Origin of the sequence: Synechococcus sp. H55.8 (assembly GCF_047462375.1) — a bacterium.
Lineage (GTDB): Bacteria > Cyanobacteriota > Cyanobacteriia > Thermostichales > Thermostichaceae > Thermostichus.
The window spans coordinates 1-55,495 of the sequence record NZ_JANSJC010000012.1 but is presented as its reverse complement, the minus strand read 5'-3'; the positions used below and the strand labels follow the sequence as shown (position 1 = coordinate 55,495).

Genomic DNA, 55,495 nt, shown 5'->3' with positions numbered 1-55,495 from the left:
CGAAAACGGCATGGCTGCCGGGCCAGAGACGGGTTATGCCGTTCTCTTCGTTGACATCCACCAGCGGAATGAGAAGATTGAGGGCATAGCAGGGGATGATGGCATCCAGAATTGCGTCGCCGAAGAGGTGGGAGAGATCCCGGTGAACCTGTTGGTCGGCGGATCCCGGCAGAGAAACTACCACCCCCAGACCGCTCAGGATCAGGCTTGATCCCAAGATTCGCTGCAAAATAGGCAGGACTAAGGGGTGGGCATAGAGCAGGGGATCGTTGAAGGGCCCCTCCAGGCGCACCGTCACCATCACTCGTCGATTGCCCACCAACAGGGCGTCGGTGTGGTTCTCGTGGGTGCAGTAGCGGCTGTAGGTGGCCAGAAAGCTGCTGTGCAGCTTGTCGATGAGCGCCGTGGGGAAGATCTCCGGCAGCACCAGGTAGCCCTCGGTGGAAAACAGGTGAAACGCCTGCTCTACGGTCTCCGGATCCGGCTGCTGTCCTGTATGGCTAAAGCGCACCTGGGCTAACACGAACCTTTACCCCTTTTGCAGACTGGCCACTGCCATCAGCATGCCCCGCGCCTTGTTCAAACATTCTTGATATTCCCGCTCTGGATCCGAGTCGGCCACGATGCCCGCCCCGGCTTGGACGCTCACCTGGCCCCGTTGAACCAGCAGGGTGCGGATGGTGATGGCGGTGTTCAGTTGGCCGGAGAAGTCATAGTAGCCGTAGGCACCGGCGTAGGGGCCGCGGCGGCACCCTTCCAGCTCGTGGATAATCTGCATGGCGCGAATTTTGGGGGCGCCGGTAACGGTGCCGGCAGGAAAGGTGGCCCGCAGCAGATCCCAGGCGCTGTAGCGGGGATCCAACTGCCCTACCACGTTGCTGACGATGTGCATCACGTGGCTGTAGCGCTCAATCTGCATCAGGTCGTCCACCTGCACGGATCCCAGGCGGCAGACCCTTCCCAGGTCGTTGCGGGCCAAGTCCACCAGCATGACGTGCTCCGCCCGCTCCTTGGGATCCGCCAAGAGCTCTTGCTCCAACTGGCGGTCTTCGGCGGGGGTAGTGCCGCGGGGGCGGGTGCCGGCGATGGGACGCACGGTGGCGATGCGCTCTTCCCCCACCCGGCTGAGCTTGACCATCACCTCTGGGCTGGAGCCAATCAGGCACAGATCCCCAAACTGCAAAAATGCCATGTAGGGGGAGGGGTTAATCAGCCGCAGGGAGCGGTAGAGGCGAAAGGGATCCCCGTCAAAGCGGCTGGTCAAGCGCTGCGAGAGCACCACCTGAAAGATCTCGCCGGCGCGGATGTAGGCTTTGGCCTGCTCCACCGCCTGGCAGTAGGCGGCGCGGCTGAGGGTGCTGGGGGGAATGGCATCGGGCAGGTGGGGCTTCCAGTCGAGGCTGAGGTGGGATAGCGACAGGGGAGCGCTGAGCTGTTGCAGCAGCGTTTCCACCCGCTGGCAAGCTTGGGCGTAGGCCTGCTCCGCCGGCTGCTGGCGCGTGTCGGCAAAGGCCACCACCCAGATCTTGCGCTTCACCTGGTCGAAGATCAGGATGCTGTCCACCTGCATTAGGATGGCGTCGGGCGGATCCCCTGGCTGCGGGGGATGGATGGGTACCTTGGGCTCAATCCAGCGAATCAGCTCATAGCCCCAGTAGCCGAACAGCCCGCCAATGCTGCTGGGCAACTCCGGCAGGTGCACCGGCTCATAGGGCTGCAGGCAGCGGGCCAAAATGGCAAAGGGATCCCCGTGGTGCTGCTCTCGATGCCCGTCGCGGTGGATTTGCAAGGCCTGATCCCCGCGCACCTCTAGCACCCACAGGGGATCGCAGCCGAGGAAGCTGTAGCGGGCCACCTGCTCCCCTCCCTCCACCGATTCCAACAAAAAGTTGTAGGGCCGCCCGGCGCAGACCCGGTACCAGGCAGAGACAGGCGTTTCCAAGTCCGCCACCCATTCCTGGTACACCGGGATGAAATTGCCCTGTTGGCTGAGGGCGAGAAACTCCTTCAGGGAAGGGAAGATCATGGCCTGCACTTCCTGCGGTTTGCCTCTCGACTTTACCCTAAGGCGGGCAACCATTAAGCTGAGGGGGGCTTTTCTCTCGGGAACCTTGGCCATGCATACCCCATCGCAGATCCTTCGCGAGCGCCTGCGCTTCCACGGCCACAAGTACACTTTTGTCAGCCAGCGCTTGCGCTTTCCCAACGGCACAGAAGGGGAGCGGGAGTACCTCATCCACCCCGGCGGCGTTGTGGCCGTGCCGGTGACTGCCGAAGGCAAGTTCGTCTGCATTCGCCAGTATCGCTTTGCCGTCGCCGCCTACCTTTACGAATTTCCTGCCGGCACCGTCGAGCCGGGAGAACATCCGGATGAAACCATTCGCCGCGAGCTGGAAGAAGAAACCGGCCTGCGCGCCCACCGCTGGGATCCCCTCGGCCAATTTTATCTGTGCCCCGGCTATTCCAGCGAGATCATGTACGCCTACCTGGCGCGGGATCTGGAAGTGCTGGATGCTCCACCGGCCAAGGACGAGGATGAAGACATCGCCGTCGTGGAGTTTTCGCCTGCTGAACTAACGGAAATGGCCCGTTTTGGCCTGGACTTTGATAGCAAATCTATCGCCTGCTTTTGGCGGGCCCAATTGTTTTTGGCGGCAGAAAAGGGGGCTATTCCAAGTGGCAACCAGACATGAGTGGCAAACTCTGGCCATTGCAATTGCCGGTGAACCTTTGCCTTGCCTAGCTTCCCTCCCTCAGAGCGAGAGTTAGGGATCGATCCAGCGAGCCGTTCCATTTGATAATGACTACGACTTTTTTGTACAGCTTTTTCTAGCGTTATCTACGGCAGCCAGTATAGATCAATCTCTTGCGTCAGTCGCCCCTGACCATCAAGGTGGGCGCGACGTTGAATTGAACATCAGAGGGATCCCTTATCCCGGCTATTTTGTTAACTGGAGAAGCCTTGGAGTCTCCTAGAATTTTAGGGTCGAGGGGTGAGGAAATATGCGGAAGCTGTTGTATTCCTATGGTCGCATAGCCTGGGGAGTGGCCTTGGTTGTCACCCTACCAACTGCCGTTGGTTCTGCCCATTCCCAGCCTATGCTTCCGCTTTTGCCGGCTGTTTCTGAGGGGGGCAGCGCGCGCGAAGGAGTTGTTGCCCTATTTCGTCAATCCATCTGGTGGGACTTCATCCGTGGCAATCGTGGCGAAAACCTGCGCCTGTTTGCGGCCAGCCTCACCGCTTCCGATCGTCAGGATGTAGTGGCCGTGTTTGAAATCCAGCGGCAGCCGACAGTGGAGCCGGTGGTGCGGGTTCTCAGCTTTGGACATCAGGGAGGATACGATTTTCGCCTGCTCCACACGGCTGAGCCGATCCCAGGGCGGTTGGTGGAAGCTCACCTGCGCACCGACATCACCCCCAGCACCCAGCCCAAGTTGGTGCTGCTCACCGAGCGAGGGGGCATCAGCCTGCTGCGGTCTGTCTTGGTCTTGGAACACCGGCTAGAGGGGTTTGTGCCGTTGCTAAGCGTAACAGACTTAAGCAATGCTAGCCTGCGGGTCAGCCCCCAAGGGATCCTGGTCATCTCCAGCGTGCCGGGATCCAACCGCGACTCGCGCGCCACCCTCTACCAGTGGGAAGGAGATGGCTTTGTCCGCCGCGATCTGTAGCATCCCAAGTTTTTCGATTGGCGACAAGGCATAGGCCGCTGGGATTCGTTCCCAATTGCTGCGAAGCAGTCCCCTGCAACTCCCCTCTCCCACTGGGAGAGGGGTCGGGGGTGAGGGGAGATCCCACTGGGAGAGGGGTCGGGGGTGAGGGAAACGTCTCCAGCCTATTGAGGATGACTGGAGAATTGTTGAGCCTGCCAGCAGGCGCCTAGGCTGGGCGCTTGGCCCACCTGCCAAAGCCACAGGCTCTCTGCTCCCAGGGGATGCAGGCTCCAGGGATCCAGGCCAGACCCAAACCACCCGTAGGGATCGACAGGAGCGGGCTGGCCGGAGTTGGTTTGATCAAGGCGGCGCACCTCAAAATGGAGATGGGGCCCGCTGGCGCAGCCGCTGTCGCCCGACAGGCCGATTACGTCCCCTGCCGCCACTCTCTGTCCCTCCTGCACCCGGATTTGGCTGAGGTGGGCGTAGAGGGTTTCCAAGCCGCCTGGCTCGTGCAGAATGCGCACCCGCAACCCCCTGACCGGGCGGCCCAAGCCAGGACACAAAAACTGCGGCTCTTGACGCGCCAAGGTGACCCGTCCTGAAGCGGCGGCCAAGATCGGCGTACCCACCGGCATGGCCCAGTCGTAGCCGGCGTGGCCATCGCTTTTGCCGCAGGGGTGCAGCGGGCCAGGGAGCCAAACTTGGCCTTGCCCACTGACAAACCGTCCGTTGCCATCTTCCTCCCCCAGGGGCATATCGTGGTCGAAAAGGTTGGTGACGGGAAATTCGCCGACAAAGGGCTTGTGCAAGAACGGCCACTGGGGCAGCGGCGCATCCCCATCGGCAGAGCGATGGCTCTCCAGCGCCAGCCGATAGTTTTCCAGCTCCTGACGCTGAGCCGGATCCTGCGACTGCCGATACAAGAGATCCACCAGGCGCAGGGCCTGAGACCAGTCCCGGCGCTCCACAGCCCGGGCCAACTGGGCGTACACCCCCACCAGGGATCCCTGCCACCGAGGTAGGGGCAGGCCCTGGGCAAAGACAGAGGGGATGTTTACGAATTGATACAATAGACAGCAAAATATCAGCAGTGTCACCGTTAGCAGCAGTGACACCTCTGTCCAGGGAGCCATCCCAAGTAGGCCGGCCCGCAAGCAAGCGGGTTCGTTCTTGGAGTTGGGCTTTCTTCCCAGGCCACCCGCTTTTCTCCTCAGCCGTTGTAGGAGCGGTAGAGAGGCAGAGCGGCTTTGCTTAACCACTCTCCTGGAGTTTCTCATGCGTTGGTTCTCGTCCTCTGGTGTTCTCGTCAGTCCGTCTTTGCAGCTTTCTGTTTGGCGAAGTGTTCTGCCTCTGTCCGGCTCAATTTGGCGGCGGCTGGAAGCTTTGGCGCTGGGTTTGCACATTCTGTCTTTGCTCTTCGGGTTGGCAGGGTTGCTTTGGGTTGTACCCCATCCTGAGTGGGTGGCCAGTTTGCCCCCCGTTGGCATTCAAGCCTTCTCCTGGAGCATGGGCAATGGCGGCGTTGCCTACATGGTGTTCGGGGCGCTGGCGGCGGCTTTGATGGGATCCCGACTGTTGGGAGTGCGGCGCCTGTTGATGTTTTTGATCCCGGCGGTGGGCATCTCCCTGGCCAGCGAGCTGTTGGGCACCAGTACAGGGATCCCCTTTGGCGACTACGGCTACCTCAGTGGGCTGGGCTACAAGATTGCCGGGCTGGTTCCCTTCACGATCCCTTTGTCTTGGTTTTACGTGGGGCTGTCCTCTTACCTGTTGGCGCGGGTGGCGCTGCAAGCGGGTCGCCACTGGCTGATCCACTGCGAGGCCATCCTGTTGGGGGCGCTGCTGCTCACCGCTTGGGACTTCGTGCTGGATCCGGCCATGACCCGCGGCTTGATCCCCTTTTGGACGTGGTTTCAGCCGGGGCCTTTTTTCGGCATGCCGTTGCAAAACTTCGGCGGTTGGATGCTGACCGGGGCCGCCTTTATGACCGTAGCCAACCTCCTCTGGGGGAAAGATCAGCCTGTGTTGAACCGCCGCCAGTTGTTGGGGCCGCTGGTGCTTTATGTAGCCAATTTTGCTTTTGCCCTGCTGATGAGCCTGGGATCCGGCATTTTCGCGCCAGCGGGGCTAGGCCTGTTGCTGGGCTTGGGGCCGGCTTTGGGGTTGTGGTGGAGCGCTCCGCCTGCACCCTCCCATCCCGAAGCGGTTGAAGGAGAGGCAGCTCGAACCTGGCAGGCGCTGGAGGATCCTGGCTGGGCGGGGGTGAAATAGCTGCCTGGCGTAGTTATGAGGGAGCAACAGTGCCCTGTAGCCCTTTCGGTGCTCACCCCTCTTGCTGGCCCATATCTGCCTGGACGAATGGGGGGATCCTTCGGGGCCACCCAAAATGGAGCCCAAGTCGCGGCAGCGGTGGGGTAGTTTGTTAACTTAACTGCTGCCGCCGTGGCCAGACTTTTTTTCTGGATGAGGCGAAGTGGAAGCCGGTTCCGTTTCCTTTGATTTGTCCTGTAGCAAGCCGATCAGCAAGCAGGCCACCCCAAGGTTGATGGCCACATCCGCCACGTTAAACACCGGAAAGCGGATCCAAACCAGATTAAAAAAATCCACCACGTAGCCGTTGAGAAAGCGGTCGATGCCGTTCCCTACCGCTCCTGCCCAGACCAGACCGTAGCCCGCCTGTTCCCAACGGCCCAGGCTGCCGCCGCGAATCGCCAGCAGCGCCAGCGCCACCGCTACCCCCAACGAGACCCACTTGAGGAACTCTGCCGAATCGGCAAACAGGCTCCAGGCGGCGCCGGTATTTTCCACATAGGTGAGGTGAAACACCCCCGGCCACAGCTCGATTTCCGGCCCCGGCAGCAGCCGCTCCACCGCCCAGCGCTTGGTCGCCTGATCCAGGATCACGCCCAGGATCCCGGCCAGCCAAAAGCCCGTGTTTTTCATGCCCTTTTGCTTCACCACGTCCACTGGCAATAGCGCTCAGAGGAGCACTTTTCCCATCCTGACATTCTCTCTCCCGCCTGTGGGTGACAAACCGCAGGGGCAAGGCTTGGGGGTTCATCTGGCTGGAGAGCTTAATCAAGAAAAACGCCCGGCTGGCTGAGCCGGACGGGGATCCCACAGTCCAGAGAAGAGGACAAGGGCAGCTACCGACCCTGTTGCTCCAGGGATCGGCGCAACTCACTGGCCATCTGCAGAAACTCTTGCGGATTGCCCGCCTTGCCGTAGGAGGAGCGATCTTCAACCTTTTTGCCACTGCCTTGGCGGGTGCGGGTGTTGAGCAAAGAGCTGGCCATTTCCATGAACTTGGCAGGGTTTCCTTCGCTGCTGCCCCGCATCACAGAGGTTCGTCCGGCACGAGTCACTGCCATAGCTACCTTGATTCTCAGAAACGAAATGCTTGTTCATATCTTCCCACAAGGGATCCCAAACCCGCCAGGCCCAGCGCTCTATTAAGCTAGGAGAATTGTTGGAGATAGCCGTGAATTCTCAGGCTTTGCATCACCAATTCGATACATTCAGAGATGCTTTGCTCGGCGGTTTTGCACACCACCTCTGGACATTCCGGCGGCTCGTAGGGATCGTCGATGCCGGTAAAATGCTGGATGAGACCTGCCCGCGCTTTGCGATAGAGGCCCTTGACATCCCGACGTTCGCATACCTCTAGGGGGGCATCCACAAAGACTTCGATGAAGTTGCCGATCTGCCGCCGCACCTCCTGCCGGGTGGCCCGATAAGGGGAAATGGCCGACACCAGCACGATCACCCCGTGGCGGGTCAGCATCTCTGCCACAAAGCCGATGCGGCGAACGTTCTCATCCCGATCTTCTTTGCTGAAGCCGAGCCCTTTGGTCAGGTGTTGCCGCACCAGGTCTGCATCGAGCACTTCCACCGCCAGCCCCAGAGCCTGCAACTGCTGGGCCACACCGCAGCTCAGGGTGGTTTTGCCCGCGCCGCTGAGCCCCGTAAACCAGACTGTTACCCCCCGCCGCCCCATGGGTGTGGATCCCGTCTCCTTAGAGCTTCGTCAGAATAGCATCCTCAGAGCAGAGTGATACACTCGAATCACTGTCCATTCTCTCTCTGTCTTGCCGCCGGCCATGTCACCGCTGAGCTCTTCTCTCGTCGATACCCCCTCGCAATCCGCGACCACTGCCGAGCTGTTCGAGCAGCATGTGATGTCCACCTACGCTCGCTATCCTCTGACCTTGGTGCGGGGGGAAGGCTGCCGGGTTTGGGATGAAGAGGGGCGGGAGTACCTGGATTTTGTGGCCGGCATTGCCACCTGCACGTTGGGCCATGCCCACCCCGCTTGGATCCAGGCGCTGACGCAGCAGGCGCAACAGTTGCACCATGTTTCCAACCTCTACTACAACCAGCCGCAGGCGCAACTGGCCCAATGGCTGACCCAGCACTCCTGTGCCGATAAGGTGTTTTTTTGCAACTCGGGGGCAGAGGCCAATGAAGGCGCCATCAAGCTGGCCCGCAAGTACGCCCATACGGTGCGCGGGATCCAGGATCCGGTGATCCTCACCGCCCAGGCCAGCTTTCATGGACGCACCCTGGCCACCATTACCGCCACCGGCCAGCCGAAATACCAAAAAGACTTTGCCCCTCTGGTGCCCGGCTTCGATTACGTTCCCTACAACGATCTCGAGGGTACGGCGGTGGTGTTGGAGCGCTGGGGCGAGCGGGTGTGTGCCGTGCTGCTGGAGCCGCTGCAGGGGGAGGGGGGGGTTGTCCCAGGAGATCCCGCCTACTTCCAGTGGCTGCGCCGGGTCTGCAGCGAGCGGGGCATCCTGCTGATGTTGGATGAGGTGCAGGTGGGCATGGGGCGCAGCGGCAGGCTCTGGGGCTACTGCAACTTGGGAGTGGAGCCGGATGTGTTCACCTTGGCCAAGGGTCTCGCCGGTGGGATCCCGATTGGCGCCCTCTTGGCCAAAGAGTTTTGCGCCGTGTTTCAGCCAGGGGATCACGCCAGCACCTTTGGCGGCAATCCCTTGGCCTGTGCAGTGGGCCTGGCGGTTTGCCACACCCTGATGGCCGAAAGCCTGGTTTGGAATGCCCAGCAGGCAGGAGCCTATCTGCGCCAGGGGCTGTCTCGCCTGGCAAGGCAGTTTCCGCAGCTTGTTCAAGAGGTGCGCGGCTGGGGCCTGATCCAGGGTTTGGTGGTGCGCATCCCGGCGGCTGAGGTGGTCAGGGCGGCCCTGGAGCAGGGGCTACTGCTGGTGCCGGCGGGATCTCAGGTGGTGCGCTTTGTGCCCCCCTTGATCGTCACGCCAAAGGAGATTGACGAGGCGCTGGCGCGGCTGGAATCGGCTCTGCAGAGCTTAGCCGTTGGCGATGGCGGGACAGAGTCCTGGCAAGCTTAGCCCTGGTAGAGCTGTTGCAAAAACGCCTGCAGCCGCTGGCGGGCCTCATGGGGCAAGGGATCCCTGGCCTGCTCTAGCAGGGGCAGTACCTCCTCGGCGTAGGCCGGGACAAAACCGTCAGCCGGCCAGAGCAAATCCGAAGTGGATTGCAGGTTTAAAACTTGGGATCCCTGCTCGAGCAACAGGGGCCGCACCCACAGCAGCGCCGGGGATCCCGCCTCAAGATTGTGGAGAGAAACCTGAATCAGCTCCACGTAGAGGGTGGCTTGCGGCCCCGGCAAAGCTAGAAGGCGGCGGGGTGAGGTGGGGGCACTCCCTACTTCCGTCCCAGCAGGCAGAGGACGTCCTCTAAGGGGGGGCTCCTCACCAGAGCCACATTGAGCAGGCAGACAGGGCCACAGGGTCATGGAACGGCTGGCTTCCGCTTAGGAACGATCGAGACAAACTACACCTGATCTTAAGAGACGCCTTCTCAGGTTCTGCGAGGGGATCCCGTCGGAAGCAGAGATTGCCCAAGGTGCTAGTCTTGCAGGCAAGGCTCCTCGAAATTCCTTGCAACCGGATCCCGCCATGATGCACACCTTTATCCCACCCCACCGCTTTTTCCCCTACCTGACCTGGACGGAGATCCAGGCCATGCCCGACAAAGAGAATGTGGTGATCATCCAGCCCGTAGCCTCGATCGAGCAACACGGGCCCCACCTGCCCCTGGTGGTGGATGCCTGCATCGGCACCGCAATCATCGGGCGGGCCATGGAAAAACTAGAGCCGGGGATCCCGGCCTATGTCCTGCCCACCCAGTGCTACGGCAAAGCCAACGAGCACTGGCATTTTCCGGGCACCATCACCCTCTCGGCGCAAACCCTGATGGCGGTGCTGACCGAAGTGGCCGAAAGCATTTACCGGGCCGGGTTTCGCAAGCTGGTGTTCCTCAACTCCCACGGCGGCCAGCCCGAAGTGCTGCAGATTGTGGCCCGCGACCTGCACCAGAAGCACGAAGACTTCCTCCTTTTCCCCATCTCCGTCTGGCGCGTTCCCCACCAAGGCCAGGAGCTGATGACCCCGAAAGAACGGGAACTGGGCATCCATGCCGGCGACGGCGAGACCAGCATGCTGATGTACCTGTTGCCCGAGACAGTACGAACTGACCGCTTGGTCTGCGAGTACCCTCAGGATCTGCCGGAAGACAGCCTGATTAGCCTGGAAGGGCGGATCTCTTTTGCCTGGACAACTCGCGACCTCAGCCAGAGCGGCGTCCTGGGGGATGCCACCGCCGCCACGCCGGAAAAAGGCAAACTTTTGGTGGAGTCCATGGCCGATGGCTGGGTGCGGCTGATCCGGGATCTGTACAAGTTCCAGCAGCCCCAGGCTTGGCGCAAAGACCCGCTGCCAAGGTAGGGATCCCGGCAGATGTCTTTACCTTCTGAGGCTTCTGGCCAACCCTAGCCTGCTTCTCAGGAGCGGAAGCAGCGACTTCGCCAGGACGGGTGATAGGCTTGAGGGGAAGTTCCCCTACCCTGTGAGGGGAGAGCAATGGTTCTTGCCTCAAAGCCAGCCACCCCTCCCATCCTCGAGCGGCACGACGCCACTTGGCAGGACTACCTGACCATTGGCAACCATCCCACCCTGGACTGGCAGAAGATTTCTTTTTACCAGGGCTGGTTGTGGGTCAACATGGGCAAAGAAGGGCCAGAGCACGCCTCCGTCAGCGATTTCATCACCATCATTTTTGGGTTTTGGGCCTTTCTCCACCCGGATGTGCCCCTGCAGTCCTACGGTCGCTGTCTGATTGAGTACCCAGAAACCCACGCCTGTGCCCCCGACCTGGTGCTCTACAAAGGGGAGAACATCCCCAGGTACCAAGCTGGCGAGCCGCGGCGGATTGATTTGCGTTTCCAAAGACCCCCTGACCTGGTGGGCGAAATTGCCGACACTACCCTCAGCCTTGACCTGGACGAGCAGAAGCAGCTCTACGCCAGCCTGGGCATTCCTGAGTACTGGGTCATCGATGTCAAAGGGCGGCGCGTTTTTGCCTTTGGGCTGGCCGAGGACAGGCGCTATCGGGCCATTGCCCAGTCAGAGGTGCTGGCGGGCCTGCCGATGGCGCTTCTCGAGCAAGCCCTAGAACGGTTGGCCAACGAGACCAACACCGCTGCCGCCAACTGGCTCCTGCAACAGCTCCAACGCCAGGCTTGAGGCCACCGCTGATCAAGATTTCAGGAGAGGTCAGTCTTCTGATTCTTCTATCTTGGGATCCAAGCTCTTGGCGGTAAGGCGCAGGGCCTCTGCCTGATCCATCACTCGTGGAGCTTGTGCTGCCGTCTCAACGCCCTGGCGATAGCTCTCCCACAGAGGCATTTCCGGGTAGGTCTGCTGCAGTTCCTCAATCCGATCCAAAAGGGCCGCCAGCCAGCCGGCTGTGCCCCAGGTGAGCAAAAACTGGAAGGGGTTCCAGAGGTTGAGCTGCCGCCCCAACTCATTTAAGCTCTCGTTGCGGATGGGCGGATCGAAGATGTTGGCCACCGTCATCAACTGTCGTGCCAGCAGGGGTCGAAGGGCTTTCTCGGCAGCCTCCACCACGGCAGGGATGGCGGCCTGGATCCGGTCGGGGTCGGGAATATTCCGCGCCTGGGGCAAGGCTTGCAGCACCAACTCCAGCCGCCGCCCTGCCTCTGCTGATTCCAAGGCCGATTCCAGGGTGGTGCCCACACTGAGAAACACTTCTCCCGTCAGCAGCCGCACTGCATCGATGACCAGGTGATACAGGGGGGGGATCACGAGCTTAATCCACTCGCTCTGGAAAAACTCCCGCAGCCGCCGGGCCGCATAGTCCCCCACCTGGGTGGTCTGGATCCCCACTTGGGTGAGATTGAGGTACCAGTCGGGGGGGGATCCCTTGGGATCCAGCCAACGGCGCAGGGTTTGCCATTCTTCTTGCGTGAGAGCGGTGCGTCCCTGTTTCAAACCGGTTCGCCGCAGCTTGCCCTCGGCATTCAAGAGCCTGCGCAGCTCCGGTGTGCCCAACAAGGACAAAGCACCTGCCGAACCCACACTGCCAATCTCGATGGCAATCAAGGTGACTAACAAGGCGGCTGAGGCTGTCACCTGGATCTGGCCAGTTTTGTCCATCACAAGAGGCAGGCGGCTGTTGCCATAGGCACGGGCACTCATCGCCTCCAGAGCAGAGCGTTGCTCAGAGCTCAGCACCCAGGAATCGGTTTCCGCCGGCTCCTGCAGGCCGTGATACAACAGGCTGGCCACCCAGGCTCGATCGGCAGCCCGCCCCAAAGAGCCAATGACCACCTCCCATTGGCAGGGGTTAAGCAAGGGCAGGAGGGCTTGCAGCTCTTGCCGGATGGGCTCTGGAGAAGTTGCACTTCTTGCCCTGTCCAGAGCTGCCTGCAGCCGATCCCGCGCCTCTCGGCACAGCCCGCCCCACTCCAGTTGCAGGCGGGCCAGGGTTTGTTGCACCGTTTCTTCGGAGCGCCGGGGCAGATCCTGCCAGCCCGCCTCCAGTTGCCGCCACAGCTCCTCCCAGTTCAGGCCCTCAGCAGCGCCATTGACGGGATCCGCAGCAGTGCTGGGCGAGGCATTGTGGGGCTCGGAAGCGGAAGAAGGATCCAGGGGCTCAGACATGGACAGAGGTGGCCTCAAGGGGATTACCGGCATTATAGCTAGGGGTAGAAGGCCAGCCGCGGTAAACCCAACGTTTCCGGCCATCCCATCATCAAGTTGAGACACTGCACTGCCTGCCCGGCTTGCCCCTTCATCAGGTTGTCGATGACCGACAGGACGATAACCCGGTTGGTGCGGGTGTCCACCTCCAGCCCAATCAGGCAGGTGTTGGTGCCGGAGACCCATTTGGTTTGCGGGTAAACCCCCCGCGGCAGCACCCTCACCCAGGGGGATTGGCGATAAAAAGCATTGTAGATAGTGAGCAAGTCTTCCCCCACAAAGCCGGGATCCCGCAGGTTGGCGTACAACGTAACGTGGATGCCCCGCACCATGGGCACCAGGTGGGGCGTAAATTGCACAGTGATGGGCGTGTGGGTCAGGTCGGCACAGCCCTGCTCGATCTCGGGCGTATGCCGGTGTTGGGCCACGCCATAGGCCGCCAGCGAGCCGTCCACCTCGGCAAACAGGGATCCCACCTTGGGGGTGCGACCTGCCCCCGAAACGCCGGACTTGGCGTCGAAAATGAGGCTGTCCAGCTCCACCAACCCCTGCCGCAGCAGCGGGGCCACTGCCAGCAACGAGGCGGTGGGATAGCAGCCGGGACAGCCCACCAGTTGGGCTTGGGCAATCGCCTCGCGATACAGCTCTGGCAGCCCATAGACCGCCTGCTCATTGGCTTGGCGATAGGCAGGGCTGGGCCAGTTGGGATCCGTCTGCCCCAGGCGGTACCACGATTGGTAGGTGGCCAGGTTGCGGAAGCGGTAGTCTGCCGAGAGATCTAGAACTTTGCAGCCTTTGGCCAGCAAAGGCGGGGCCAGGTCCGCCGCCAGCCCATTGGGCAAAGACAAAAACACCACCTGGCTGCTGGCGGCAATGCGATCCACCTCTACCGGCTGCACGGTCAGATCCACCACCTGGGCCAACTGGGGATAGAGATCCCCATAGCGCTTGCCGGCACTGTCCTGGCCGGCCAAGTAGGTAAGCTGCACGCCGGGATGCTCGCTCAGCAGCCGCACCAATTGCACTCCTCCATACCCGGAAGCCCCGACAATGGCGACGCGGACGGGATCGACGGGTGGGAAGGAGCGGGGCGCCATATTGGCCATGGGGAGCTGCCTGTGCAGGAGAAGTTACATGATGGCTTGCCTTAAGTTCTATCGCATTTTTCCGCCGCATTTGCCCCTGCATCTTGTTCATCCGCACGGGTATTGCCCAGCAACCCAGTGGGATTTGTTATGCTGGGCTCACCGGAGCTGCTTCGGCCTTGGCAGCGGCTTCTATCTTTCTTTGTGTCTGTCTGGGTAGCTTCATCATCTTCGGTCTATGCACTATGAGCGATTGATCAACATTGTTCTGCGAGCCTACGGCCAAAGCAGCCGCCATGGTCTGGATCAAGAAACCCTGACCCTCTACTCCGAAGGCCCCTACACCCTCTACAAGCTCACCTCCCATTTCGACCGCCGCTCCATTTTTGTCTTGGCCCAGAATCAGCGGGATATGTTTGTTTCCGGCGATGCATTTCACAACAAGCTGATCCCGGGGGAATGGCAGGCGTGGCTACACCAGAAAGCGTTGAGCATTGCTCCCGATACAGCAAAAGCGGGCTAGTCGGAGACGAGCCCACATCCAGCCTGTCGAGATCCGGCCAAGAGCTGTAGGGACTACCTGTTGTTGGCCAAAACCCCTGGTTGAACCTGTCGGGGCACCACCGAGAGCCGATCCAGCTCAGCACAATAGGCCAGATCCCTGTCGTTTTCCGGCCCAAGCCCCAACAGCCGCTGCCCGTGGCTAGAGCGCCGCAACAGACCCAGGAGATCCTCCTGCCAAGTTTGGTAGAGAGCTAGGGCGGCCACCGCTTCGTCGTTGCCCAACTGCTCCAACGAGCAGCCCAAGCGATGCAAAATCGCCCCGGCACAGGCGGTGTCTTCCAACGAAAAGGCCCCTTCCCAGCCGGATCCCACCAGCCACACTTCGGCAAAAGCTCCTTGTCTGAGAAATTCCACCACCGCTCCCAAGTTCACCAGGGCCGCCGTGATCACCACCGGGATCCCTTCTAGGCGCTGCAGGCTGCGCGTGCCGTTGGTGGTGCTCAGGAAGATGCGCTTGTCTTGCACGCGGTCGGGGGTGTAGTCGAGGGGGGAATTGCCCAGATCGAACCCTGCCACTGCTTTGCCCCCCCGTTCCCCCGCCAAAAGCCGCTTGCAAGCCGGCCAGTTTTGGCTTGCCTCCTGGAGCTGTTGCAAGTGAGCAAACACCTGTACCGCCTCTGCCCCTGCTGCCAGCGCTGTGGCAATGGTGGTGGTGGCCCGCAGCACATCGATGGCCACCGCGCACTCTGGGATCCCGGATAGAGGCACCTGTTCGGGCGTGTAGAAGTGGGAAAAGCGCATGGGAAAAGGGTGAGGAGCGAAAACGTTAAAACTCACGCCGGGCAAACACCAACACCGCCAGAATTAGCAGCAAAAGGGTGTAAACCAAGCCGTAAAGTGCATCTACGAGAAGTTCTGCCGGAGGGGGAACTTGGCCGTAAACGGCAGCGTCTCTCAGGTTGAGGCGCTCCAGATCCGGCAACACCCAGTAGATCATCTCGAACACTTTGCCCAACCCGCCATCTTCCACCAACTTGCTCAATTGCAACAGAGCACGGCTGGCATGGCCCATCAGGAACAGGGCAATGGTGTAGAGCGTAGCCAAAATTGAAGAGGTAAAAACCCCGAATAGCAGGGCGGCGGCGACAATCAGCGCCAGCTCCAAGAAAGTAAAGGCCGCCGCCCAGGAAACGGCCAAAAGGGGAATCGGAGCCTGCACCACCAGCAAACTCAGCAGAAAAACGGCCGTCATCAGCAGCACCAGCACCGACAGCAGAGCCGACAGGCCCAGATGCTTGCCGACAATGAACTCTGCCCGGCTCATGGGTTTGGCAATCAGCACATAGACAGTGCGCTTTTCGATCTCTTTATTCACCAGCCCTGTGCCAACGAAAATGGCCACGATCAGCCCAAAGAAGTGAATGGCCGCCAACCCCAAGTCGGCAATAATCTTGTTGTGGGCTTGGTTAGCCACCTGCGGGATCAAAACAATGGCTCCCAGCATGGCCACCGCAAATACCATCACCAGGTAGAGAATCCGATCCCGAATCGTTTCTCGGAAAACGTTGTGGGCAATGGCCACCACGCGCGTCGCATCCATGTCTGCACCCAAAGCCGTGACGATCCGACTGATACACTGGTAACAGATCCAGCTCCCATTTTATGCAGTTCCAGGCCCAGATCCAGATTCACCTGCGCCCCTCTGTGCTCGATCCTGCCGGGGCCGCCGTCCAGTCCAGCCTACATCAGTTGGGGCACACCCAGGTGCGGCAGGTGCGTATCGGCAAGCACATCCAACTGCAGCTAGAGGCTCCCGACGCCGAAACTGCCCGACGCCAGGTGGGCGAGCTGTGCGACCAACTGCTGGCCAACCCGGTGATCGAGACCTATCAAATCCAAGTGGATCCCATCGAGGGTTAATTTGCGGGGTTCGCATGATTGGGGGTTGATCGAGCTTTCGCGGTGGGAAGACCCCCACTGTAGAGCCAGCAGGGTATATCGACAAAGACAGTTTGGCAAGGCGATTGGGGAAGCCTAGGTTTAAGGGCTGGGCAAAGGCAAGCTTTTCACTACAAAACCGCAATTCAGTTACTCGAAAAATCCGACATAATTGGCTTTGAAAGTTTGAATATGAAAGGTTTGGCTAGGACTGGGATGGCAAAATCTATCCTAGATAGGGGCAATTTCTGTCTATTGTCGCCCACAAAAAAATAGCGGTGAATGCAAACGGCACCACCCAAAATTGCTCCAATTGCGGCACTCCCGTATCTAAGACGATTGCAGGCCGAGGGCATTGACTGTCGTCCTGTTTTCGGGAGTCGTTGCGTTTCAAACCCGATTAAGACGCTCCCCAGGCGCTTTGCGCCGCTGACGCGACCCCCCTAGCCTTTCTTCTTCTTTTTGGGAGAGGGGAGTTTTTTTATAGACAGGCTTTTAGCTTTTTCAGCACCGCTCGATCCAGTACCAACAGGGCTGAGTGCAGGCCACCTGAGTAGCCCCAGAGAAAGCCCACCGGCAGGTGACCTTTTGGTGCTTCCAGGTTGGTCTTGAGCTCCCCATACCCCAACCAGCGGCCCTGCACCCGCCAGCCGACTCTTTCTCCCATGCACGCTTCGCGGGGCAACGCCAAGAAGGAGCCCGATCTGATCCCGCCTCCCGCCTCGGGATCGCACTCCTGCCAGAGCTGCTTCTGGACGGTGAAGCCGAAGCGCCCATGGCTGGCCTGCATCCACAGTTGGTCGATCAGCCGCAACAGCGGGCAGGGGAAAGCCTGAACATCCTTGGGATCGAAAAAGCCCACCTGGGATCGCCCGCCCAGCTTTAACATCAGGGCCGTCGTCCAGCGATCCGCTTCCCCCCACCGCCCGGCCCGCAGCCGATCCCACAGCCCTTGTAGGGCGGGAGCCGCTTCTCCCACCCAGTCTGGCCAGGGGAGAGTAGCGGGCAGGGATCCCTCCCAGCTCCCTTGCCTTTCTGGACAGATCTCAAAAGGAACCAGGGATCCGGATGCCCCCTCTTTTTTCTTTATCGTGGCAGGGGTGGGGGGCGCCACTATTTGCTCCAGCTCTTCTGCTGAGTGCTGGGCCAGGAGCTGTTCCAGCTCATCTTGAGGTTGCCGGGCTAGAAGCTGCTCTAGTTCCTGCAGATCCTGGGTGCGAAGGGCCGGCTCAAAGGCAACCGGCTGCTTCTTCTCTTCTGGAGAGACCGCTGCCGGCAACAGGGCCAGCCACTCGGACATGGTTTGCGGGCGCTCTTCGGGGTGGAGAGCCATCCCTTTGAGGATGGCGGCCTCTACAATCTCGGGAATGCTGGGGTTGAGGCTGCGGGGGGTATCCAACTGGCGGCCTGTGGCCCGCACCGGCGCACACAGGGGCACCATTCCTGTCAGCAGGGTGTAGAGGGTCGCTGCCAAGGCGTAGACATCGGTGAAGGCGCCGCGGCGGCGTAGGCTGTCGTATTGTTCCAGAGGGGCGTAGCCATCGGTGCCGTAGGAGGTGTGGCGCTGGATCAGACCTTGGGCGTAGGCCCGCGCCAGCCCAAAGTCGATCAACACCGCTTGCCCAGATCCCTCCCGCACCAGGATGTTGGCCGGCTTCACGTCTCGATGCAGAATCCCCTGTTCGTGCAGGGCCATGAGGGCGGATCCCACCTCCCGCGTCAGGCGCAGGGCTTCCGGCAGGGGCAGCGGCCCCTTTTGCCGCAAAAGCTGGTGCAGAGTCTGGCCACGGATGTACTCCATCACAATGCACCAGCAATCCTGCTCCCAGATCACCTCTTCCACCTTCACCACATGGGGGTGGCGGCAACGGGCCAGTTGCAGCGCCTCGTTCATGAAGTTTTGCTGGAAGCGGGGATAATCGGGATCCTCGCGGATGCTGTCGTTTAAGACCTTGATAACCACATAGTCAGCACGGACGCTATCCCAGGCGCGGTAGGTGATGCCAAAGCCCCCTTCCCCCAAAATGGCCTCGATGCGGTAGCGCCCCCCCTGCAATTCTTCGCCAACTGCCCAAGCCATACGCGATCTCGCTCCCCGCCTCTAGGGCTATTCTGTCACGGGGATCAGTAAATAGACGGCACATAGAACTGCTCGTTGCGGGGCGGCCGCCGATAGAGCTCTCCTGGCGGGCGCGGCGGCAGCTCTATCGCCTCAGGGATTAAGTCTTCGTAGGGGATCTTGCTGAGAATGTGGTGAATGCAGTTGAGACGGGCCCGCCGCTTGTCGTCGGCCTCCACTGTGAACCAGGGGGCCTCGGGAATGTTGGTGTGGGCTAACATCGCGTCCTTGGCTTTGGAATACTCGACCCAGCGGTTGCGGGACTCCAGATCGATGGGGCTGAGTTTCCAGCGTTTGAGCGGATCCTTCACCCGTTTTTGGAAGCGGCGCTCCTGTTCTGCGTCGCTCACGGAAAACCAGTACTTCAAAAGGATAATGCCGGAGCGCACCAGCATGCGCTCAAATTCGGGACAGGAGCGCATGAATTCCTGATACTCTTCCTCGGTGCAAAAGCCCATCACTCGCTCGACTCCGGCCCGGTTGTACCAACTGCGATCGAAGATAACGATCTCGCCGGCAGCGGGGAGATGGGCCACGTAGCGCTGAAAATACCATTGGGTGCGCTCTCGGTCTGAGGGCACCCCCAGGGCAACCACCCGGCAGCCGCGGGGATTGAGGGGTTGGGTCAGGGTCGTGATCATGCCCCCCTTGCCGGCAGCATCGCGCCCCTCAAAGATGATCACCACCTTTAGGCCCTGGTGCTTTACCCAGTACTGCAGCTTCACCAGCTCCACCTTGAGCGGGAACAAGGCTCGCTCGTAATCTTTGCGGGAGAGTTTGGGGCGCTCAGGGGCAGGTTTCGAGATCCCGCCGATTTTGAGCCATTTCTTCTTTTTGCCCTTAACGTTCGGCTTCACCTCAGAGAGAGGGGTTTCAGAGGAAAGGTGGGGTTCGGGGATCACAAAACAGCTCCAAAACTGGACTGACCAGGGGGTTGGTCGGGGCCAGGATCCCAGCCTACCTGCTCAAGAGCCCACCGGCAGCACCCCCGTCTTCACCTGGAAGGTGCGCGCCTGGCCATTGCGGATGACCCGCAGCGTCAGCGTCTTGCCCACCCCCGCCGCTTCCACCAACTGCTGCACCTGCTCGGCATTGCGGATGGCTTGCCCATCGATCTCGGTGATAACATCCCCCTCTTGCAAGCCAATTTGCTCAGCCGGGGAGCCGGGAATTACCTGCCCGATCAACACCCCCTCTTGCACCGTCAGCGGGGTGGGGCGGGCCGGGTCACGGTTGAGGCGGGCCACCAAATCGGGGCTGAGGGTAATCATGCGAATGCCCAAGAAGGCATGCTCCACCCGGCCATTGCGGATGAGTTGCTCGGCAATTTCCATGGCGCGGTTGATGGGGATGGAAAAGCCGACGCTCTGGGCCCGCTGGAAAATGGCCGTATTCACCCCAATGACGCGACCTTCCGCATCCAGCAGCGGGCCGCCCGAGTTGCCGGGATTGATGGCCGCATCCGTTTGCAGGAACGTCACCCGCTTGTTGGTGGCCCCAATCTGCCCGGAGGAACGCCCGACGGCGCTGATGATCCCTGCCGTTACGGTGTTGTCCAGGCCCAGCGGGTTGCCGATGGCGATGGCCCAATCCCCCGGCCGTACCTGGTCGGAGTTGCCCAAGGTAACCGTGGGCAGATTTTCGCCCTCGATCTGGATCACGGCGATGTCGGTCACCGGATCTGAGCCTTTGACCTCCCCTTCAAAGGTGCGTCCATCCAGCAGATGAACCCTAACCCGCTCGCTGCCTTCTACCACGTGGGCGTTGGTGAGGATGAGGCCGTTGGCATCGATGATGAATCCGGATCCGGTGCCTTCCTGCTGAAACTCCTGCGGCAGTTGCGGGATTTGTCCCCCAAAGAAGCGACGGAACAGGGGCTGGTTAAACAGCTCGGGATCGATGGGGCTGGCTACGGTGCGGGTGGCATCGATGCGCACCACCGCCGGGCCGACCTTTTGGGCAACAGCGGCAATGAAATTGGAAGGCCGCACGGCATCGGCGGGAGAGGCAGACTCAGGCAGAAGGGATCCCACCCCCCCGCCGGCCCGCTGCGACCAAGTGGCAAGGGGAGTTTGCTGCAGCCATGCTTGCCCCGCTCGAGACGACAGCCAGACTCCACCGGCAACGCCGCCGCCGAACAAAGCCATCGCCAGAAGTGTTTGCCGTAGAATCCGCGCCATGATCCCTCCCAAAGCTAAGCCGTATTGCCGAGAAAACAAATGCGAAGATGGAGAAAGCTTGAGCCAAATCCACCAACTGAGGCCAGCTCAGTCCAGCTTCACATCTATAATATTCCACCCACCCTCACTCATTTCTTTGGATTGGTAAGGGCTTTGCGCTTAACTTAGCAAATCTGGCGGGCAACGGCAGTGCTCAAACGCCCAATGACGATCGGCAATTCGAGCAAGCTCCCCTCTTTGTTGCCCCAGGGGCGGGATCCGTGGCAGCGCCACCGCGCCTGGATGCAGTTGGCCCTGCGAGAAGCCGAGCGGGCAGGAGAAGCTGGGGAGGTGCCGGTGGCAGCTCTGGTGGTGGGGCCGGGGGAAGAGTTGTTGGCCCTGAGCGGCAACCGGCGGGAACGGGATCGGGATCCCACCGCCCATGCGGAGATTTTGGCCCTACGGCAGGCGGGGCAGCGCCTGGGCGACTGGCAGTTGCAGGGCTGTCGGCTATATGTCACCCTCGAGCCCTGCCCCATGTGTGCGGGGGCGATCAGCCAAGCGCGGTTGGCCCAGGTGATTTACGGCGCCGACGATCCCAAGGCCGGAGCGCTGCGCAGCGTGCTCAATGTGCCTGCTTCTGCCGCCAGCTTTCATTGCCCAGAGGTCATCGGCGGGGTTTGCGAGGCCGAGTGTCGTCGCTTGTTGCAGCAGTGGTTTTGCCGCCGGCGGGGGATCCCCCTGGCAACCTAATGGGGAACTTGGGCGACAAAAAGGTCGGCTTGAAGTCGTGCATCCGCGAGAGGTTTTTGATACTGTCATATCGGCTAAGGCCTCCGGCCCGCTAACGCGAGCGGCTGGCCGGGATCCCCTAGGACAGGCAGCGGCTTGAGTTTCGGGTGAGTTTTGAGATCTGCCTTCTCAGGCCTTGCTTTGTAGATTTTCTGGTGGATCCCTTCCTCGCCCATCGGTGGGCAGGGGATCCGCTGCTCATAGGTGGTCTCTACCCAGAGGAGTGACGTGTGAGTGTAGCCCTCTTTTCCTCTCCGGTTGTGTCTCCGCTGCCCTCGGCTTGGCTTAGGGGGATCGGCCTTCTGGTCTGGGCCTGGCTCTGTTTGGCCTTCCCGGTGCAGGCGCGGGTGCTGCTGCGGGTGGGGATTGCCGTCAACAAGCCGCAGGTCAGGCTTGGCAGCTCTGCCCCGGCCCGCCTGTTGAACGCCCAGGGACAGCCACTGGCCGAAGTTCCGGCCATGCAGCCGCTGCAGGCCAGCCGGATAGGCTCGGCGGTCAGTTTGGCCGGCCAACAGGGAGAACGCCTTTACCTACAGCCCACTACCCCCGATGGGTTGGTGTTCATCGACCAGAACTGGTACCGCGGCTGGGTGGAGCTGATCCCCGGCGAGAGTGGGGTGATCGCCATCAACCAAGTTGGCTTGGAAGACTACGTTTCCAGCGTGGTGGGCAGCGAGATGGGACATCGTTTTCCCATGGAGGCCCTCAAAGCCCAAGCGGTGGCCTCCCGCACCTACGCCCTCTACCACCGCAGTCGTCGCTCCCAGCAGCCTTTTGACTTGGGAAATGGCGTCGATTGGCAGGTCTACAAAGGGGTGGCCGCCGAATCCAACCGCACCCAAGCGGCAGCCCGCGAAACCGCCGGACAGGTGCTTATCCACCAGGGGCAGTTGATCAATGCCGTTTTCCACTCCTCCGGGGGCGGGCACACGGATGATGCAGGGAATGTCTGGTTAGAATCGCGGCCCTACTTGCAGGGGGTGCCCGATTTCGATCACCACTCGCCGGTGTTTAGCTGGACGGCTACCATTCCCGCCCAGCAGCTCCAGCAGTTGGCCGGCGGGATCGGGGCCATCCGTTCCATCGAGATCCTGCGCAGCTCCCCCTGGGGACGGGCCATCACCCTGCGCCTGGTGGGATCCCAAGGCAGCAAAGACGTCAGCGGCAGCGAATTCCGGCGGGCCCTGGGGTTGCGCAGCACGATGATCGCCATCAGCCCCCGCGGGGAGACGGCCACTACAGCCAGCCTGACCCCTATTGCAGCAGCCTCACCGGCTTTCTTCGAGATCCAGGGGCGCGGCTACGGGCACGGGGTGGGCATGAGCCAGTGGGGAGCTGCCGCCCTGGCCAGCCAAAACTACTCCTACCAACAGATCCTCAGCCACTACTACCGCAACACCCGCCTGGCCGTGGTGGAAGGACGCTAGGGCTCAACTTCGGGAAAAAACCCACAAAATAACCGATTGGTAGCAAAAGTAGCTGTAGTTTTTAAGAGTTTGTGGGTAGCAACATTTTGATCGCTCTGGAGAAGTTTCCTGAGAGTTCGTTGGGGTTCTGCAGATCTTGTTAACTCTGATGCCGCACCCTCTCTTGAGTGTGGCGGAATCGAAACCTGGTCTGCTGGTGGTCGCTGTTTTTGAGGGCTCCACGCCACTGTGGCAAGATCGAGGAAAGCTCCGCAAAAGCTGAGTTGCGTCTCCTGAAGATTTTGTAGAAATCTTGAATTCTCTTCTGCGGATCCTCAGGATCGGCTCAATAATAATTGAGATACGTTTACCGGGATCGACCTCTACCTCTTCTTTTTCGAGCCCATAACTTTAACCTCAGGTATCTGCCCTATGTCCATTGCCACCTTAGCCCCCGCTTTTCCTGAACGTTGCCCGGCGCTGCCGCAGGCGCTTACCCCTTTGTGCGAGATCGCCCGCAACTACTGGTGGACTTGGAACCCCGATCATCTCACCATTTTCCGGGAAATGGATCCTGCCCTGTGGGAAAAAACCTCTCACAACCCGGTGCGCATGCTGGAGGAGGTTTCCTACTTGCGCCTGGCGGCCTTGGCTACTGACGTCAACTACCTCAACACGTTGAACCGGATGGTGCAGTCCTATCGGCAGTACATGGCGGCTGAGGATACCTGGGCCAAGCGCACCATGAAAACCTACGACTGGCAGCGCCCCATCGCCTATTTCTGCGCTGAGTATGGCCTACACGAGTCTTTGCCCACCTACTCTGGGGGCTTGGGTATGTTGGCCGCCGATCACCTCAAGTCGGCCTCCGATTTGGGAGTGCCCCTGGTGGCCATTGGATTGCTCTACCGTCAGGGCTATTTCCAGCAGCGCCTGGACACCAGTGGCTGGCAGGGGGAGCTTTATGAAGACTCCGAGTTTGAGTCTTTGCCGCTGACCTTGGTGCGTCAGCCGGATGGCAGCCCTCTGTTGGTGGAAGTGGCGATGCGGCAGCGGCTGGTGAAGGCGCGCGCCTGGCGGGCGGACGTGGGCCGGGTGCCTCTCTTGCTGCTGGACACCGACCTGGAGGAGAACGATCCCATCGACCGCTGGATTACCGCCCATCTCTACGGGGGCAGCACCGACACGCGCATTGCCCAAGAGTGTATCCTCGGCATCGGGGGGGTGCGTCTGCTGCGCCAGTTGGGCCTGGATCCCATGGTCTATCACATGAATGAGGGGCATGCCGCCTTCTTGACCTTGGAGCTGCTGCGGGAAGAGGTGGCGCGGGGCACGCCTTTTGAGGCGGCGGAGGCCAAGGTGCGGGAAAAATGTGTCTTTACCACCCACACACCGGTGCCGGCTGGCCACGATGCTTTCAGCCCCAACGAGATGGATGCGTTCTTTGCTTCCTTCTGGCCACAACTGGGCCTGACGCGGGAGCAATTTTTGGCTTTGGGAGCTCGTCGCAGCGGGGATCCCTGGGAGCCCTTCAACATGACGGTGCTGGCTTTGCGCTACGCGCGGGCGGCCAATGGGGTAAGCAAGCTGCACGGACGGGTTTCTCGCGAGATGTGGCATGTGCTCTACCCCGAGCGGTCGGTGGATGAGGTGCCCATCAGCTCTATTACCAATGGGGTGCACGCCCGCACCTGGGTTTCCCCCCTCTTCTGGAACCTCTACGATCAGTACTTGGGCCCCGACTGGCCGGAGCGGGTGTCGGATCCGGAACTGTGGGCCAAGGTGGAAGAAATTCCCGATGAGGAGCTGTGGCGGCGCAAGGAAGCCCTGCGGGAGCGGTTGGTGTCTTTTACCCGCCACCGGGTGTTGCGGGCGCGGCGCAACCGCGGCGAAAGCAATGAGCGCATCCAGGCGGTCAACCAGTTGTTGGATCCCAAGATCCTGACGATTGGGTTTGCCCGCCGCTTCAGCACTTACAAGCGAGGAGATTTGATCCTGCGCGATCTGGAGCGAGTGACCCGCATCTTCACCAATAAAGAGTATCCTGTGCAGATTATCTTTGCCGGCAAGGCCCATCCGCGGGACGAGGGGGGCAAGCGCCTGATCCAACGGGTGGTGGAATGGTCCAATCGCCCTGAGGTGGCCAACCGGGTCGCCTTCATTGAAAATTACGATGCCTATGTCGGTCGCAACTTGGTGCAGGGGGTAGATGTGTGGCTGAACAACCCGCGACGCCCTCTGGAAGCCTCTGGCACCTCAGGGCAAAAGGTGGGCTTCAGCGGGGGGTTGAATCTGTCGGTGTTGGACGGCTGGTGGCCGGAGGGTTACAACGGCCGCAATGGCTGGGCCATCGGCCAAGAAATCGAAGGCTTGGATCCCGCTGCCCAAGACGATTTGGACGCCAACTCTCTCTACGATTTGTTGGAGTATGAGGTGATCCCCATGTTCTATGAGCGGGACGAGCAAGGGATCCCGCGCCGCTGGATTGCCCGCATGAAGGAGGCGATCCGCACCCTCAACCCGGTTTTCAACACCGACCGCATGGTGGCCGAGTACGTGTTGAAAATCTACGAGCCTCAGCCCCTGGAAGCAGAGGTGAGCCGGACTTTGTCAGGTTCGGCTGTGGTCGGCTAGGATCCCCCGGCCCCTCTCCCAGAGGGAGAGCCCTCACCCCCAGCCCCTCTCCCAGAGGGAGAGGGGAGATGGCTATCATCAGGCAAAAATCGAGATCCCTGCCCTCCTCAAGGGAAAAGGCAGGGATCCCAGGTCTAGGCACAGGAGAGGGGCCTAGGCGTTGGCGTTGAGGGTTACCGGGAAGGTCAGCGGCTCCGGCTCCTCCTCAGGCGGCAGCATCACCACCTCAGAGCTGTCGATGATCGCCTGCAGCTCTTCCCCATCGATGGTCTCGGCTTCCACCAAGCGGCGGGCGATGCGCTCCAAGAGGGCACGGTTTTCCCGAATCAGGTAGGTGGCCCGCTGGTAGGCCTCATTCACCAGCCGCCGCACCTCCTCGTCGATGAGGGCTGCCGTCTCCTCAGAGAAGTCCCGTTCTGCGGCGATCTCCCGGCCCAGGAAGATGTTGGCATATTGGCGACCCAGGGCCACATTCCCCAGGCGATCGCTCATGCCAAAGCGGGTGACCATGTTGCGGGCAATGCGGGCCACCTGTTGCAGGTCGCTGGCCGCCCCTGTGGTGATCTCCGACTCCCCGTAGATCACCTCTTCGGCCACCCGTCCGCCCAGGGCAACGGTCATCATGTTTTTCAGGTGGGCACGGGTGGTTAGCCCCATGTCATCATCGCTGGGCAGGAACCAGGTGAGGCCACCCGCCTGGCCGCGGGGGATGATCGTCACTTTTTGGATCGGGTCGTAGTTGGGCAAAAGGGATCCCACCAAGGCGTGGCCCGCCTCGTGGTAGGCCACCAGCTCCTTGCGCCGCTCGCTCATGAGGCGATCCTTCTTCTCCGGGCCGGCCAACACCCGATCCACGGCGTCGTTGATCTCGTCCATCGAGATCTCGGTGAGGTTGCGGCGGGCCGCCAAAATGGCCGCTTCGTTGAGCAGGTTGGCCAAATCCGCACCGGTAAACCCAGGGGTGCGGCGGGCCAATTTCTCTAGATCCACATCGGCGGCCAGGGTTTTGCCGCGGGCATGCACCTTGAGGATCTCCAGACGGCCCTGAAAATCAGGGCGATCCACCGTCACTTGGCGGTCAAAGCGACCGGGCCGCAGCAGCGCCGCATCCAACACATCGGGACGGTTGGTGGCGGCAATAACGATGATGCCGGAGTTGCCCTCAAAGCCGTCCATTTCGGTCAGCAACTGGTTCAGGGTTTGCTCCCGCTCGTCGTTGCCACCCCCCAGGCCAGCTCCCCGCTGCCGACCCACGGCATCGATTTCATCGATGAAGACAATGCAGGGGGCATTTTGCTTGGCCTGCTCGAACAGATCCCGCACACGGGAGGCACCGACCCCGACAAACATCTCCACAAACTCAGAGCCAGAAATGGAGAAGAAGGGCACACCCGCCTCACCGGCCACAGCGCGGGCCAACAGGGTTTTACCCGTGCCGGGCGGGCCCACCAGCAACACCCCACGCGGGATCTTGGCTCCCAAAGCCGTAAAGCGCTCTGAATTTTTCAGGAAATCCACCACCTCCGCCAGCTCCAGCTTGGCCTGCTCGATACCGGCCACATCGTTGAAAGTAATTTGAGTTTTCGGCTCCATTTGCACCCGCGCCCTCGATTTGCCGAAGTTGAGGGCCTGGCTGCCAGGGCCATTTTGAGCGCGCCGCAGCAGGAAAAAAAGCCCCAGCAACAGCAAAACAGGCAGGAAGAAGGTGCTGAGAATGCGCCCGAGGAGCCCTTCCTCCTGAACCGGGCGCACCGCCAGCTCCACCCCGTTGGCAACCAGGGTGTTTTCAAACTCTGGAGTAAGGGGGGGCAGATTTACCTGCACTTGGGTGGCGCGGTTGTTGATTTCTGCCTCGGCAATGGCCACTTGGCGACCATCCGGGGCCGTCTCCACCAAAACCTTGCTGACCTCGCCCCGTTCCACGCGGCTGATCAAGTCGGAGTAGCTGATCTCCAGGCGCTCAGCCGGGCGGGTGCCGAAGAAGGTGGTGGCCAAGGAGATCAAGACGATGGCCAGCAGCGCATACAACCCCGCGCTTCTCCATTTTTTGTTTTTACCTTTCTGACTCACGGAAGTGTTTCCTCCCAAAGGGTGTTTTTGAATCGAACTCGCAGATGGCCACTCGTAGGTAACAATCTGGGGTCGAGTAGGTTCTTGCAACAACAGACTGTTAATTAATATTAACCTGACTGAGAGGGTTGCCGAGGATCCCGGCAATCCTGCTCTTCTGGCGAGGAGTTTAGGGATAGGATCAAAAGACCCAGGCTGTGCCGTCAGCCAAGGGGGGTGTTTTTTTCTCATTCTCACCCATTCCAGCTTGCCCAAGGAGCCCCATGCTGACTCAACTGCGCCAACTGAGCATCGCTGCCGATGGGCGCTATCTCAGGGATGAGGAGCTGCAATTCATGGAAACCTACCTGGCTTCCTTTGACCTACGCCTGAGCGCCTATCGCAAGATTCAAGCGGCAGAAGCCCAGATCATCCGGGATGTGGAGATGAAAATGCGCGCGCTGGATCCCTACTTGCTCATGCGGGGGGTGGAAGACTTTAGTAACAAGTGGAAAGCTGACACCGTTCGGGTGCTGCGCCTTTCCGCCTTGGCCATGCTCTTGGACGATGAGCAACGCTACAAAGAGCGGTTTCTCTACTGGTTTCAGACCTTGATGCGGGCCTTCCGCACCCAACGCAGTTGCGAGGCAACCTACCGCTTCCTGCAAGAGGTGATGGCCAATTACCTCACCCCCGCGGAAGCCGACTTGATCAGGCCGATTCTGGAAACCAACCGCACGCTGCTGAGCCTCAACTAGGCAGCCGTCCCGGCAGACTCTGCTGAGTTGGCCGGCTCAACCAACTCTAGCTCATCGGCCTGCAGATGAGCCCGGAACTTGTTGCCAAACTGCACCTGAAAGGGAAAATTGGCGCTGATCGGACGGCCATTCCAATCCTGAATCACGGCCTTCAGCTCCCCTTCCATGCCTTTGAGGTCAAAAGGTTGATTGCGATATTCCGGGTGGTGATAGACGATCACGCTGGTACGCACCCGCACTCGATCTCCAACTTTCATGTCTTTTCCTCCCCAAAAAGTGGCCCACCAGAGAAACTGACTGAGAACACTCTAGCTCAATCTCTAAGCAAGTCTTCAAGATATGAAGAAGTATGTGGAAACTACCACAGGAGTTTTTGTTTTCTTTGAGTGGAGCGAGCATCTTTCCGCAAGCTCCAGCCACGAGCCTAGCCGAAGGAAGCCCCACTTTAAGCGAAGGGATCCCCCCTTGTACTCCAGCCGATCCAAGAGCACGGTCATTGCCTGGACCGCTTCCCAACTCCCCTCTCAGAGGTCGGAGGGCTGGAAGGGATCGCCTCAGCGGCACGGATCGATCTCAGGCAATCTGGCAGCCGCTCAAACAAAATCCGTCAAATCTGTCTTCAATCAAACCAATTAAAGCTTAAGCCGATGACGCGAGGATGCTTGAAAAAAACAGAGTAACAAGATGATGATTGTCCCTTTTTAGACAAAGGCAAAATCTCGATAAGGTGTAAGGGTCGCAACCTAGGATTGAAAATTACCGTTAATAGCAAGCTAAGAGCTTAACTCGTTCCTGAAGTCTCTGTCCATAAACAAATAGCAAGTCTAAATATAGATGTAAAGATTTATGTCAAGACCCAAAACTTCTTTACTCGACGTGGTACTCTTAATTGTGAGATTAAAGTTAGGTTAAGACCATCAGCTACCTAGAGTCAAAACTATCTCTAAGTATTTTGTCTGGTTCTGGCTAAAGGCTCCTGGCCGCGATACTATTTACAACTTTTTTTGACTGTAACTTTAAGGTTCAGTTGTCCTCCGACATGGCGCAAGATTTGCCCTCTCCATCGGGATCCCTGGAACAGTTGTTTGGCCGGATGCCGCCCTTGGTCGGGCTTGACAGCTCCCTTGCCGAGCTTCTCTCCCTGCTGGCGCAAAAGAATGGCTCCTGGCCCTACGCCTTGGTGGTGGACGCAGGCCGAGTGGTGGGCATTTTGACACCTGTGGACGTGTTGCGGTGGGTGGCCAGCGACCGCTCTTGGCAGGGATCCACCCTGGCTGAGGTGATGACCACCCCGGTCGTGACCTTGGCCGTCGGCAACTACCGCGATCCCCTGGCATTGTTGGAGCTGATGCGGGCCCACGGGATCCGCCACTTGCCGGTGGTGGACGAAGCGGGATCCCTGTTGGGGGTGGTGAACCAAGATGAGCTGTGCTGGCGGCTAACCTTAGGCCCGCCGCCTTCAGCATCAGTCTGGAGGGAGCCGTCAACGGAGAAACTGGATCTACCAGATCTACAAACCACCCTGAATTTGCGCGTTGCCATCGAACGCGCCATTCCTCTGGGCATTGCCGCCGTCGATCCACAAGGCAGACAGATCTACGTCAACGAGACCTTTGCCACGATGGTGGGCTGGCCCAAGGAGGAGCTCATCGGGAAGGATCCCCCTTTTGTCTATTGGCCCCCGGAAGAGATGGGCAAGATTACCGCCGCCTTTGCCCAGGGGCGGCCACCGCAGGGATGGGAGCTGACCTTCAGGCGCCGCAGCGGGGAACGGTTTCCGGTGCGGATTTTGGAGGCTCCCTGGCTAGATGCCCAGGGAAAGGTAATCGGCATGATCGTCAGCGTACAGGATTTGACCCCGGAAAAAGAGTTGCAAAACCAACAGCAACAACTTCAGCACTCTCTGGAATATCAGCAAGATCTGTTTCAAAGTCTCTTCGAGCAAGCCCCGGTGGGCATGGCGGTCACGGATGCGGCGGGGCACTTGCTAAAGGTGAACCAGAGCTTTTGCCAGCTCACCGGCTACACCGAGGCCGAGCTCTTGAGCATGAATTACGCCGACATAACGCATCCTGAGGATCTGCGGCAGGAGGCAATCTATGTCGAAGAAATACGAGCGGGCCGCCGCCGCGGCTACCGGATGGAAAAACGCTACATCCACAAAAGTGGCGAGATCCGGTGGGTGGATCTCTCGTCTTTTGCGGCGGAGACTCCCGAGAAACAGATTTACGGTGTCGCCTCAATTGTCGATATCAGCGAGCGCAAGCAGGCCCAGGAGCAGGTTCAATTGCAGCTCCACCAAGCCCGGCTGCTCAGCCACATCGTCCAAGGGATCCGGCAATCGTTGCAGGTGGAGTCCATCCTCAGTTTTGCTGTAGAGGAAGTTCGCCGTTTGTTGGATGTGGAGCGGGTGGTGATCTACCGCTTTTTCCCCGATTGGGTGGGCGAGATCGCCATGCAATCGGTTAGCCGGCCAGAGTTGAGCCTGCTGGGCCTGGTTATCGAAGATCATTGTTTCGTAACCCAGTGGCACCAAGCCTATCAGCAGGGCCGCATTTCCGCCATTGAAGATATCGACACTGCCCCCATCCAGCCCTGCCACCGGGAGCTGCTGGCCAGCTTAGGGGTGCGGGCCAACTTGGTGGTGCCCATCTTGCAGTCGGCTGGCCCTGAAGGCACAGACGGCGGGCTGGCCCGCCTCTGGGGGCTGTTGATTGCCCACCAGTGCAGCGCCCCCAAAAAATGGGATCCCTGGATGCCGGATTTTTTGCGACAAATTGCCGATCAACTGGGGCTGGCGCTGCAACAGGCGGAGCTGTTTGAGCAACTGCAAGCTGCCAATGCCGAGCTGCGCTACCAGGTGGAGGTGCGCAATGCCGAGCTGGCCCAGCGGGTAAGGTACGAGCAAATGCTGCGGCTCATTGGCGACAAGGTGCGCTCCAGCCTGGACGAACAGGAGATCTTGGCCACCGTGGTGCGGGAGCTGACCCAGGCTTTCCAACTGGGCGCCTGCGGTGTGGCCCTCATCCATCCGGAAACCCAGACCTACACGCTGGTCTACGAAGCGGCGGGATCCCTGCCCCCTATAGGCCAAGTTACCCTGCCCTTGGATCCCGTTCTTTTGCGCCAGCTTCGCCAAGGCCAGACCCTCTACTTCAGCACGGATCACCCGCTGCGGGGGCGCTGCACCTTCCTCGCCTGCCCCCTGTTTGTGGAAACGGGCTCGTTGCTGGGCTTTCTCAAGTTGATCCGCTTGCCCCAGGAAGGGTTTATTGAAGCCGAGATCCACTTTGCCGAGCAGGTGGCCACCCAGTGCAGCATCGCCATTCGCCAGGCCCGCCTCTACCAAGAAATCCAGGCCCAGCTCCGGCAACTGCAGCGGCTCAACGAGCTCAAAGAAGAGTTTCTCAGCATGGTCTCCCACGAGCTGCGCACGCCTCTGACCAACATGAAAATGGCTTTGAAAATGTTGGAGGTGCGCGGTCTTTCCGAGGCGCAGATCCCCTATTTCCACATCCTCAAACAGGAGTGGCAAAAAGAGCTGGACTTGGTCAACGACCTGCTGGATCTGCAGCGGCTAGAGGCCGGCAGCCGCAGTCTGGAGATTGCCCGCTTCGAGGTGCGAGAGTGGCTGGAAAAGCTGGTGCCGCCCTTTGCTCTGCGCTTTCAGGAGCGCCGGCTCACTTTTGTCTCCCGCATTCCCTCTGAACCCATCCTGTTCAGCACCGATGTGGGGCTGCTCACCCGCATCCTCAGCGAGTTGCTGGCCAATGCTGCCAAATACACCCCTGCTGGCCAGCAGGTTTACCTGGAAGTGGCGGGCGATTCTTCGGGTCTCCATTTGCAGGTAATCAACACCGGCGTCGAGATCCCAGCGGAGCACCTGCCCCGCATTTTCGAGAAGTTCCACCGCATTCCGCAACTGGACTACGCCCACCAGGGGGGCACCGGCTTGGGCCTGCCGCTGGTGAAAAAGGCGGTGGAGCTGCTGCAAGGGATCCTGCGGGTGGAAAGCGGCGAGAACCGCACCCTGTTTGCAGTCAGCCTGCCAGATTTGGGCAGTTCTGCTCTCACCCCCAGCCCCTCTCCCTGAGGGACTCCCTCACCCCCAGCCCTTCTCCCTGAGGGACTCCCTCACCCCCAGCCCCTCTCCCTGAGGAACACCCTCACCCCCAGCCCCTCTCCCTGAGGGAGAGGGGAGCTAGATAACCCTGGGCAGTGTTGTTGGTCAAACAGACGCCACTTGGGTAGGCTAGCCGTTGGCTAAGGACTCCGTCCCGCTGACGCGAGCGGCGGGATTGAGTTCTTTTGCCGGAGAAGGGGGAGAGGAGAGCAGTTGCTGCTCCACCAGGTGGGCAAACTCCCGCTCGAAGGTCACCAGGGCGCGGTTGGTTTTGCCCCCCAGGTAAAGCCCTGCTTCCGTCTCCAGAGCCCAAACTTGGCTGTAGCTGAAATAGCTCATCACCACCCCCAGCATCAGCAGCCCAAAGCCAAGATAGACAAGAGGGATCCCTGGATCCGATTTCATTTGCAGGCCGGTGGCGCCGATAACCTCATCTAGGTGCAGGGTAAGGGGGTTGGGAAAGCGCTGCGGAGCCACTTCGTCGAGGGCCAGGCTCATGCCCTGGCGCAGGGATCCTACCCACTGGCCCTGGGTGTCGTAGAGCAGGGCCGTCCCCTGCAAATCTGGCAACAACAGCGTCAAGCCCTCGCTTAGATCCGGTCGGGTGGGCACAAAAGCGCCCCAGAGCTTGCTGCCCGCCTGGGTGGGCACCGGCACCACTGGAATTTGGAAGGGGGGGCTGTTGTTGAGGCGGATGCGGATGCTGTCGATGCCCCAGTCGGCTTGGTAGAGGGTCACGCCGCGGTAGGAGAGGGGATGGTTGACAGAGATGGTCTGGCGCTTGACCTCCTGTCCCCCATCCAGAATCGAGAGATCTGAGTAAAACTGCTTTACCCGTCCGTCGGGAGCATAGTCGATCCAGAAGCGGTTAACCCGAATTTGCCAGGTGGGCAGATGAGCCAGATCCCCTGCCCCGGTTACATGTTCAATGGCGGCAACCCCACCGCTGGGGATCAGCTCCTGGGCCTTAAAGCCCCCGATGCTGCCCCAGATGGCCCCCAACAGGATCAGCAGCAGGCTGACGTGCACCAAGATGGGGCCGAACCGTCCGATTAGCCCCTTGCGGGCGTAGAGCCGGGATCCCTCCTCAAACACCGCATAACCCCGTTGTCGCAGCCGCTGCGGCAGCCCCTCTAGGGAGTGTTGGGGCAGATAGATCCAAAAGGGCAGCCGCCGGAAGGAAGAAGGACGGGTGAGGTAGCTCCAGCGACGGGCCACCTTGAGCATCGGCCACTGGCGCGTGAAAGAACAGGCGGCCAGGCTGCTGCCAAAGAGGATCAACAGGGCCAGAAACCAAGGGGTGCGATAGACGTGATCCAACCCCAGCTTGAGGATCAGCCGCCAGGTGAGAAAGCCAAACAGGGCCGGATGCTCAGGATAGTGAGCCTGGTAGAAGGCCACCGTTTCCTCTTGCTCGATCACCGTGCCCAGGGCGCTCAAAAGGGCAATCGCCAAGAGAAGGCCGATGGCTAGGCGCAGATCCGCCAGCAGCGGCAGCAGCTCATGGCGACAATACCGCCGCAACAGCGGAAGAGGGTGGATAACCATGGGAAGTTGTTAGCTCAAGACTTGAATGCCCCTCTCAACGGGAGGGCAGCCCCATCTTAGCCTGTAGCGGCAGGGATCCCTTAGGCCCAAGCGGAGAGGATCGTCACGGTACCAAAGCCCACCAACACCACGCCACTGGCATAGGTGAACCAGCCCGACCAGCGCCGCAGGGCCAGCAGTTGCTTGAGCGAGCCGGCAAACACCCCTGCCAACAGCAGCGGCAAGACCAGCCCCAGCGCATAGGCCAGCAGCAACCCGCCCCCCACCCAGGGCTGCCCCGTGGTGGAAACCCAAGCCAGCAAAGCCACCAAAACCGGCGTGCTGCAGGGAGAGGCCACCAGGCCAAAGGTGGATCCCAGCAACACTGCCCGGCCTAACCTGGGCCATTCGCCGGGGATCTCCAACCGGTTGAACCAAGCGGGAAAGCGCAGGGGAATCACCTCCAGCAGGTTGAGCCCCATCAAAATAGCAACTCCCCCCACCACAGTAGGCCAAAAGGATCCCGTCTGTCCGTAAACGCGGCCCAGCAAAGCTGCCCCTAAACCCAGCAGGGTCAGGGTAAAAGCCACCCCAGCCGCAAAACCCAAAGATTGGGCCCAGATGTGCCGACGCACTTTTCCGGCCCCTTCATCAGGGTTGGGGGTGTAGCCGCCGATATAGCCGATGGTTACCGGCAGCATCGATAGCGTGCAGGGGGAAAGACTGGTGAGCAAGCCGGCCAGGCCCACCGCCAGCAGGCTGACGGGAGAGAGGTGCTGCAGTTGACTCTGGACAAGCTGGGTTGCCCATTGTTCCAGGTGGTAGAGCCAAAGCTGGGCCGTACTCGACATAAGCTCAATCCGTCCAACACAAGCCCAAAGTAGCACGAACGTCCCCAACCCCACCGGAGCTGCGCCCGCTACCCTTCCTCATTGCCCAGGTCTTGAGGAACTCTGCGGGGCTGGTTAACCGGGAACTGCTGCCATTCCTGCTGAGTTCGTTGCAGCACCAGCAGCAATTCGTCCCACCTTTCACCCTCGATCAACCGTTCTATCTGTCCCAACTGCGCTCGGTAGCTGCACAGGGTAGTCAGCAGCGCCTGCCGATTGTGGCGGGCCATCTCCAAACCCAATTGCGGGATCCCTCCGCCAACACGGCTGGTATCGCGGAATCCGCTGCTGGCTAGGGTGCGAGCCAAATGCAGAATGGCGGGATCCGCCTCTTGGCTGACGGCTGCGATCAAACCGGCGCTGACCATCACCGGCAAGTGGCTGATCCAGGCCACCGCTTGGTCATGTCGCGCGGGATCGGTGCAAACGGCTTCTGCATCAACAGCAGCCACCAGTTTTTTCATGGCAGCAAGAGCTTGCGGTTGGGTCTTGGCGATGGGAGTGAGCACGTAAGGCCGCCCCCGAAACAAGCCGGCTTCTGCCGCTTGGATCCCTTGTAGGCTTTTGCCGGCCATGGGGTGCCCTCCCACGAACAAAGGCCACAGTTCGGTTGCCGGAGCAACAATGGGCTGCTTAACCGAGCCGACATCGCTCACCACGGTCTCTGCCGATAGATAAGGCACCAAGGCGGCTAGGGTGGCCAACACCTGATCCAAAGGGGTGCAGATCAGCACCACTTGAGGGTCAAAGCGGGCCAACTGGGCCAACTCGGTTCCACAGCCTTGAACAGCGCCCCGTTGCAGAGCCTGTTGGCAGGTGGCCGGGGTGCGGCTCATCCCCCACACGGGATATCCCTTTTCGGTTAGCTTGAGGGCCAGGGATCCGCCGATCAACCCCAACCCGACAATGGCAATGCGCATGGTATGGCCACTTCAAACCAGATCAAGACACTCCCCAAGTGTTCCTCACTCCCACCCTCACCCCCAACCCCTCTCCCGGAGGGATATCCCTCACCCCCAGCCCCTCTCCCAGAGGGAGAGGGGAGTTAGGGCGGCACCTTCGCGACAGCGTTGCGTCGCAATAACGACGTAACAAACCGTTGCATTGCTATTTGAAATAACCATATCTCGATAGGCTGGCGATCCCCAGTCACGCTAAGTCAACAGGTGCTTTGGTGGCGCCCTTCCTCCTCCTGAAGAACCAACACCTCAGAAGCAAAGGCTCTGGCTGCCCTGTGGAAAAGCATACAGCCTCGGTATGCAGCCGCTAAGATGGAGGGATGAGCTGGGTAGCCCCCACAACTCACCCGGATCTTTCACTTCAGGAGGGGACCGTGCTTCATCGTAGGATCTATCAACTCAGCCGCGAAGGCAAGGATGTGTGGATCTACCTGCGCGATCAGGGACGCTGGCTGGAACGAGCCAAGATCCTCGATATCGAAGGGGATACCATCCTGGTTCGCTACGAAACGGAAGACGAGGAGGAGATCTGCTCTTGGGAGGAGATGATTCGTCTGGAAAGCATTGGGGCTGTTGCCCAGCGCCTTTCCACCATTCCCAAGGGAATGCTTAGCACGTCGGATTTGCTCATCTCGGAAGATTGTCCCCCTGCTGAATTGCTGCATTCGCCACTGTTGCCCGCGGAAGGGGAAGATCATCCCAGCGGCGAGCGCCTCGTCGAGGACTACTACCTGGATCGGGAGACTCCTGCCGAGCTGCCGGTGCGCTCAACTGGGGAAGATCTCAAACGGGTGGATCGTGCCCGGCAGGATGTCGAGGGGCAGCGGGAGAGCAACCACGACTAGAGTGGTTCTCTAGAGTTCAGCTTGTAGAGCTGTGGGGAGGAGGGATCCCATTGGGCAGGGGCGGATGGTCAATGGGCCGTAGAACTCCTCTTGGCACAGCTCTACCTGGGAGCGGGCAGCCATCAGCAGCAATGACCAGAAGACTTGGATGGGGTGAATGGCACCGCTGCTGCCGTTTTGGCAAAAGTGCTGCTGGAGAGCCGCAAAGCTGACCTGGGTCAGGCCCTGCTGCCAAAGTTGAGCCAGCAGCGACTCCAGCTCGGCGGTGGTTTCCAAAAGATTCTCCGGGTGGGCTAGCTGGGTGATGGCTGACAGCGCTTGCTGGCGAGAAACCCGTTGGGATAGGGGCTTTGGGGCAGCTTCGGGCCGGTGCTCCAGCAGGGTTTCCAGCTCTTGCAGGTGGACGATGAGTTCTTTGAGGGTGACAGGCCGGCTACGTTGAAGACGCGGCACCGCCCTGGGTTGCAACACGCCATCCAAGTCCGCCAAAGACCAGCTTGGCAAGGGATCCGCTTCCACATCCGCCGGACTGGGCTCACCCTCGTCTACTTCCGGTTCTGCCAAAGCCATCGCCTTGAGATAGACCAACATGGCAGCATGGAGCAGGGCTTGTCCCGACTCAGACAGGTCATGGCTGCTGCTGGTGGAGGCTATGCGGCTCAGAAAGCGGTCGATAACCTCGATAACCTGGACATCCCAGGGGTCGATCTCGCCGCGTTCTGCCAGATCGATGAGCAGGGCAATTGCCTCTTCGGTCGGTGAGTAGGCCATAGCACCCTACAGCTCCCTGCTCCTTACTGTAGCCCTCAGGCCGGATCCCGGCTATCTCTGACATCTCCGCATCTCTATGGCCGTCCGGCTTTTCGGCTCAACGGCTGACCCTTGGCTCTGGGGTACAAGCCCCGTCCGCCGCAGGCCTTGGTAAGGGGCGGGGCACTCGATCATCCCAGAATCCTCCTGCCTATCGCTATGCGGAAGCAAGCCAGCAGGTCGGGGAGTTGTCAAGCGATCATCGCATAATATAGAATCCTGCTCTAGTCGGATAGCTGCTAAAGTAGTACCTACGGGCGGTTAGCACAGTGGTAGCGCACTTCCTTCACACGGAAGGGGTCACAAGTTCGAATCTTGTACCGCCCATCTCTTCAGTTGCTCTGAAAAGCCAGGGGGTTCATCCCTCTGGATTGGGGCGCGGCCAAGCTCTCCGCTGCCGGACCGGTGGAGAAGAGGAAGCAGGATAGCGTAATGAAAGGGTTGAGGCCATGCAAGGACTCCGTTCCGCCGACGCGAGCAGAAGCATCCGCTCCATACTCCTGGGCTTGTGGATACTGATCCTGCTCGTCTTCCTCGTCCAAAACTGGGGATCCACAGCAGCGGTCGTTGTGGCCGGTCAAGCCGGCGCTGCGATTCCTTTGTCGCTGACGCTGTTGACTGCCTATGGGGTAGGAGTGGGCTTGGGGTTTCTGTATGTGGGCGCTTGGCGGCTGCATGACCGGGTGTTCCAGCGACAGGCAATCCGCAAGTTAAACCAGCTCATCGAGCGAGTGCGCTTCTTGGAAGCGCAGATCATCCCCCCTGACCACTATTTGCCTCAGGATCTGCCGGAGGAGGAGCCGGATCCCCAGGCAGGCCGCTATTCCTATTCCAATATCCCGCCGGAACGCATTCGCGAACCCGGTGAACCTGAGGAGGAAGGCGACGCGGCCACAGCCCCCAACTGGCGGATCGTCCGACGGCCCTATCCTGTCGAGGAGGAAGAGGAATGGGACTCCTAAACTGGTGGCGATCTTCTGCGGCTCCCTTGTCTGAGTCCGACCCTCGACCGGAACCCCAGGGACAGAATAACTATCTGCTGATCGTTCTCGACAGTTGCCGCTTCGACAGCCTGCTGGCTGCCAACCCCAAGCATCTGCTCAAGTTGGGATCCCTGGAAAAGCGCTGGAGCTACGCTTCCTGGACGGCTCCCGCCCATTACAATCTGCTCATGGGCCTGCTGCCCCACACCAGCCCCACCCAGGTCTTTGCTTCCGAACACTACAAGCAGGATTACTTGCGCTACAACGAGCGCCTCGGCACCCGCCAACCGATTGAGTTCAAGCATCTGCTGCCCCACCTCTATTTGCCGACGCTACTGAAGCACCAACTGGGCTATACCACCCACGCCATGGTCTCCCTGCCGGTGCTCAACCCCAGCACCCTGCTCAATCGCGACTTCGATTCCTACCGCCTCATGCCCCAGCACAACGATATGGCGGCCATGGTGGAGCAGTTGCGCTTTGAGCCGGATCGCCCCAGCTTTTACTTGTTAAATGTGGGCGAAACCCACTATCCCTACGCGTTGCCGGATGAGGATCCCGGCCTGTGGCCCCGCATCTCTGGGGTCAATGGCGTGTTAAAGCGCCTGGATGAAGGGGAAGAGACCGGGATCCCCTTTTTCAGCGCTGCCCAGTTGGAGGAGCTGCGCCAACGGCAGATCGAGGCGGTGCGCTACCTGGACGGGGTCTTTGAGCAACTGTTTGACCTAGTTCCCAAAAACACTTACATCACGGTTACCGCCGACCACGGCGAATTGTTCGGGGAAGGGGGCTATTTCGGCCATGGCCCCATCCACCACGAAAAGGTGCTAGAGGTGCCTTTTATTGAGGGAAAAATTCGCTAGGACAACACCCAGCCCCTCTCCCAGAGGCCCAAGCGCTCCGCGCCGCTCACGCGACCACCCCCGGCCCCTCTCCCAGAGACCCAAGCGCTCCGCGCCGCTCACGCGACCACCCCCGGCCCCTCTCCCAGAGGGAGAGGGGAGATGGGGATCGGGGCTAGGTTGCTGCCTGGAAGAGTCGTCTGCGAGAAAGGGGCTAGACCTGCTAGGTCTCTGGCTTGGGCAAGGCGGGATCCCGGCGAGTTTCCCTAAGGCTTTCGCCAAGAGAGGTCAGCTTGCCACCCTCTTCGGCGGCCAAGTCAGCAGAACGGGCGATCTCGTAGAGGCTTTTGACCACGCTAGAGAGGGGAATGGCGATGATCACGCCCAGGATACCCCCCAGTTGCGCCCCCACCAACAGGGCGATCAAGATCCACACCGGGTTGAGGCCAATCAGCTCCCCCATCAGGCGAGGGGCGATGACCCGATCCTTAACCTGCTGCACAATTAGGGAGACCAGCACCACCTTGAGGCTGAGCCAGATATCCTGAAAGGCCAGCAGCACCGCTGCCGCGCCGATGCCGATAAAGCCTCCCACCAGCGGGATCACCTCCAGCAGGCCGATCAACAGGCCAAACAAAAGCCCGAAGGGCACGCGCAAAAAACCAAAAATTGGCACCAGCATCAGGGCCATGATGAACCCCAACACCAACTGGCTGATGAGAAAGTTCTGGAAACTCAGAGCCAGGGCTTCGCCGATGCGCGGCCCCCAGGGCTTGGGAAAGAGGCTGAGCAACCCCTGCCAAAACTGGCCGCCGTAGAGCAGCATGTAGAGGGCCAACACCAGTACCAACACCAAATCGATCACCTGGTTAAAGGTGCCCAGGAGGATGTCCAGGGATTGGCCGGCAATTTTTTCGGCGCTGGCCTGCAGGCGGTTGAGGAGGGTGTTCACCAGCTCTGTCTGGCCGAGGTTGATGTTGCGCTCTGCCGCCCACAGGCTGATTTGATCCAGCCAGCTTTGTAAGGTATCCACCCACTCCGGGATCCGCGCCCCCAACTGCACCACCTGCTTGGCCAGGATGGGCACGATGGCGATCCCTACCAAGGCCAGCAGCACCACCGACAGGGCAAAAACCAGGGTGACCGCCAAACCCCGACTGACCCGATAGCGCCGCAGCACCTGTACCGGATAGTTGAGCAAAAAGGCCAGCACCGCCGCCGTCAGGATGGTGGTGAGCAGATGGCCAAACAGCCGGCCCACCTGTAGGGCCAGCCAGCCGCTAATGACGATCAAAATCCAGGTGAGCAGCAGCCGCTGCAAGGGCGAGAAGCGATTCATGCCAGGGGGATCCCCAAGAGCCTAAAAACCCAGGATGCTATATCCACTATCCACATAGATCACCTGGCCGGTAATGCCGCTGGCCAGGTCGCTGGCCAAAAAAGCAGCCACATTGCCCACCTCGAGCTGGGTGATATTGCGCCGCAGCGGAGCTTTCTCCTCCACCGCGTGCAGCATGGCATGAAAATCCGAAATCGCCGAAGAAGCCAGGGTGCGAATGGGCCCGGCAGAGATAGCATTCACCCGGATCCCGGCAGGGCCCAGCTCGGCCGCCAGGTAGCGAACACAGGTTTCCAGGCCCGCTTTGGTCACCGCCGCCATGTTGTAGTTGGGCACCACCCGCACGCCCCCCAGATAGGTGAGGGTGAGGATGCTGCTGCCGGCTCTCAAGAGGGGCTTGGCGGCCCGGCAGAGGGCAATCAGGGAGTAGGTGCTCACATCCATGGCCAGGGCAAACCCTTCTCGGGAAATATCGCTAAAGTTGCCGCTCAGCTCTTCTTTTTTAACGAAAGCCAGGCAGTGAACCAAGATATCGACCTGACCCCATTTTTGGGCCACCCCTTGAAACAGATCGTTGATCTGCTGGTCGCTTTGCACATCGCAGGGAAGGAGAAAGTCGGGCTGTAGGGGCTCGGTTAGTTGCTGAACTTTGGTCTTGAAACGATCCCGCTCGTCGGGTAGATAGGTAACCCCCAGGCTGGCCCCCGCTTTGTGCAGTTGCTGGGCAATGCCCCAGGCGATAGAACGCTCGTTGGCAATGCCGGTTACCAAGGCTTTTTTTCCGGTCAGGTCTAGCATAGGGAGAACAAGGAGTAGGGGTGCATTGTTTATCTATCCTCCCACAGAAGAAGGGATCCCTTAGCTGGGCTGATAGGTGGAAGCCACGTGCAGTTCTTTGAGCTGCTTGGCCTCGACAGCGGCAGGGGCGCCGGTGAGCAAACACCTGGCCTGCTGGGTTTTGGGAAAGGCGATGACATCGCGGATGGAATCTTCCCCCGCCAGCAGCATCACCAGCCGGTCTAGGCCGTAGGCGATGCCCCCGTGGGGCGGCGTGCCGTACTCAAAGGCTTCTAGCAAAAAGCCAAACTTGTCCCGCGCCTGCTCAGGGGTGAGGCCGATGGCCTGGAAAACCTGCTCCTGGATCTCCCGCTGGTAGATGCGCAGGGATCCCCCGCCCACTTCCACGCCGTTCCAGACCAGGTCGTAGGCCTGGGCCCGCGCCGTTTTTAGGTCGGCCAAGTCGTCGGGGTGGGGAGCGGTAAAGGGGTGGTGCAGGGCTTCTAGGCGGTTTTCCTCGGCGTTGAACTCAAACATGGGGAAATCGGTGATCCAGAGAAGATTCAAGGCGTTCTCCGGGATCAAGCCCAGCTCCTGCCCCAGGTGCAGCCGCAGGCGGCCCAGCGACTCGTTGACCACGGCAGCCGGCCCTGCCCCAAACAGCAGCAGATCCCCTGGCTTGGCGTTGGTCATCTGCAGCAACTGCTTCTCCTGCTCAGGGCTAAGGCTTTCCTTGAGGGCACCAATGGTATCGAGGCTGCCGGCGCGCACCCGAATGAAGGCCAGGCCGCCCGCCCCGTACTGGGTAACCAGCTTGAACAGATCGCCGCCGGGCTTGATGCGGGTGTTGGAGATCCTCTCGTCGCCGCCGGGCACCGGCAGAGCCTTGATCACTCCCCCCTGCTGCAGGGCTTTGGCGAAGACTTGAAAGCGGGATCCCTGAAACACCCCCGAAACATCCACCAACTCCAGCCCAAAGCGGGTGTCGGGTTTGTCGGAGCCGTAGCGGGCCATAGCCTCGGCGTAGGTCAGCCGCGGGAAGGGACGGGGCAGGTCGATCCCTCTGACGGTTTTGAAGATGTGGCCGATGAGCCGCTCGTTGAGCTCCAAGATTGCCTCCTGATCCAGGAAGCTCATCTCCATGTCCAACTGGGTAAACTCCGGCTGGCGATCCGCCCGCAGATCTTCATCCCGAAAACAGCGGGCAATTTGGTAGTAGCGATCCACGCCAGCCACCATCAGCAACTGCTTAAAAAGCTGGGGCGACTGCGGCAGGGCAAACCACTCGCCGGGGTTGACGCGGCTGGGCACCAAGTAATCTCTGGCACCTTCGGGGGTGGAGCGGGTGAGGATGGGGGTCTCCACCTCGATAAAGCCTTCTTCGTCCTCCAGAAAACGGCGAATGGCCTTGATCACCTGGTGGCGCAGTTGCAGGTTGCGGGACAAGCGCTCCCGCCTCAAGTCCAAGTAGCGGTAGCGCAGGCGGATCTCCTCCCGCACCTCTTCCCCTTCTTCCCCCGAGACACTGAAGGGAAGCTGCTTGCCCACGCGGCTGAGAATTTCCAGCTCTTCTGCGTAGACCTCCACTTCGCCGGTGGCCAGGCGGGGGTTAAAGGAGTCTTCAGGCCGCCGCTGAACCGTTCCCGTTGCCCGTACCACATATTCGTTGCGCACCTGCCCCGCCAGCTCGTAGGAGAGGGGGGTCTTCTGGGGATCCGCCACCAGTTGCACAATGCCGGAGCGATCCCGCAGATCGAGAAAGATCACCCCCCCGTGGTCGCGGCGGCGGTCGATCCAGCCGTAGAGGGTGACACTCTGGCCGATGTGAGCTGGGCGCACTTGGCCACAATAGAGGGAACGAGGCGGGCGACGGATAGCAGCAGGCATGGACGCGGTAAGAAAACAAGGGTCTGAGCCCCTATCATACAAAACTCAGCCCCCCTGCCTCGATTCTGCCCCTCAAGGACAATCAGGGGATCCGCCCAAGGCCCCCACAATCGTGCAGGTGTTGTGGCGCATCATAGCGATGTAGGTTTCGGCACCGCTGCCTGGCTCCCCTAGGGAGTCCGAGTACAGTTCCTGTTCGGCCACCTGGACTCCCGCTTCGGCGGCCACCGTTTGGATGAGAGCGGGGTTAAGGGTGGTCTCGGCAAAAACCGCCGGCACCCCCAGGGCGCGGATCTCCTCCACCAACCGAGCCACCGTCTGGGCGCTGGGCTGTTCCTCGGTGCTGATCCCCAAGAGGGATCCCCCCATCTTCAGGCCGTAGGCTTGGGTGTAGTAGGCAAAGGCATCGTGGGTGGTCACCAAAACCCGGTTGCCAGGGGGAATGGTCTGAATCTGCTCCGCGATCCAGGCGTGGAGCTCTTCCAGCTCCGCCCGATAGGCGGCAGCATTGGCCTGAAAAAAAGCCGCTTCGCCGGGCACCTGTTTCGCCAGCTCCTGGGCAATGAGCTCCACCATGAGGATGACGTTTTCCACATTGCCCCACACATGGGGATCCGGCGTCGGGATCCCGTCCTCATTGGTGACGATGGGGTCGAGGATCTCGGCCAGGGCAACCCGCCGCGCCCGTTGAGCAGCAGCGTTGACGAGACGAATCAACCCCGGCTCCAAGTTGTAGCCGTTGTAAAACACCAGATCCGCCTGCTCGAGAGCTGCGGCATCTGCCGGTGTCGGCTCATAGACGTGGGGATCCTGTCCCGGCTGCAGCAGGCTGCTGAGCTGGATGCGATCTTGACCCACCTGCTCTACCCAATCGGCAATCAGAGTGGTGGTAGCCACAACGCGGGGACGTGCCACAGCCAAGCTGGCCAGAGATGTCCAACCGCCCATCAGCAGGCCAAGCCCCACCACCAAGCGGCGCAAAGAAAAGATCTTGGTTTTCATAATTGTTTCACTATTTGAGTTTCCCCTTAGGGTACACTGGTCTTGGCGAAAATGAAAGGAAAATGAAAAAGCCAGCGATTGCTCTCCCTCCTCGTCCGGCCTCTCTGGTGGTGCGGGATCTGACGGTGCGCTATGGCAAGTTGCTGGCGTTGGAGCGGATCAGCGCCGAGATCCGGCCAGGGTGCATCACGGGCATCCTGGGCCCCAACGGGGCTGGCAAAAGCAGCTTTCTCAAGGCGCTGCTGGGGTTGGTGCCAAAAGAGGGGGGCGAGGTGCGCTACGGCGGCCAGGCGCTGCGGGGGGAGCAGGTGGCCTATGTGCCGCAGCGGTCGGCCATCGACTGGAGCTTTCCGGCCACGGTGTGGGATGTGGTGCTGATGGGACAGGTGAGAGCTGCCGGCTGGTTGCGCCGCATCGGTCCGCAAGGTCGGGAGCGGGCAGCGCAAGCTCTGGAGCGGGTGGGGATGGGGGCCTATCGGGATCGGCCCATCGGTCGGCTATCAGGGGGACAGCAGCAGCGGGTGTTTTTGGCGCGGGCTCTAGCGCAGGCAGCCGAGATCTACGCCCTGGACGAGCCGCTGGCCGGGATCGACCAGCCCAGCGAGGCCATTGTGTTTCAGGTTTTGCGGGAGTTGGCCGACGCCGGCCATATCGTGATGGTGGTGCACCACGACCTGGGGCAGGCGCTGGCCCACTTTGATGAGGTGCTTCTCCTCAACCGCGTCCTGATTGCCCAGGGATCCCCGCAGCAGGTGCTGCAGCCGCAGGTGTTGCAGCGGGCCTATGGCCGCATCCTGCCCTTGGACTCAGCTGCCTAGGGGGTGAGGGGTGGTATGGAAGGGCTCTGGCACACCCTGGCGGATCCCTTGCGGTTTGCCTTTATGCAGCGGGCTCTGCTGGTGGCGGTGGCCATCGGCGTTCTCTGCGCGGTGGTGGGCAGCTATTTGCTGGTGCAAAGCTTGGCCCTCCTGGGGGATGCCCTCAGCCATTCGCTGCTGCCGGGCCTGGCCATTGCCTACCTGCTGGATCTCAACCTCTTTGTCGGTGCCTTCGTGGCGGGGTTACTGAGCGCCCTGCTCATCCAGTGGATCCGCTCCGCCACCCCCCTCAAGCCCGATGCGGCCATGGGGATCGTCTTTTCTGCTTTTTTTGCCCTAGGGATCCTCTTAATCACGTTAATCCAACGGCGGGCCCGCATCGATCTCAACCACTTCCTCTTCGGCAACCTCCTGGGGGTGAGCGCCGCTGATGTGTTGACAGTGGTGGGCATCACCGTCCTGGTGCTGGGATTGGTGGCCCTCTTTTTTAAGGAGCTGACCTTCTACAGTTTCGATCCCCTGGGGGCCAAGGCAGCCGGCCTGCCTACTGCAGGGTTGGGATGGGGGCTGATGGCGCTCACCTCCCTCACTCTGGTGGCCAGCATGAAGGCGGTGGGGGTGCTGCTGGTGCTGGCCATGCTCATCACGCCAGCAGCAACAGCTTACCTGCTGGCGCCTCGCCTGCACCAGGTAATGCTGCTGGGATCCCTCTTTGGCGTCAGCGCTAGCCTGCTGGGGATGTACGCTAGCTACTACCTCAACGTCGCCTCCGGCCCGGCCATTGTCTTGGTGGCCTCCGTCTGGTTTGGCTTAGCCTTTCTGGCCAGAGTCATCTTCGGCCAAAGCTAAAGGCCGGGGAGAGAAGAGAGGGATCCCCGGCCCAGAGCCTATCCGATTAGAAGCGGGAAGAGCGACCATCTCGACTGCCGCCTGCGCTGGCCTGACGTGGCATTGCCTTGTTGACCCTCAGATCCCGGCCCATCCAGGTGGCGCCATCCAGCTCGTCGATGGCTTTTTGCTCGTCGGCCTCGTTTTCCAGCTCCACAAAAGCAAAGCCGCGCTTGCGGCCCGTTTCCCGATCTACCGGCAGCTTAATTTGCTTGACGGTGCCGTACTCGGCAAACACAAGCCGCAGATCTTCTTCACTGGCCTTGAAGGACAGATTGCCCACAAAAATGGTCATAACGTAGCGAACTCCGAACCTTAACCTTTAGCGCTCAGTTCGGAAGCTCACCTGGTTAGACCATTGGCTCAATCCGAACCTGATGCCAACCACATCTTAGTCTCCCCAACGGCATTTGCAAACTACCTGTCCAAGATCTTTCTCCAAGAATTTGCAGAAGCTTTTTTGAGCTAGGAAATTAAGGATCCCAACTGTTAGCAGCGCTTGCCTTGGCCCAGCGGCTGGCGTTTGGGAATGCCGGGAGAGCGGGGATAGCAAGCTGGTGTGGGGGCAACTTTCTCCACCAGCAGGCAATGCCGTATCCCGTGGCTGCGGGGGGTAGTGAAGGCTTCGACGTGGATCAGCTTCCCCCCCAGGAGAGAAAGGGCTCGCTCCAGAGTTTGGGCTTCTGCCTCGATCCAATGGCCACGGTAGAGGATGGCGCGTCCCCCCACCTTGAGCAGGGGCAGACAATACTCGGCGCAAACCTCTGCCGCTGCCAGGGCTCTGGCCAGGGCCAGATCGTAGCTGCCGCGTTCCTGCGGGTCTTGCCCCCAGATTTCGGCTCGCTGGGCCACCGCCCGCGCCTGGGTCAGGGAGAGCTGCTGCAGGGCCTCTTGCACAAAGGCAATCTTGCGTTGGCTGCTGTCCAGTAGGGTGAAGCTGGCCTGGGGCAGGGCAATTTGGGCCGGGATCCCTGGAAACCCTGCCCCGGTGCCGATGTCGATGCCCCGCCAGGGCCGAGCTTGAATCGCCGCCCAGGATCCCAGCAAGCGCAGGCCCCGCAGCGAGTCCCACAGGTGTTTCTCCCAAAAATCGATGGGAGCGGTGATGCGGGTCAGGTTCTGGGTGCGGTTTCCGGCCATCACCAGGGGATAGAGCTGTTGCAGTTGCTGCCGCTGCGGCTCAGAAGGCTGCCAGCCCAGCTCCGCCAGCCAGCTCTCCCAGAGGGCCTCCAGTTCGGGGGGCTCAGAGGTAGGCGGGGCAGCCTTCTTCATCCCAGGGATCCCAGCCATCGCGATCCCAGTTGCAATCCGGCGGGAATGGCTCGGTCGGCCCAGCCTTTCAGCTCTTGGGTCAAGCCCTGCAAAGATCGGTCGGCGCCCAGCAGCTCCTGGTTCAAGCACACCAGCTCCTGCAAATCCAGCTCCTGGCAGTTGGCCCAATCTTCTGCCAGCAAGTTGATCGGTTGGGGCTGAGCTTGCAACGGCTGCTGGGCAGCCAACTCCAGCTCTATATCCAAAAGCACCTGCTCCAGCCGTTCTACCCGCTCTTGCATCTGGGCCAATAAGGCCGCCAACTGCTGGCAGCAATGGTGAACCCGCTGAGCATAAACCTTGAGCGGCAGCGTCAGCGGCAGCAACGACTCAGACAACAGTTGAATCAGGTGCTGGGCCTCCAGTTCTTCCAGTTGCAGATCTTGCCAAATGGCATGGTAAAAATGGAGCGAGCGACGACAGGTTTCCAGGCGCTGGTAGCAGGGCTGCAATACAGAGCCGCGCAACTCCTGCAGATAATCGGCCCACAGTTGTCCAGCCTCTACCACCCAACCCGTTTGCAGAAAACTCCACCCCTGGGCCAGCAGCCAACTGATCACCAGGCCTGCCAACAACTGCGGCTTTTGCTGGGCCAGAAAAGGCAGAAGATGCTCTCCCCAAATCGCCAACCCCAGCCAGAGCAGAGCGGCCAAAGCCAAGTGGGGCAAGCTGATCATCTGGGCCAGAAGCTGAGCAGAACCTGCGGATCCCTGGGGAAGTCGGCGCTGCCGCAGCATCCAGATGAGCCCTGCACCCAAGCTGTACAGCCCTCCCCCCAACAGCGGGATCACCACCAACCACAGGGGTTGCCCCCTCCACAGGTGCGGCAATAGCCCAGCCTGGCCCGGCGCATCCCAACTGAGCAAATACAAAGCCAACAAAGCCAAAACCACACCCCACCCCTGCTGCCGTTTGAGGCGGCGGGCCAGCAGGCGGCGGCGACGACGAAGATAGGTTTGAAAGGATTCAGCCACAATGGACATAAAACGATGGATCGCAGATCCCTGCCAATATCCCCACCGGTCTGGATCGCCTCCTTACGATCATAAGTCTTGACTCGGCCCTGGCGTCTCTGGGTTCACTATTGCGATTATTACTGGGAGTCATCGCTTGGCTGGCGGGGCAGGGCTCATCAGACAGTTTTTCAGAGAAGTTCTGTTCTCAAAGCGGGCCTGGGAGAAGCTGTCCAGGACAGGCGGCTGCAAGAAAATCCCCCATCCCTGCTACGATGGAAAGGTCCTTAACGTTTCTTATCCACAGCCAAGTTGGTTTCTTGGTTCGGGTTTTCTCTTCTGCACTGTGCGAGGTTTTGTGAGCGCTTCTGCATCTCTCCTTAGCTCTGACCTATCTCTCTCCCCCCTCAAGGTGCAGCGCCAGATGATCGTTATTCTCGACTTTGGATCCCAGTACTCGGAGCTCATTGCCCGTCGTATTCGCGAAACCCACGTCTATTCGGAAATCCTTTCCTACCGCACCACTGCTGAACACCTGCGGCAAATGCGGCCCCAGGGCATCATCCTCTCCGGCGGCCCCAACTCGGTCTATGAGCCGGGCGCTCCTGCTTGTGACCCGGAGATCTGGAACTTGGGGATCCCCATCCTGGGCGTATGCTACGGCATGCAGCTCATGGTGCAGCAGTTGGGGGGCAAGGTGGAGCCAGCCCAGAAGGGGGAATACGGCCGTGCCGCCCTGCACATTTTGGATCCCACCGATCTGCTCACCAACTTGCCGGAAAACAGCATCATGTGGATGAGCCATGGGGATGCGGTGACCGAGTTGCCGCCAGGTTTTCACGCCCTGGCTGCCACGGACAACACCCCCTGTGCCGCCATTGCCGATCCCACTCGCCGTCTTTACGGGGTGCAATTTCACCCAGAGGTGGCCCACTCGGAGGCCGGTGCCTTTCTCATTCGCAATTTTGTCTATCACATCTGCGGCTGCGAGCCCACCTGGACAACGGAAGCTTTTCTGGAGGAGGCGATTCGGGAAGTCCGGGCCCGCGTGGGCGACAAGAAGGTGTTGTTGGCCCTTTCGGGGGGGGTGGACAGCTCTACTTTGGCTTTTTTGCTGCACAAGGCCATCGGCGACCAGCTCACCTGCGTCTTCATCGATCAGGGGTTCATGCGCAAGGATGAGCCGCAGCGGCTGCTGCGCCTTTTCCAAGAGCAATTTCACATCCCTGTCCACTACGTGGACGGACAAGAGCGGTTTCTCCGGCAGTTGCAGGGGGTCACCGATCCCGAGGAGAAGCGCAAACGGATTGGGGCAGAGTTTATTCGCGTCTTTGAGGAAGAATCCCAGCGGCTGGGCCCCTTCGAGTACTTAGCCCAGGGTACTCTTTACCCCGATGTGATCGAGTCGGCCAATACCAATGTGGATCCGGTGACCGGAGAGCGCATTGCCGTCAAGATCAAAAGCCACCACAATGTCGGCGGGCTGCCGGAAAATCTGCGCTTTAAGCTGGTAGAACCTCTGCGCAAGCTCTTCAAAGATGAGGTGCGGCAACTGGCCCGCTCGTTGGGTTTGCCGGAAGAAATTGTTGGCCGCCATCCTTTCCCGGGGCCGGGACTGGCCATCCGCATTGTGGGCGAAGTCACCAAAGAGCGGCTGGAAACCCTGCGCGAGGCGGACATGATTGTCCGCCAGGAGATCAACCGCTCCGGCTACTACCCCAAGTTGTGGCAAGCCTTTGCCGTGCTGCTGCCGGAAGTGCGCTCGGTGGGGGTGATGGGGGATAAGCGCACCTATGCCTGCCCAGTGGTGGTACGACTGGTTACCAGCGAAGATGGTATGACGGCGGATTGGGCCAGGGTGCCCTACGACCTCTTGGCCACCATCTCCAACCGCATCGTCAACGAGGTGCCGGGCATTAACCGCGTCGTTTATGACATCACTTCCAAGCCACCCGGCACCATCGAGTGGGAGTGATGCGGGTCAGGCGGGATCCCTTGCCTCTGGCCTCAAGGCCGGCCTGGATCAATCACCGATGGCCTGCTTCTGGCAGGGAATAGGAAGGGCTTGAGCTGAAGGGCTGAGCGGCTTGGACTTCCATGCGAGCCAGGGTTGTGGCCGCGTCGGCCAGTTGTAGGGCCAGGTTGGCACGGCTAATCGGATCCCGGGCATTCCAGAGATCGTGTCCCAAACAAAACACCCGATAGCGAAAGGCTTTGATCGAGTGCGATGGGATGACTTTGACCGTCATAGCTACAACCTCTTCTCCACAGAGACATGAATCGTCAGCAGAACCCGCTCGGGCTCAAGGTAAACAAATGTTACCAAAACAACCTCATCCTCAGAGGCGATACTTACTGGGCAGGTAGCTTTGGGGGGCTCCACCCGTTCATGCCTTACCCCCACAGTGTATTCTCCAACCGGCAGGTCATCAAATCCAGCATCCGCATAAATCAGCTCGATGGTTTCTTCTGCGATCAACTGCCCCTCTCGCTCCAAGAAACTGAGAAAAGGGATCCCGTCGATGGAAGTGAGGGCGTTGTTGGCCTGGTTGCGGATCATCACAAAAATGTCGGACATAGCTGGGATGCCCTCTCTCAAGGCTCCCCTCGCGAGGCTGCGGGAACGGGGCCCGACGCTTCTAAGCTGCCACCCAGTTCTTAGCCCTGGACGGGCGCAGGGACAAGACAGGCTTGCAACTTTTGCCGCAGCTTGGCCGTATCGAGGTGCTGGCCGATGAGCACCAACTGGTTTTTGGGCTGGCGAGGCCATGCATCGCTGCTGAGGGTGTAGCGCCGACCGCTGAGGTGGAAGATATGTCGCTCTGGGCTTTCTTCAAACCACAGGATCCCTTTGGCCCGAAAGACTGCCTCGGGCAACTCATTGAGAAAGTTCTGGAAGGCGTCTAGAGAAAAAGGCTGATCGCTCTCAAAAGCTAGGGAGTTAAAACCATCAACCTCGATGTGGCTGCGGTGCGAGTGGCCATGCTCGTGGCTGTGTTCGTGGTCGTGCTCATGGTCATGCTCGTGCCCATGCTCAGTGTCGTGAGCCTCCTCCTGGGGCAGAGAGCTGGACTGAAACAGATCTGTATCCAGGATCAGCTCCAGGGGTACTGCGCTGTTGACCGTGCGCAAAATGCGGGCATCTTCCTTGATCTCGCGGATGCGTTTTTCCAGGCGCTCGATTTCCGTCGGCTCGACCAAGTCCGTTTTGTTGAGGAGAATCACATCCCCATAGGCAATTTGGCTGTAGGCCACGTCGCTGTTGAACAGGTCGGGGGCGAAGTTGGTGGCGTCTACCAAGGTGATGATCGAGTCCAGCCGCGTCAGATCCCGCAACTCTGGCCCCAAAAAGGTGAGGGCAACCGGCAAGGGATCCGCCAATCCTGTGGTCTCCACCACCAGGTAGTCGATTTTGGCGGAGCGTTCCATCAGGCGCAGCACGCTCTCGGCGATGTCATCCCGGATGGTGCAGCAGATGCAGCCGTTGTTCAGCTCCACCAGGTCTTCTTCGCTGGAGACGATCAGCTCGCCGTCGATGCCGATCTCGCCGAATTCGTTGACCAGCACCGCCGTGCGCATCCCTTTTTGGTTGCTGAGAATGTGGTTGAGCAGGGTGGTTTTCCCACTGCCCAAAAAACCCGTGATGATGGTGACAGGTAAGCCTCGCTTGGGCACTTCGATGGTTGCGGTCATAGAGGGGCAGCGATCTAGATAAAGGGAACTCTTCCACTCTATCCTCATTGCCCTCGTCCCGTGAGACCGGGTGCCCCCCTCAGCTTGGCTTGTCGAGATGGCTATCTGTCCTGGGCGATTTCCACTCGGTTGCCCGGCTCCAGGCTGACGCGGAACTGTCGCGCGCCTGTCGGCAAGGGATCCGGCGGCAACTCCGGCAGGTCGGCAAAAGGAGTTGCGGCGCGGCGCTGCCGGGCCAGCTCATTCTCCGGCTCGGCAGCCAACAGGGATCCCGTCCCATCCACGGTTATCCAATAGACCAGGCTCTCCTGCAAATCAGGGGGAGACTGCCATTGCTCTGCCAGAGTGTCTCGCAGACGGAGAAGGGGAGCCGGCCCTGTTGAGTCAAGTTCTGGGGCAGTTGTGGCCAAAGGCTGCGGTTGACCCGACACCGCAGGGGTGGTGAGCTGCTCCTGCACCGAGTTGGCAGCCGTAGGATCCCTGGGTGGGCGGCTGGCCCAGATCCCGACACCGGCCACGAGAGCGATCCCTCCCACCAGCAGGGCGGCGATCCCGGTGGGCTGTCGATACCAAGCCCGCCTCACCGGAGTTCCCAGACTGGCCAGTTGGGGAATGTCATCGGCCACTTGGGAAAGGTTCTCCAGCAGGTCGTACAACTGGGTCATCGACAGATCCACCTGGGCGATGCGATCCTCCCCTTGGCGCACCGTGAGGCGATGAAAAATAAAATCCAGCGGACGGATGGCCACAGTACCGCTGAAGGTTCCCTTGGGTTCTCCGCTCAGATGGGATCCGACGTAGCGGTCGATCACCGTGATCAAATCGTTGAGCCAAACACTGTCCCCCTGCAGAGTTTTGCTGGTCTCCCCCTGGCGAATTTCCAACTGACACTCGAAGTTCTGCTGGATGGCTCGCAGGAGCGGCGTTGAGGAACCCCCCGCAGCTTCGGGCAGGCTGGGCGCTTCTCCCCGCACCGTGAGGGTCGAGGTGGGCTGTTGATAGGTATGGCTGAGAAGGGTGAGACTGGGCATGGCAACCGAAACAACACAGACTAAGGATCCCAGGAGAAGGAGTCTATTTCAGGAAGAGGGCAAAGCATCCGATCCGGAGCTATGGGCTACCTCCCCTTCTTCTAGGTCACTGCCGGCGGGCAACTCCATCTCAGGACGGCTGAGCAAGGCTTTCCACAGGCGCTGTGCCCCTCTGGGGCTGCTGTAGAACATCAGCTCGATCAAGATGCGCAGGGCCAGCTCGGCAAGGCTGTTCTCGTCGCGCACATCCCCATCCACCATGCGGCTGCGATAGTGAGAGAGAAATTCATCTAGGTAGTCTCCCACCAGCGGCTGACGGAAAGGGCTGAGCTCCTGCTCGACAGCAGCTTCCAGTTGTTCCAAGGTGCTGCGGATACGGGCCTGTTGCTGAGCAGCCAGATGGGCAATCACCATCACCAGGGCGCGGGCCTCTTCGATATCGACTCTCTTGCGCCCACCGCTGCTGCGGCGCAGAGGGTTAGCGTTGCGCAGGCGCCAGAGGGCTACCCGATCGCCAATCTGATCTTCCAAGTCTAGAGCTTTGGCTGCAGCCAGAACCGCCTCAGAACTTTCTCCGCTCAGGGATTCCAGCCCCAGTAGCAACAAATCCAACTGGGCTTTGATGGTACCGGTAGCTGTGGTAAGGCCGGCGGGCTGAGGGTCTAGCTGAGTCTGTTTAGATTCCACCGTCACGCTGTCAAGGGGAGCTTTTGGTTTCAACGAAACTCTATGATCTCCTGTTCGAGCCAAACCTGCAACCGGATCCCTCCTGTGCTTGAGGGAGCAAGACCTTCTGACCCTTGCTCTGGCCGAAGGCTTGGATAAGGACATCTGGCAGGCGCTGGCCATTGTCCTGCTCATTCTCGCTTCTGAAGAGTTCCCCAACCAGGTTAGAAGTCAGACCGAGTTGTTCTGGGTCAGTTGTTATTTTTGCAACGAACCCATCTTTCCAGCCTGTTGGCCCTCAAGAAAAGGAGAGTGGCAAGACGGCGCTGTTGACCCAGAATGGTGGTGTATGATTGGAGTCTGTAGCGGCTGAGAAGAGAGAGGGATCCGCATTTTGCGGCTTGATTGCCTGGCTGTCTCTGGGCTGCCCTTTCTGACCGCCTCAGCGCCGGGCGTACCCACAGATGAGCATGAGCGCTCCTGCTGCCCAACCCAACCCTGTCCACTGGGTCTTGATCTTCACCGATCAGATGGGTCGGCGCGGCGTTGTCTTGGACAAGATTTACTACTCGGTGGGCCGGGCAGCCAGCAACCACATCCGCCTCTGCGACCCTTGTGTTTCGCGAGAGCATGCCCTGATTATCCGCATTCCGGAAGAGAACCGGGCCGGATACGGCTACATGATCTTCGACGGCAGCTCGGCATCCCGCCGCAGCACCAATGGTTTGTTTGTCAATGGGAAACGGGTTTTGTCCCATCGCCTTGAGCTTTTGGATAAGATAGGCTTCGGCCCGAATGTGACGGCAATTGTGGAGAGCACCGACCGCCTCAGCCCGGAGACGCTAGCGGCTCTCTTGAGGCCGCCGACCCTCGGCGACAATGTAGCCCTGGCCGGATCCCAGAGAGCAACCTCGAAAGAGACGCCCAGAGAGAACGACGACTTCACCGCCGCTTGATGGGGTGAATGATTCTCAACCCAGCCCCCTGCCGAGTTTTGGGTTCCTGTGCCTCCCATGCCCCCTGCCCTGAGCGGCTACTGGCAAAATGGCTTCGACCTGGCAGCCCATCTGGGATCCTTCCTGGGCCTTGAGGCTGGTGAGCTGCGGGAGAAGCTGCGGCTGGGGCAGCAACAGTTGGCAGAGCTGGGCCGGCGCGACTTCGGCTGGGATCAGGCAGACGCCTTTTACCGGGATCGGGTGGGATCCGCCTATTTGCTGGACTTGGCCGCTTGGCACCTGAGCAGCACCGACTACATCGGCAATACCCTGCGCCTGGTGGCCGACCATGCCCGCGGTCTGGTGCTGGATTTTGGCGGTGGCATTGGCACCCACGCCATTGGGGCGGCTCTCTGCCCGGCGGTGGAGCAGGTGATTTTCTGGGATATCAACCCCATCCATCGGCAGTTTGTGCAACTGCGGGCGGAAAAGCTGGGCCTAGGCGAACGGATCCACTGCCCGGAAACCTTCCCGCAAGGGATCCCCTTTGACACCGTCATCTGCTTCGATGTACTAGAGCATTTGCCGGATCCGGCAGCGCAGTTGCGTCAGTTTTACGCCTGGCTTAAGCCGGAAGGCAAATTGTTGATCAACTGGTACTTTTTCAAGGGGTTTAATGGTGAATTTCCTTTTCACCTGGACGATCCGCAAAAAGTCGAGCAATTCTTTCAGGTGTTGCAAAGCCATTTCTTAGAAGTGTTTCATCCCTATCTCATCACCGCCCGCTGCTACCGTAAGTGGAACAAAAGCTGAGGGGAGCGGCAACTGGGATCGCAAATCCAATCGCCCAAGCAGGACGGAGTCTCTGCAGTATGGTCATTCCAAATAGCAATGAAATGCTTCGTTACTGTCGTGATTGCTACGAACGCTGCCGCGAACGCGCCCCTCTAACTCCCCTCTCCCTCAGGGAGAGGGGCTGGGGGTGAGGGCCTCAGGGAGAGGGGCTGGGGGTGGTCGCGTGAGCGGCGCGGAGCGCTTGGGCACCTCAGGGAGAGGGGCTGGGGGTGAGGG

General features: G+C 60.3%; 53 protein-coding genes, 1 tRNA gene and 1 pseudogene (1 of these 55 cut by a window edge). 22 read left to right on the top strand and 33 right to left on the bottom strand.

Going from position 1 to position 55,495, the window contains the following annotated elements; translation table 11 throughout:
* Both NW862_RS06925 and trpE read right to left on the bottom strand, forming a co-directional pair.
* A protein-coding gene (locus NW862_RS06925) for a phytanoyl-CoA dioxygenase family protein (protein ID WP_414333527.1) crosses the window boundary here: on the bottom strand, positions 1-523 show its 5' portion. The gene continues 275 nt to the left of window position 1, outside the view; 523 of the gene's 798 nt are visible here — the first part of the coding sequence; the start codon lies at positions 521-523; its stop codon lies beyond the left edge, outside the window.
* A gap of 6 nt (positions 524-529) precedes the next feature.
* A complete protein-coding gene (gene trpE, locus NW862_RS06920; RefSeq protein ID WP_414333546.1) occupies positions 530-2,026 on the bottom strand; it encodes an anthranilate synthase component I in 1,497 nt (498 codons plus the stop codon).
* Positions 2,027-2,117: 91 nt separating this feature from the next.
* On the opposite strand from trpE, the gene NW862_RS06915 reads away from it, so the two are divergent.
* Both NW862_RS06915 and NW862_RS06910 read left to right on the top strand, forming a co-directional pair.
* Positions 2,118-2,693, top strand: a complete 576-nt coding sequence (locus NW862_RS06915; protein WP_414333529.1) for an NUDIX hydrolase — start codon at positions 2,118-2,120, stop codon at positions 2,691-2,693.
* Positions 2,694-3,003: 310 nt separating this feature from the next.
* Positions 3,004-3,669, top strand: a complete 666-nt coding sequence (locus tag NW862_RS06910) for a hypothetical protein (protein ID WP_414333531.1) — start codon at positions 3,004-3,006, stop codon at positions 3,667-3,669.
* Between the two features lie 164 nt (positions 3,670-3,833).
* Here NW862_RS06910 and NW862_RS06905 read toward each other — a convergent pair whose 3' ends face one another.
* Positions 3,834-4,724, bottom strand: coding sequence for a M23 family metallopeptidase (locus NW862_RS06905; RefSeq protein ID WP_414349055.1), 891 nt, complete (start codon positions 4,722-4,724; stop codon positions 3,834-3,836).
* Between the two features lie 205 nt (positions 4,725-4,929).
* Between NW862_RS06905 and NW862_RS06900 the strand changes: the two genes are divergently transcribed.
* Positions 4,930-5,925, top strand: coding sequence for a carotenoid biosynthesis protein (locus NW862_RS06900; RefSeq protein WP_414333535.1), 996 nt, complete (start codon positions 4,930-4,932; stop codon positions 5,923-5,925).
* Between the two features lie 156 nt (positions 5,926-6,081).
* Here NW862_RS06900 and lspA read toward each other — a convergent pair whose 3' ends face one another.
* The 3 genes from lspA to cysC form a co-directional block, all read right to left on the bottom strand.
* Positions 6,082-6,597, bottom strand: a complete 516-nt coding sequence (lspA, locus tag NW862_RS06895) for a signal peptidase II (RefSeq protein ID WP_414333548.1) — start codon at positions 6,595-6,597, stop codon at positions 6,082-6,084.
* A 203-nt stretch (positions 6,598-6,800) separates the two neighbouring features.
* A complete protein-coding gene (locus NW862_RS06890; protein ID WP_414333537.1) occupies positions 6,801-7,025 on the bottom strand; it encodes a hypothetical protein in 225 nt (74 codons plus the stop codon).
* Positions 7,026-7,111: 86 nt separating this feature from the next.
* Positions 7,112-7,651 (bottom strand): adenylyl-sulfate kinase, encoded by a 540-nt coding sequence (cysC, locus tag NW862_RS06885; RefSeq protein WP_414333538.1) that lies wholly within the window; start codon positions 7,649-7,651, stop codon positions 7,112-7,114.
* Between the two features lie 103 nt (positions 7,652-7,754).
* Here cysC and NW862_RS06880 point away from each other — a divergent pair, with 103 nt between their 5' ends.
* Positions 7,755-9,026, top strand: a complete 1,272-nt coding sequence (locus NW862_RS06880) for an aspartate aminotransferase family protein (RefSeq protein ID WP_414333539.1) — start codon at positions 7,755-7,757, stop codon at positions 9,024-9,026.
* Here the strand turns inward: NW862_RS06880 and NW862_RS06875 are convergent.
* Positions 9,023-9,433 (bottom strand): hypothetical protein, encoded by a 411-nt coding sequence (locus NW862_RS06875; RefSeq protein WP_414427043.1) that lies wholly within the window; start codon positions 9,431-9,433, stop codon positions 9,023-9,025. The two genes, NW862_RS06880 and NW862_RS06875, sit on opposite strands and share 4 nt — an antisense overlap.
* Before the next feature lie 166 nt (positions 9,434-9,599).
* On the opposite strand from NW862_RS06875, the gene NW862_RS06870 reads away from it, so the two are divergent.
* Both NW862_RS06870 and NW862_RS06865 read left to right on the top strand, forming a co-directional pair.
* Positions 9,600-10,424, top strand: a complete 825-nt coding sequence (locus NW862_RS06870) for a creatininase family protein (RefSeq protein WP_414427050.1) — start codon at positions 9,600-9,602, stop codon at positions 10,422-10,424.
* Between the two features lie 135 nt (positions 10,425-10,559).
* Positions 10,560-11,222: a Uma2 family endonuclease gene (locus NW862_RS06865; protein ID WP_414349057.1), complete on the top strand. Its 663-nt coding sequence runs from the start codon at positions 10,560-10,562 to the stop codon at positions 11,220-11,222.
* Positions 11,223-11,252: 30 nt separating this feature from the next.
* On the opposite strand, the gene NW862_RS06860 is transcribed toward NW862_RS06865, so the two are convergent.
* Together NW862_RS06860 and argC are read right to left on the bottom strand one after the other, a co-directional pair.
* Positions 11,253-12,662: a hypothetical protein gene (locus NW862_RS06860; protein WP_414335954.1), complete on the bottom strand. Its 1,410-nt coding sequence runs from the start codon at positions 12,660-12,662 to the stop codon at positions 11,253-11,255.
* A gap of 38 nt (positions 12,663-12,700) precedes the next feature.
* Positions 12,701-13,807, bottom strand: coding sequence for an N-acetyl-gamma-glutamyl-phosphate reductase (gene argC / locus NW862_RS06855; RefSeq protein ID WP_414335956.1), 1,107 nt, complete (start codon positions 13,805-13,807; stop codon positions 12,701-12,703).
* A 217-nt stretch (positions 13,808-14,024) separates the two neighbouring features.
* On the opposite strand from argC, the gene NW862_RS06850 reads away from it, so the two are divergent.
* A complete protein-coding gene (locus NW862_RS06850; protein ID WP_414335958.1) occupies positions 14,025-14,309 on the top strand; it encodes a hypothetical protein in 285 nt (94 codons plus the stop codon).
* A gap of 53 nt (positions 14,310-14,362) precedes the next feature.
* On the opposite strand, the gene NW862_RS06845 is transcribed toward NW862_RS06850, so the two are convergent.
* Together NW862_RS06845 and NW862_RS06840 are read right to left on the bottom strand one after the other, a co-directional pair.
* Positions 14,363-15,091, bottom strand: coding sequence for a 2-phosphosulfolactate phosphatase family protein (locus NW862_RS06845; protein WP_414337205.1), 729 nt, complete (start codon positions 15,089-15,091; stop codon positions 14,363-14,365).
* 25 nt (positions 15,092-15,116) lie between these two features.
* Positions 15,117-15,890: an ABC transporter permease gene (locus NW862_RS06840; protein WP_414335959.1), complete on the bottom strand. Its 774-nt coding sequence runs from the start codon at positions 15,888-15,890 to the stop codon at positions 15,117-15,119.
* 62 nt (positions 15,891-15,952) lie between these two features.
* Here NW862_RS06840 and purS point away from each other — a divergent pair, with 62 nt between their 5' ends.
* Positions 15,953-16,210, top strand: a complete 258-nt coding sequence (gene purS / locus NW862_RS06835; RefSeq protein ID WP_414335961.1) for a phosphoribosylformylglycinamidine synthase subunit PurS — start codon at positions 15,953-15,955, stop codon at positions 16,208-16,210.
* Between the two features lie 499 nt (positions 16,211-16,709).
* On the opposite strand, the gene NW862_RS06830 is transcribed toward purS, so the two are convergent.
* The 3 genes from NW862_RS06830 to NW862_RS06820 all read right to left on the bottom strand — a co-directional run bounded on the left by NW862_RS06830 (position 16,710) and on the right by NW862_RS06820 (position 20,527).
* Positions 16,710-18,308 carry a protein kinase domain-containing protein gene (locus tag NW862_RS06830; RefSeq protein ID WP_414334946.1) on the bottom strand — a complete coding sequence of 533 codons (1,599 nt, stop codon included), beginning with the start codon at positions 18,306-18,308 and terminating at the stop codon, positions 16,710-16,712.
* Between the two features lie 44 nt (positions 18,309-18,352).
* Positions 18,353-19,162: a polyphosphate kinase 2 gene (gene ppk2, locus NW862_RS06825; protein WP_414334955.1), complete on the bottom strand. Its 810-nt coding sequence runs from the start codon at positions 19,160-19,162 to the stop codon at positions 18,353-18,355.
* Between the two features lie 150 nt (positions 19,163-19,312).
* Positions 19,313-20,527 (bottom strand): HhoA/HhoB/HtrA family serine endopeptidase, encoded by a 1,215-nt coding sequence (locus tag NW862_RS06820; RefSeq protein ID WP_414427042.1) that lies wholly within the window; start codon positions 20,525-20,527, stop codon positions 19,313-19,315.
* A gap of 204 nt (positions 20,528-20,731) precedes the next feature.
* Between NW862_RS06820 and NW862_RS06815 the strand changes: the two genes are divergently transcribed.
* The 3 genes from NW862_RS06815 to glgP all read left to right on the top strand — a co-directional run bounded on the left by NW862_RS06815 (position 20,732) and on the right by glgP (position 25,338).
* Positions 20,732-21,259 carry a nucleoside deaminase gene (locus tag NW862_RS06815; RefSeq protein ID WP_414334948.1) on the top strand — a complete coding sequence of 176 codons (528 nt, stop codon included), beginning with the start codon at positions 20,732-20,734 and terminating at the stop codon, positions 21,257-21,259.
* Positions 21,260-21,528: 269 nt separating this feature from the next.
* On the top strand, positions 21,529-22,725 hold the full coding sequence (locus tag NW862_RS06810) for a SpoIID/LytB domain-containing protein (protein WP_414349018.1): 1,197 nt from the start codon (positions 21,529-21,531) through the stop codon (positions 22,723-22,725).
* Between the two features lie 411 nt (positions 22,726-23,136).
* On the top strand, positions 23,137-25,338 hold the full coding sequence (glgP, locus tag NW862_RS06805) for an alpha-glucan family phosphorylase (protein ID WP_414334950.1): 2,202 nt from the start codon (positions 23,137-23,139) through the stop codon (positions 25,336-25,338).
* Positions 25,339-25,491: 153 nt separating this feature from the next.
* On the opposite strand, the gene ftsH is transcribed toward glgP, so the two are convergent.
* Positions 25,492-27,408: an ATP-dependent zinc metalloprotease FtsH gene (ftsH, locus tag NW862_RS06800; protein ID WP_414334951.1), complete on the bottom strand. Its 1,917-nt coding sequence runs from the start codon at positions 27,406-27,408 to the stop codon at positions 25,492-25,494.
* 263 nt (positions 27,409-27,671) lie between these two features.
* On the opposite strand from ftsH, the gene NW862_RS06795 reads away from it, so the two are divergent.
* Complete coding sequence (locus tag NW862_RS06795; protein WP_414334952.1) at positions 27,672-28,145, top strand: phycobilisome protein; 474 nt, start codon at positions 27,672-27,674, stop codon at positions 28,143-28,145.
* On the opposite strand, the gene NW862_RS06790 is transcribed toward NW862_RS06795, so the two are convergent.
* A complete protein-coding gene (locus tag NW862_RS06790) occupies positions 28,142-28,402 on the bottom strand; it encodes a ferredoxin-thioredoxin reductase variable chain (RefSeq protein WP_414334953.1) in 261 nt (86 codons plus the stop codon). The two genes, NW862_RS06795 and NW862_RS06790, sit on opposite strands and share 4 nt — an antisense overlap.
* 782 nt (positions 28,403-29,184) lie before the next feature.
* Between NW862_RS06790 and NW862_RS06785 the strand changes: the two genes are divergently transcribed.
* The gene (locus tag NW862_RS06785) at positions 29,185-32,238 is read left to right on the top strand and encodes a PAS domain S-box protein (RefSeq protein WP_414427041.1); all 3,054 of its coding nucleotides are present in this window, start codon (positions 29,185-29,187) and stop codon (positions 32,236-32,238) included.
* A gap of 159 nt (positions 32,239-32,397) precedes the next feature.
* Here the strand turns inward: NW862_RS06785 and NW862_RS06780 are convergent, their stop codons facing one another.
* The 3 genes from NW862_RS06780 to NW862_RS06770 all read right to left on the bottom strand — a co-directional run bounded on the left by NW862_RS06780 (position 32,398) and on the right by NW862_RS06770 (position 35,605).
* A complete protein-coding gene (locus NW862_RS06780) occupies positions 32,398-33,816 on the bottom strand; it encodes a cytochrome c biogenesis protein (RefSeq protein ID WP_414427040.1) in 1,419 nt (472 codons plus the stop codon).
* 80 nt (positions 33,817-33,896) lie between these two features.
* Positions 33,897-34,646 carry a cytochrome c biogenesis protein CcdA gene (locus tag NW862_RS06775; protein ID WP_414334236.1) on the bottom strand — a complete coding sequence of 250 codons (750 nt, stop codon included), beginning with the start codon at positions 34,644-34,646 and terminating at the stop codon, positions 33,897-33,899.
* Between the two features lie 68 nt (positions 34,647-34,714).
* Positions 34,715-35,605, bottom strand: coding sequence for a prephenate/arogenate dehydrogenase (locus tag NW862_RS06770; protein ID WP_414334234.1), 891 nt, complete (start codon positions 35,603-35,605; stop codon positions 34,715-34,717).
* Between the two features lie 413 nt (positions 35,606-36,018).
* Between NW862_RS06770 and NW862_RS06765 the strand changes: the two are divergent.
* Positions 36,019-36,312, top strand: a pseudogene (locus NW862_RS06765) (DUF6679 family protein); the annotation flags it as partial.
* A gap of 186 nt (positions 36,313-36,498) precedes the next feature.
* Here the strand turns inward: NW862_RS06765 and NW862_RS06760 are convergent.
* Entirely contained in the window at positions 36,499-37,260 is a 762-nt protein-coding gene (locus tag NW862_RS06760) for a segregation/condensation protein A (protein ID WP_414334232.1), read from the bottom strand.
* 294 nt (positions 37,261-37,554) lie between these two features.
* Here NW862_RS06760 and NW862_RS06755 point away from each other — a divergent pair.
* A tRNA-Val gene (locus NW862_RS06755) sits at positions 37,555-37,626 on the top strand.
* Between the two features lie 5 nt (positions 37,627-37,631).
* Here NW862_RS06755 and NW862_RS06750 read toward each other — a convergent pair.
* The gene (locus NW862_RS06750) at positions 37,632-37,880 is read right to left on the bottom strand and encodes a hypothetical protein (protein WP_414334230.1); all 249 of its coding nucleotides are present in this window, start codon (positions 37,878-37,880) and stop codon (positions 37,632-37,634) included.
* Here NW862_RS06750 and NW862_RS06745 point away from each other — a divergent pair.
* Together NW862_RS06745 and NW862_RS06740 are read left to right on the top strand one after the other, a co-directional pair.
* Complete coding sequence (locus tag NW862_RS06745; RefSeq protein WP_414334228.1) at positions 37,869-38,261, top strand: LapA family protein; 393 nt, start codon at positions 37,869-37,871, stop codon at positions 38,259-38,261. The genes NW862_RS06750 and NW862_RS06745 overlap by 12 nt on opposite strands.
* The gene (locus tag NW862_RS06740) at positions 38,249-39,145 is read left to right on the top strand and encodes a sulfatase-like hydrolase/transferase (protein ID WP_414337198.1); all 897 of its coding nucleotides are present in this window, start codon (positions 38,249-38,251) and stop codon (positions 39,143-39,145) included. The genes NW862_RS06745 and NW862_RS06740 overlap by 13 nt, the downstream gene beginning before the upstream one ends.
* 202 nt (positions 39,146-39,347) lie before the next feature.
* Here NW862_RS06740 and NW862_RS06735 read toward each other — a convergent pair whose 3' ends face one another.
* The 4 genes from NW862_RS06735 to NW862_RS06720 form a co-directional block, all read right to left on the bottom strand.
* On the bottom strand, positions 39,348-40,463 hold the full coding sequence (locus NW862_RS06735; protein ID WP_414334225.1) for an AI-2E family transporter: 1,116 nt from the start codon (positions 40,461-40,463) through the stop codon (positions 39,348-39,350).
* A 21-nt stretch (positions 40,464-40,484) separates the two neighbouring features.
* Positions 40,485-41,261: an enoyl-ACP reductase FabI gene (fabI, locus tag NW862_RS06730; protein ID WP_414334223.1), complete on the bottom strand. Its 777-nt coding sequence runs from the start codon at positions 41,259-41,261 to the stop codon at positions 40,485-40,487.
* A gap of 60 nt (positions 41,262-41,321) precedes the next feature.
* On the bottom strand, positions 41,322-43,127 hold the full coding sequence (gene aspS / locus NW862_RS06725) for an aspartate--tRNA ligase (protein WP_414427039.1): 1,806 nt from the start codon (positions 43,125-43,127) through the stop codon (positions 41,322-41,324).
* Positions 43,128-43,199: 72 nt separating this feature from the next.
* On the bottom strand, positions 43,200-44,129 hold the full coding sequence (locus tag NW862_RS06720; protein WP_414427038.1) for a metal ABC transporter solute-binding protein, Zn/Mn family: 930 nt from the start codon (positions 44,127-44,129) through the stop codon (positions 43,200-43,202).
* Between the two features lie 62 nt (positions 44,130-44,191).
* Here NW862_RS06720 and NW862_RS06715 point away from each other — a divergent pair, with 62 nt between their 5' ends.
* The gene (locus tag NW862_RS06715; protein WP_414427037.1) at positions 44,192-44,947 is read left to right on the top strand and encodes a metal ABC transporter ATP-binding protein; all 756 of its coding nucleotides are present in this window, start codon (positions 44,192-44,194) and stop codon (positions 44,945-44,947) included.
* A 15-nt stretch (positions 44,948-44,962) separates the two neighbouring features.
* Positions 44,963-45,796, top strand: coding sequence for a metal ABC transporter permease (locus tag NW862_RS06710; protein ID WP_414337194.1), 834 nt, complete (start codon positions 44,963-44,965; stop codon positions 45,794-45,796).
* Positions 45,797-45,842: 46 nt separating this feature from the next.
* Here NW862_RS06710 and NW862_RS06705 read toward each other — a convergent pair whose 3' ends face one another.
* The 3 genes from NW862_RS06705 to NW862_RS06695 all read right to left on the bottom strand — a co-directional run bounded on the left by NW862_RS06705 (position 45,843) and on the right by NW862_RS06695 (position 48,129).
* Entirely contained in the window at positions 45,843-46,130 is a 288-nt protein-coding gene (locus NW862_RS06705) for an RNA recognition motif domain-containing protein (protein WP_414337193.1), read from the bottom strand.
* Between the two features lie 194 nt (positions 46,131-46,324).
* Positions 46,325-47,107 carry a 16S rRNA (guanine(527)-N(7))-methyltransferase RsmG gene (gene rsmG, locus NW862_RS06700; protein WP_414337192.1) on the bottom strand — a complete coding sequence of 261 codons (783 nt, stop codon included), beginning with the start codon at positions 47,105-47,107 and terminating at the stop codon, positions 46,325-46,327.
* The gene (locus NW862_RS06695) at positions 47,104-48,129 is read right to left on the bottom strand and encodes a hypothetical protein (protein ID WP_414349006.1); all 1,026 of its coding nucleotides are present in this window, start codon (positions 48,127-48,129) and stop codon (positions 47,104-47,106) included. The genes rsmG and NW862_RS06695 overlap by 4 nt, the downstream gene beginning before the upstream one ends.
* Before the next feature lie 394 nt (positions 48,130-48,523).
* On the opposite strand from NW862_RS06695, the gene guaA reads away from it, so the two are divergent.
* Positions 48,524-50,074 carry a glutamine-hydrolyzing GMP synthase gene (gene guaA / locus NW862_RS06690; protein WP_414334239.1) on the top strand — a complete coding sequence of 517 codons (1,551 nt, stop codon included), beginning with the start codon at positions 48,524-48,526 and terminating at the stop codon, positions 50,072-50,074.
* Between the two features lie 52 nt (positions 50,075-50,126).
* On the opposite strand, the gene NW862_RS06685 is transcribed toward guaA, so the two are convergent.
* From NW862_RS06685 to NW862_RS06665, 5 genes are all read right to left on the bottom strand, one after another.
* A complete protein-coding gene (locus NW862_RS06685) occupies positions 50,127-50,348 on the bottom strand; it encodes a hypothetical protein (RefSeq protein ID WP_414334207.1) in 222 nt (73 codons plus the stop codon).
* A gap of 2 nt (positions 50,349-50,350) precedes the next feature.
* Positions 50,351-50,677, bottom strand: a complete 327-nt coding sequence (locus NW862_RS06680) for a hypothetical protein (protein ID WP_414334206.1) — start codon at positions 50,675-50,677, stop codon at positions 50,351-50,353.
* A gap of 80 nt (positions 50,678-50,757) precedes the next feature.
* Entirely contained in the window at positions 50,758-51,792 is a 1,035-nt protein-coding gene (locus NW862_RS06675; RefSeq protein WP_414337191.1) for a CobW family GTP-binding protein, read from the bottom strand.
* Between the two features lie 101 nt (positions 51,793-51,893).
* Positions 51,894-52,823, bottom strand: a complete 930-nt coding sequence (locus NW862_RS06670) for a DUF4335 domain-containing protein (RefSeq protein WP_414334201.1) — start codon at positions 52,821-52,823, stop codon at positions 51,894-51,896.
* A gap of 48 nt (positions 52,824-52,871) precedes the next feature.
* A complete protein-coding gene (locus NW862_RS06665) occupies positions 52,872-53,543 on the bottom strand; it encodes a DUF3038 domain-containing protein (protein ID WP_414334199.1) in 672 nt (223 codons plus the stop codon).
* A 410-nt stretch (positions 53,544-53,953) separates the two neighbouring features.
* Here NW862_RS06665 and NW862_RS06660 point away from each other — a divergent pair, with 410 nt between their 5' ends.
* Together NW862_RS06660 and NW862_RS06655 are read left to right on the top strand one after the other, a co-directional pair.
* Positions 53,954-54,445 carry an FHA domain-containing protein gene (locus NW862_RS06660; RefSeq protein ID WP_414334197.1) on the top strand — a complete coding sequence of 164 codons (492 nt, stop codon included), beginning with the start codon at positions 53,954-53,956 and terminating at the stop codon, positions 54,443-54,445.
* Positions 54,446-54,493: 48 nt separating this feature from the next.
* Positions 54,494-55,237, top strand: a complete 744-nt coding sequence (locus NW862_RS06655) for a class I SAM-dependent methyltransferase (RefSeq protein ID WP_414334195.1) — start codon at positions 54,494-54,496, stop codon at positions 55,235-55,237.
* Positions 55,238-55,495 lie beyond the last annotated feature (258 nt).

Excerpts from the sequence above, each read along its gene's own strand:
- trpE (WP_414333546.1), bottom strand. The coding sequence starts at position 2,026 with ATGATCTTCCCTTCCCTGAAGGAGTTTCTCGCCCTCAGCCAACAGGGC.
- NW862_RS06915 (WP_414333529.1), top strand. The coding sequence starts at position 2,118 with ATGCATACCCCATCGCAGATCCTTCGCGAGCGCCTGCGCTTCCACGGC.
- NW862_RS06910 (WP_414333531.1), top strand. The coding sequence starts at position 3,004 with ATGCGGAAGCTGTTGTATTCCTATGGTCGCATAGCCTGGGGAGTGGCC.
- NW862_RS06900 (WP_414333535.1), top strand. The coding sequence starts at position 4,930 with ATGCGTTGGTTCTCGTCCTCTGGTGTTCTCGTCAGTCCGTCTTTGCAG.
- lspA (WP_414333548.1), bottom strand. The coding sequence starts at position 6,597 with ATGAAAAACACGGGCTTTTGGCTGGCCGGGATCCTGGGCGTGATCCTG.
- NW862_RS06890 (WP_414333537.1), bottom strand. The coding sequence starts at position 7,025 with ATGGCAGTGACTCGTGCCGGACGAACCTCTGTGATGCGGGGCAGCAGC.
- cysC (WP_414333538.1), bottom strand. The coding sequence starts at position 7,651 with ATGGGGCGGCGGGGGGTAACAGTCTGGTTTACGGGGCTCAGCGGCGCG.
- NW862_RS06880 (WP_414333539.1), top strand. The coding sequence starts at position 7,755 with ATGTCACCGCTGAGCTCTTCTCTCGTCGATACCCCCTCGCAATCCGCG.
- NW862_RS06875 (WP_414427043.1), bottom strand. The coding sequence starts at position 9,433 with ATGACCCTGTGGCCCTGTCTGCCTGCTCAATGTGGCTCTGGTGAGGAG.
- NW862_RS06870 (WP_414427050.1), top strand. The coding sequence starts at position 9,600 with ATGCACACCTTTATCCCACCCCACCGCTTTTTCCCCTACCTGACCTGG.
- NW862_RS06865 (WP_414349057.1), top strand. The coding sequence starts at position 10,560 with ATGGTTCTTGCCTCAAAGCCAGCCACCCCTCCCATCCTCGAGCGGCAC.
- NW862_RS06860 (WP_414335954.1), bottom strand. The coding sequence starts at position 12,662 with ATGTCTGAGCCCCTGGATCCTTCTTCCGCTTCCGAGCCCCACAATGCC.
- argC (WP_414335956.1), bottom strand. The coding sequence starts at position 13,807 with ATGGCCAATATGGCGCCCCGCTCCTTCCCACCCGTCGATCCCGTCCGC.
- NW862_RS06850 (WP_414335958.1), top strand. The coding sequence starts at position 14,025 with ATGCACTATGAGCGATTGATCAACATTGTTCTGCGAGCCTACGGCCAA.
- NW862_RS06845 (WP_414337205.1), bottom strand. The coding sequence starts at position 15,091 with ATGCGCTTTTCCCACTTCTACACGCCCGAACAGGTGCCTCTATCCGGG.
- NW862_RS06840 (WP_414335959.1), bottom strand. The coding sequence starts at position 15,890 with ATGGATGCGACGCGCGTGGTGGCCATTGCCCACAACGTTTTCCGAGAA.
- purS (WP_414335961.1), top strand. The coding sequence starts at position 15,953 with ATGCAGTTCCAGGCCCAGATCCAGATTCACCTGCGCCCCTCTGTGCTC.
- NW862_RS06830 (WP_414334946.1), bottom strand. The coding sequence starts at position 18,308 with ATGGCTTGGGCAGTTGGCGAAGAATTGCAGGGGGGGCGCTACCGCATC.
- NW862_RS06820 (WP_414427042.1), bottom strand. The coding sequence starts at position 20,527 with ATGGCGCGGATTCTACGGCAAACACTTCTGGCGATGGCTTTGTTCGGC.
- NW862_RS06815 (WP_414334948.1), top strand. The coding sequence starts at position 20,732 with ATGACGATCGGCAATTCGAGCAAGCTCCCCTCTTTGTTGCCCCAGGGG.
- glgP (WP_414334950.1), top strand. The coding sequence starts at position 23,137 with ATGTCCATTGCCACCTTAGCCCCCGCTTTTCCTGAACGTTGCCCGGCG.
- NW862_RS06795 (WP_414334952.1), top strand. The coding sequence starts at position 27,672 with ATGCTGACTCAACTGCGCCAACTGAGCATCGCTGCCGATGGGCGCTAT.
- NW862_RS06790 (WP_414334953.1), bottom strand. The coding sequence starts at position 28,402 with ATGAAAGTTGGAGATCGAGTGCGGGTGCGTACCAGCGTGATCGTCTAT.
- NW862_RS06785 (WP_414427041.1), top strand. The coding sequence starts at position 29,185 with ATGGCGCAAGATTTGCCCTCTCCATCGGGATCCCTGGAACAGTTGTTT.
- NW862_RS06780 (WP_414427040.1), bottom strand. The coding sequence starts at position 33,816 with ATGGTTATCCACCCTCTTCCGCTGTTGCGGCGGTATTGTCGCCATGAG.
- NW862_RS06775 (WP_414334236.1), bottom strand. The coding sequence starts at position 34,646 with ATGTCGAGTACGGCCCAGCTTTGGCTCTACCACCTGGAACAATGGGCA.
- NW862_RS06770 (WP_414334234.1), bottom strand. The coding sequence starts at position 35,605 with ATGCGCATTGCCATTGTCGGGTTGGGGTTGATCGGCGGATCCCTGGCC.
- NW862_RS06760 (WP_414334232.1), bottom strand. The coding sequence starts at position 37,260 with ATGGCCTACTCACCGACCGAAGAGGCAATTGCCCTGCTCATCGATCTG.
- NW862_RS06740 (WP_414337198.1), top strand. The coding sequence starts at position 38,249 with ATGGGACTCCTAAACTGGTGGCGATCTTCTGCGGCTCCCTTGTCTGAG.
- NW862_RS06735 (WP_414334225.1), bottom strand. The coding sequence starts at position 40,463 with ATGAATCGCTTCTCGCCCTTGCAGCGGCTGCTGCTCACCTGGATTTTG.
- fabI (WP_414334223.1), bottom strand. The coding sequence starts at position 41,261 with ATGCTAGACCTGACCGGAAAAAAAGCCTTGGTAACCGGCATTGCCAAC.
- aspS (WP_414427039.1), bottom strand. The coding sequence starts at position 43,127 with ATGCCTGCTGCTATCCGTCGCCCGCCTCGTTCCCTCTATTGTGGCCAA.
- NW862_RS06720 (WP_414427038.1), bottom strand. The coding sequence starts at position 44,129 with ATGAAAACCAAGATCTTTTCTTTGCGCCGCTTGGTGGTGGGGCTTGGC.
- NW862_RS06715 (WP_414427037.1), top strand. The coding sequence starts at position 44,192 with ATGAAAAAGCCAGCGATTGCTCTCCCTCCTCGTCCGGCCTCTCTGGTG.
- NW862_RS06710 (WP_414337194.1), top strand. The coding sequence starts at position 44,963 with ATGGAAGGGCTCTGGCACACCCTGGCGGATCCCTTGCGGTTTGCCTTT.
- NW862_RS06705 (WP_414337193.1), bottom strand. The coding sequence starts at position 46,130 with ATGACCATTTTTGTGGGCAATCTGTCCTTCAAGGCCAGTGAAGAAGAT.
- rsmG (WP_414337192.1), bottom strand. The coding sequence starts at position 47,107 with ATGAAGAAGGCTGCCCCGCCTACCTCTGAGCCCCCCGAACTGGAGGCC.
- NW862_RS06695 (WP_414349006.1), bottom strand. The coding sequence starts at position 48,129 with ATGTCCATTGTGGCTGAATCCTTTCAAACCTATCTTCGTCGTCGCCGC.
- guaA (WP_414334239.1), top strand. The coding sequence starts at position 48,524 with ATGATCGTTATTCTCGACTTTGGATCCCAGTACTCGGAGCTCATTGCC.
- NW862_RS06685 (WP_414334207.1), bottom strand. The coding sequence starts at position 50,348 with ATGACGGTCAAAGTCATCCCATCGCACTCGATCAAAGCCTTTCGCTAT.
- NW862_RS06680 (WP_414334206.1), bottom strand. The coding sequence starts at position 50,677 with ATGTCCGACATTTTTGTGATGATCCGCAACCAGGCCAACAACGCCCTC.
- NW862_RS06675 (WP_414337191.1), bottom strand. The coding sequence starts at position 51,792 with ATGACCGCAACCATCGAAGTGCCCAAGCGAGGCTTACCTGTCACCATC.
- NW862_RS06670 (WP_414334201.1), bottom strand. The coding sequence starts at position 52,823 with ATGCCCAGTCTCACCCTTCTCAGCCATACCTATCAACAGCCCACCTCG.
- NW862_RS06660 (WP_414334197.1), top strand. The coding sequence starts at position 53,954 with ATGAGCATGAGCGCTCCTGCTGCCCAACCCAACCCTGTCCACTGGGTC.